This is a genomic window from Micromonospora sp. NPDC049114 (assembly GCF_040648635.1).
Classification (GTDB): Bacteria; Actinomycetota; Actinomycetes; order Mycobacteriales; family Micromonosporaceae; genus Micromonospora.
This window is the reverse complement of record NZ_JBEZEA010000002.1, coordinates 751483-807575: the sequence shown is the minus strand read 5'-3', so window position 1 is coordinate 807575 and position 56093 is coordinate 751483. Positions and strand designations below refer to the sequence as shown.

Below are 56093 nucleotides of genomic sequence, written 5' to 3'. Positions count from 1 at the left end.
GCTCGGACTCGCCGCAGCCGGACATGACTGTCAACTTCACCGGCTCGGCCGTCACCAGCATCATCCAGACCCACGCCACCAACAAGTCAGCCAGCATCACCATGGGTTTCTGCGCGTGCAGCGCCACCGACGGCTCGGGTGAGTCCACCACCGACCGCTGGAAGAAGTTCTGGCCGAACAGCGCGAAACTGATCGTCGACTTCGACTCCATCCCCGGGGCGCCGAACAATCTCCAGGTTCACGGGGTCGCCTGCCCAACCGGCCAGCGGATCGGCATCGGCACGCTGAACCCGACCTTGTCGGCGATCTATCCGGACGCCGACACCGGTCAGGCGCTGCGCACGACGTACGAGTGGCTCCAGATCCCCACCACCGGGGGCTACAACGACTCCACGCCCCGCAAGACGGCGCCGGCGGGGGCGTCGGTGCCGGCCAACGGTCGCTCCACCACGGCCGCCCTCTCCGGTCTGGTCGAAGGCGGCGCCTACGCCTTCCGGGCCAGGTCGACCGACCCGTCGCCGTACAGCATGACCAGCGCCTGGTCCGCGTGGTGCGAATTCACCGTGGACACCAAGGTTCCTCCGGTGACCGTCAGCCTCACGTCGTCGAACCCGAACCCCCTGCCCGGTACGGTGGCGACGTTCGGCCTCAGCACCACCGACACCACGGTGGCCAAGTTCCGCCACGGCTGGGTCTCCCCGACCAACGAGGTGCCCGCGGTGAGCACCTGCGTCAACGGACCGTCGGGCACCGTCTGCACCAAGACCGCCACGGTCTCCGCCATCGTGCCGAAGTACGGCCTGAACACGTTCCAGGTCTCGGCGGTGGACAGCACGGGCAACATCGGACGGGCCTCGGTCGAGTTCACGGCGAGCCGGCCGTCGCCGGCCGTCGCGCGGTGGGGCCTGCAGAGTTACCCGGGGGTGACCCAGGCGCAGGCCCTGGCCGACGGTCAGCCCGCACTGGGAGGCGACACTCCGTTGACGGCGACGAACGTCACCTGGCCGAACGACGTGCGCCTGGTCGGCGGTCAGGCGGCCACGCTCGGCGGACCCGCCACCGGCGGTTACCTGTCGACGTCCGGGCCGGTCGTCAACACGACGAGTTCGTACAGCGTGGCAACGTGGGTGCGGCTGCCCAGCGTGCCGGCGAACAACATGGCCATCGCGACGCAGAGCGGTGCGTGCGACTTCGGGTTCTTCTTCGGCATCGTCCAGGTCTCGGGAGTGCCGAAGTGGAACGTCACCATGCGCAATGGTGACTGCACCGGTGCTGCTTACACAGTCCTGCACGCGCCCACCGCGATCTCGGCCGCCGATGTCAACCGTTGGCGGCACGTCGCCTTCTCCTACGACCAGGCGGCCCGCACCCTGACGCTGTTCGTGGACGGCGCGGCTGTCGCTTCCACGCCGTGGACGACCGCGTGGAACGCCGCCGGCCCGTTCCACGTCGGCCGGAACTACGCCCAGAACACCAAGGTTTCCGACAACTTCTTCAACGGATCGCTTGTCGACGTCCAGGTCTTCGACCGGGCGCTGGTGGGCGACGACTTCACCGGCCAGCTCGCCGAGACGCCAGGCTCCGGTGGCGTCGACGAGCCGGGGATGCTGAGTCCGACCCTGGTTGGTGACTGGGACTTCAACGGGGCCGTCCCCTGCTACGTCCAGTCGACCGACCCGGACCTGTGCAACGCCCCGGAGTCCGGTCAGTTCGGTCGTCGTCTCGGGTTGACCGTCGGTACCGACGTCGGCAGCGACAGCCGCAGCTTCCTGCGGTTCAACTCGCAGGGGCTGGAGGACCCCAACCAGGTCACCACGGAGTACGGCCACTCGATGAAGAACGTCGGTGGCGCCTGGCAGGACACCCGAGTGGCGAAGACAAACGACTCGTTCTCGGTGTCGGTGTGGCTGCGGCCGGAGTCGCTCGGCATCCAGACGGCTGTCGCCCAGATCGGCACCAGGAACTCCGCCTTCTATCTGGGGCAGCGGACGAAGACCGTGAACGGAGTCACCGGGAACTGGTGGTCCTTCAGCCTCTTCGGACTGGACACGTCGCCCCAGAACGGGAATGTCGTGGACATCATGATGACCTCCCGGCAGATGAACGCGGAGGACGACCTGTCCACCTGGACCCACCTGGTCGGCGTCTACGACCTGGGCCGCCGTGAGGCCCGTCTCTACGTCAATGGCGAGCGCGTGGCCGCCGTGCCGTTCCCGGGCACCTTCACGGGGGCTTTCGACGCCACCGGGCCGGTCTGGGTCGGTGCCTCCCAGTACCAGCCGCCGGGCCAGGCGGTCCAGATCGTCGACAAGTGGGATGGCGACGTGTCGAACCTCAACCTCTATCAGGGGGCACTGACCGACGTCGACGTCAAGCAGCTCAACGACAGGCAGTCGGTGGCGGACGTCACGCCTACCGACTGATCCGCTCACGGTGTGCGCGCCGGCCGGCCCTCGGGCCGGCCGGCGCCCTCCTCGGCAGTCGTACCAGCACGTCAACCAATCTTCGGAACAGTCGCCTGTGGAGGCATGGGTGAGACGCACCCTTCGGACAACCCGCAAACCCCTACGCCCGCCGGCAGGTCAAGAAGGTGCCCAGCGCGCAGCTCGCGGCACCGGTCTGGCCGAAGCCGGGTAAGGCGTCCGTGACGCTGCCCGCCCCGGCCACCGGCCAGCGTGGGGTCGCTGCGTCGCGGGTGCGTGCCGGTGCCCTGCCGGTGACGGTGGGCCGGGCGTCCAGCACCGCGGGAGCCTGGGACCGACGCCGTCTCGGTGGAGGTGCTGGATCGCGGGCAGCACCGTCGCCTCTCGTAACGGCGCGGGTCGCACCTGGCTCTTCGACGACCATCAGGGCACGCAGAGCGTGGCCGTCGACGTGTCATCGATCCTCCGGGTACTCCGGGCGGTGGTCACGGCGCGGGTCCTCCCCACATACGAGAATCGGATTTGCCGCCGGGATGGAATCTGCGTCCGTGAAGGAAGTGATCATGGCTGGTCCAGATGATCGGCTGATTGTCTCGGAGTTCCTCGACAGGTTTCTCGGCTTCGAGGACGGGGTGATAACGGGAATCTCCATCGTGCTTCCTCGAGGTGACCGGGAGGGTCGCCAGATCGAGTTGCAGATCCAGGCGCTCGACCGCACGTCGCCGGGTCAGGATGGCCCGCATGGGCCACTGTTCGGATGGAAGTTGGTGCACATACGCATGCGGGGTGTGCGCGAATACAGCCTCAGTGAAACCATTCAGTACCCTCTGCAGGTGCTTTCCGACGGGCTGAAGGTCGGATTACTGGACGATCGTTTTCTGCTTGATCTGGAACCAGGCCCCGACGACTGCTCCCCAGCCACGATCCGGGACGCATCAATCAGCGGTCCCCGGCAGTACGTCATCGCCGATCATTTCTCGTTCGAGGTGTCGGACGGGCCGTTCATCTGATGAACGGCTGAGAAGGTGAGCGAGGTGGCCGGAGCGATCGCGTTCAGGCCACCTCGCCGAGCCCTATCGCGTAACCGCGGGGCTGGCCGAGGGACGACCGATGGTCGGCGCGGACCCGCCGCCGCGGCGCAGCCGCGTGTCGGCGGCGAGCAACGTGAGGGCGGCCAGCGTCAGCAGTCCACCGATGAGCGCCAGCGGGCGTGCCCCTGAGATCGGCAGGAGGGTGCCGCCGAGCAGCGATCCGCCGGCGATGCCGGCATTGAAGGCAGTACTGACGCCGGCCGACGCGATGTCGGTGCTGCCGGGAGCCAGTTGCAGCATCCGGTTCTGCACTGCGGAGCCGAACGCCGCGTAGGCGAGGCCGATGGCGGCGAGAAATGCGACCGCGCCGTGCCGGAGCGTGCCGAGCGCGTACATGCCGAACAGCGCGGCAGTGCCGATGGTCAGCGGCGTCAACAGGGAGGCGATGGGCCGGGTGTCCAGGGTCCGGGCCGCGGCCAGGGTGCCGAGGACGCCCGCGGTGCCGGCGGCGAACAGCAGCGGCGCCAGGGCCGCGTCGGTGAAGCCGCTGATGTCGAGCAGGAACGGTGTGATGTAGGTCTGCAGGGTCATGAAGCCGCCGATGCCGAGGGCTGTGGCGATCAGCAACACGGCGAAGCGCCGCCCGTCCGGTGCGGTGCCCCGGGCCGCGCCACCCGCTGCCGGGGGATATGACGGCAGAAGGACGAACACCGCGGCGGCGATCGCCAGACCGGCTCCGGCCAGCGCCGCGAACGCCACACGCCAGCCGGCCTGCTGCCCGAGCCACGTGCCGAGCGGTACGCCGAGCACCGGGGCGAGTGTCGCCCCGGTCGCGAACAGCGCCACCGCCCGGCCGCGCACGGCGACCGGGAACGGCCCGATCACTGTCGCCGTGGCGACGGACCAGAACATCGCCTGGGCGAGAGCGGTCACGAGACGCGAGCCGGCGAGCACCGCGTACGTCGGGGCGAGGGCGGCGGCGGCGTTCGCTACGGCGAACAGGAACATGGTGGCGCCGAGAAGGTGCCGCCGGGGAATCCGCTGGGTCAGTCGGGTCAGCGGCACCGATGCCAGCACGACCACGACGGCGTACCCGCTGACCAGCAGGCCCACCTGCGAGCGGGACCGGTCGAGGTCGGGTGCGATGTGGGTCAGCAGGCCGACGGGCAGCAACTCCGTCGTGATGAACGCGAACGCGGCGAGGGAGAGCGCGACGAGCACGGCCCTGGCCCTTCGCGGTGACACCTCTGACGCCATGGCCCACCCCCGTTCCTGGTCACCGTAATCGAGGGCTCCGCCTGCGCGAACGGCAGAGCCCTCGGTCGCCGAGCGGTCGCCGTCAGATGGTGATGACGACCTTGGCCCGCGCGTGCTCGCCTTCGAGATACCGGATGGCCGCGGGCACCTCGTGCAGTGGATACGTACGGTCGATGACCGGGGTGAGGCGGCCGGCCTCGACGTGGGCGCGCAACGCGTCGAGGTGCTGCCGGCCGGGTGCCGTCGTGAGCGTGACGATGCGCTGTCGGACCAGCGGGGCCAGCAGCCGTCCGCGAGCGAGCAGCCCGACCGGCCCGATGAGGCTGCCACCGTCGTACACGCCGCCGCCGGAGAGCACCAGCGTCCCCGTGGGTGTCAGCGCCCGCCGCAGCTCCCTGAGTGAGCGGTTGCCGACCAGGTCGAACACGACGTCGTGGCGGTCCGCGCCGCGGGTGAAGTCGTCGCGGCGGTAGTCGACGACGTGATCGGCGCCGAGCGAGCGGACCAGGTCGACGTTGCGGGTGCTGCACACCCCGGTCACGGTGGCGCCGAGCGCCTTGGCCAGTTGTACGGCGAGGGTGCCGACGCCGCCGGAGGCGCCGTTGATGAGGACGCGGTGACCGGGCACGACGCCCCCGGCGTCGCGCAGGCCCATGAGCGCGGTGATACCGGCCAGCGGCAGGGCCGCCGCCTGCTGCGGGGTCAGGTTCGCCGGCATCGCCGCGACCAACGTCTCGGGCACGCACACGTACTCGGCGAACGCCCCGTTGGCCTCGCCGAGGTCGCCGAACACCGCGTCGCCCGGCCGCACCTGCCGGACGTCGGCGCCGACGGCCTCGACCCGGCCCGCGAAGTCGCGGCCACGGATGCGCGCCCGGGGCCGCGTCCGGCCCATCGCCAACCGCGCCATCCGGGGATCGCCCCGCATGGCATGCCAGTCGTACGCGTTGAGCGAGGCCGCCTCGACCCGTACGAGCACGTCGCCCGGGGCGGGCGTCGGCGTGGCGACCTCGGCGAGCGCGAGGGTTTCCGGTGGGCCGTATCGGTCCTGAACGATCGCCTTCATGATCCCTCCCGAAGGGTGTACGGCGTACACTGACGGTAGGTGTACGCCGTACACCTGTCAAGGCGGTTATGGTTCAACGACCGCCGGACAGGACGAGGACGAGATGGCTGAGCAGGCTGAGACGCTGCGCCGGACGCCGCTGAGCAGGGATCGCGTCCTGCGTGCCGCAGTGGCGCTCGCCGACGAGGCCGGCATCGAATCACTCAGCATGCGCAACCTCGCCCAGGACCTGGGCGTCGTGCCGATGGCGCTCTACAAGCACGTGGCCAACAAGGACGAACTGCTCGACGGCATGATCGACGTGATCGTCGGCCAGATCGACCCGCCCGCGTCCGACACCAACTGGAAGGACGCCATCCGCCGGCGCATCCTCTCGGCGCGGGAGGTGCTGCGCCGCCACCCCTGGGCGGCGCTCGCGATCGAGTCCCGGAACATGGCGACGCCGGCCATCCTCGCCTACCTCGACTCGGTGGTCGCGACCTTCAAGGCCGGCGGGTTCTCCGCCAACCTCGCCCACCACGTGATGCACACGATGGGCAGCCGGGTGCTGGGCTTCAGCCAGGAACTGTTCGACGCCTCCCGCCAGGCCGGTCGCTCCGGAGCCACCAGCCCCGAGCCGCCCGCCGCCCTACCGCCGGAGTTCGCCGACCGGTTCCCGCACCTGGCCGAGATCGCCGGGGCGGCGTCCCACGACGACCAGTCGGTCGTCGGGCCGGGCTGCGACGACCAGTTCGAGTTCGAGTTCGCGCTGGACCTGCTGCTCGACGGCATCGAACGGCTCCACCAGCAGGGCTGGACATCGCCACGGCGAGGCCGCTGAGGCGAGGGCTCGCACCGTCGGCTCGGCGAGGTGGCGCGCGGCTCTGATTCTTCACTCCGATGTCACCACGCGACCCCCCGGGTGACGTGTCGATGTCCGTCGGCCGGAGTTGGCTGTCAGCCGTCGCACTTGCCTTGACCAGGAGCTGATCCGCGTGCCTTCCTCCCGTCGTACCTTCCTCGCTGGCGGCGCCGCCGCCGGTGTGGGCCTTGCCGTCGCCGGTGGCCTGCCGTCCCTGGCGCAGGCCAGCCCCAGCCGGCCGCACTCGCCCGTCAAGGGCGGCCACCTGCCCTTCCCGCCGCTGGTGGACGACCCCAAGGGGATCCTGGCCCTGCCCGCGGGCTTCAGCTACACAGTGGTCACCCGGACCGGCGTCACCCGACTCGACGGTGGCCAGGGCACGACCCCGTCGGACCACGACGGCATGGCCGTCTACGACGCCGGCCACGGCCGCTACACCCTGATCCAGAACCACGAGATCGACCCCGGCGCCGAGTTCGGCGTGCCGCACGTCAAGGGCACTGTCTACGACCCGGGCGCCGTCGACGCCGGTGGCTGCACCGTCATCACGACGGACCGTGCGGGGCGCAACCTGGGCGAGTTCGTCGCCCTCTCCGGCACCGTCTCCAACTGCGCCGGCGGGCCGACCCCCTGGGGGACCTGGCTGACCTGCGAGGAGACCGAGGACCGCGCCGGCGATGCGTGGGAGGAGGGCGGCCGCACCGGCGCCTTCGCGAAGGACCACGGGTACGTCTTCGAGGTCTGGGCCGACGGCAGCGCCGACCCGCGGCCGATCAAGTGCCTCGGCCGCTACTCCCACGAGGCCCTGGCGGTCGACAAGGACCGCACCCACGTCTACCTCTCCGAGGACGCGGACGGGCCGAACGGCCTCTTCTACCGCTGGACCGCCCCGGCCGGGGTCAAGCTGGGCCCCGGGGTGCTCACCCGCCTCGCGCCGAACGCCGGCGTCCTCGCCGCGATGCAGATCATCATGGACGACGGCTCCGTGCTGCCGGACGTCGCCTACCTGACCTCCGCCCAGCTGGGCCGCCCGTTCCCGGTGCGGTGGATCGCGGTGCCGGACCGCGACGCGCGGACCACGTCCGTACGCGAGCAGTTCGCCGACGGGCAGGTCACCCGGGGACGCAAGTTCGAGGGCGTGTGGGCCACCGACGAGGGCGTGTACGTGGTCAACTCGTACGCCTGGGACGAGGGTGACCTGCCGGCGGACGCGGCGCCGCACGACGGCATGGTCTGGTTCTACAACTTCAAGGACCAGACCATCCAGCTGGTGACGTACTTCCCGCACCAGACCCAGTCCGAGGAGGGGACGCCGGTCAAGTACACCGACCTCACCTTCGACGGTCCGGACAACGTCACCGTCACCCCGTGGGGCAGCCTCGTGCTCGCCGAGGACGGCTCGGGCGCCTCGCACGTGCTCAGCACGATCCCGGGCGGCCCGACGTACCCGATCGCCCGTAACCAGCTCAACGATTCGGAATTCTGCGGGCCTACCTTCAGCGCCGACGGCAAGGTGCTCTTCGTCAACATGCAGGACCCCGGCCTCACCCTGGCCATCACCGGGCCGTGGGAGAAGTACCTGGGCTGACCGGCGGCGGGGCCGCAGGTCGTCGACAATGGCAACTGTGCGTCCCGCCTTCGTCCTGCACGACCACCGCAAACCCCGACCGCACTTCGACCTGCGGCTCGAGGAGAACGGTGTGCTGCGCTCGTGGGCGGTTCCCCGTGGCCTGCCGGACAGTCCCAGTGACAACCGGCTCGCGATCGCGGTGCCCGACCACGACCTCGATCACCTGACCTACACCGATGCCGACAAGTCGATAGCCGACATCGGCACGTGGGAGGAGCACGACCGCACCGACCGCCGGATGCTGTTCACGCTGCACGGGCGCACCGGCAGCAGGCGGTACGCGCTCATCCGTACCGGCGAGGGGTGGCTGCTCCACCTGACGAAGGAGCAGCCACCGGGCTGAGGCTCACGCGGGCCCCGTGGCCCGGCACGTCGGCGCGGACTGTCGAGGCGGCGGTTCCGGGCCGGCCGGACACGGTCGGCCCGCAACGCGCTGCGAGGTGGTCAGCTGACCCGCACCAGGCGCCAGTTGTTCCTGGTGCTGCCGTTGTCGGTGTACTGGACGGCCTGGGCGCCCCAGGTGCTGGAGCCGTTGAGGACGGCGAGCACCTTGCCGCTGTTGACGTTGCGGATCCGGTAGGAGCCGTCGCTGTTGGCCACCAGGGTCCAGCGGTGGTCAGCGGTTCCGTTGTCGCTCCACTGCAGAACGCGGGCGTTGTCGGCGGTCGACATGTTCTCGACGCCGAGCACCTTGCCGCTGTTGGCGTTGCGGAACCGGAACGCGCTGCCGTCGGTGACCCGGACCCAGTTGTGGTCGGCGGTGCCGGTGTCGCCCCACACCACGGCCAGACCGCCGTCGGCCGTGGACATGTTCTGCACGCCGAGAACCACGCCGGTGTCGGCGTGGACCAGCTTGTAGGTGTCCCCGGTGCTGGTGCCGCCGCTCACGTTCGCCACGAAGGTCATGATGCTGCGCGCGGGCAGCGTGACGGTCAGGGAGCCGTTCGACATGGTGAGCACGCCCTGGGGCGCGACGTTGCGGCTCCCGTCGGTCAGCCAGTTCGTGACACTGCCGGACGCGGAGGTGTTCGACAGGGTGAACTGCTGGCTCACCGACGAGGTGTTCTTGTTGACGGCGACGATCACCACTGTGTCACCGCCCCGGTACGCCGAGACGTAGACGTTCGACGCGGGGTTCGCCGTCGCGTCGATCCGCACGTACCCGGGGCGGACGAACCTGGCGAAGTGCGCCATCATCGCGCCGCGCTTGCTGATCTGGCCGTCCTCGCGCATGGGGCCGTAGCTGCGCCGGAGGTACCACCAGACGTACGCCTGGAACTCGGCGTCCACCATCGCGTGGTGGATGTGCTCGCCCACGTCGAGCGCCTCGGGCCAGGCGTCGCCGGAGTTGGTGTTGCTGTTGGGGTAGTAGACCTCCGTCATCCAGAGTTCCTTGCCCGCGCCCTTCTGCTTGAAAAGGGGGTAGGGGAAGTTCGAGTACGACGTGCCGTAGAGGTGCGCCCCGATGATGTCGACGTTGGCCAGGGCCGTGGAGTCGTTCAGGATCGGGTCCGACATGGACTTCACGTACTGGAAGGACTCGGGGGCGATGACCCTGGTGCTGATCGAGCCGGCGTTCTCCCGCAGGAAGCGGACCATCTCGGTGGACGTCCACCACGTCCACTCCGTCGCGTAGTCGGGCTCGTTCTGCACCGAGATGGCGTACAGGTTGACCCCGTTGTTGCGCAGGTGTGTGGTGAAGTCGTTGAGGTGCTGGGCGTAGGCGCCGTACGAGCTGTACCGGAGGCGCTTCGCGTTGGTCTGACCGCCGCGGGTGAAGGTCTCGATCATGCTGGCCGGGGGATTCCACGGCGACGCGAAGACGGTCACGCCGAGCTCGGCCGCCCGCTGCGCCGTCGCCAGGTCGGCGCTCCAGTCCGCCTGGTTCTCGCCGACGGGGATCCGTAGCAGGGAGAACCCCAGCCGGCCCTCGCCGGTGCCGAACGCCGTCTCCCGCTGCGCGGCCGTCAGGTCGCCGATCCACGCGGCGTGGGCCATGGCGCCGAAGCCTCGGATCGTCTGCCGCTGTGCGGACAGGTTGATGGTCGCCGGCGCCGCCGAGGCTTCCGTGGCCCCCGCGACCGCCGCGATCGTCGCGACCGGCACGGCCCCCATCGTCGTCAGGATGGTTCGCCGGCTCAGCAGTCTCGGCTCGTCGCGTACCGGCTTGTTCTGATCGTTCGTCATGTCTCGTCCTCCTGGCTGGTGGTGGTACGCGCCGTCGCGGTCCCATCGGCCCGGTCGGCACCGGTCGGCAGCGTCGACACCGAGAGTGACGGTGATGACCGCTCTGATTTCGATCTGATGACGTAACTGTTAACGCTAACAATCACCGGAGTCTAAGTTCCGTCCACACCGGGGGTCAAGGACGAGTAGGTGGGTGCGCGGACGAACGCGCTGCGTCACCGACGAAATCGGAGTAATCCCAGTTCAGGGGCTCGCAAGGTTCGCCGTTGTCGCCGGGATGCGGCCCGATGGTGTGACTGCGGCGTCGGCCTCCCGGGCCTGACTAATGTCATGCATACCGATGCGCCCCGCACCGGATTCCGTGACTAAGCGCACTGGGGCGCACCACCTGACGTCGATGAGACTCGATGCAACGCCGGAACAACAGCCGGCCGGGTTCGAGAGGAGGCGGGACGGTGGACGAACGCTACGACAGCTACTGCGCGGCGGACCGGCTGTTCTACGACTCGCTCGGCAGCGCCGTCGCACAGCCCGTCTTCCCGGCCGCCGAGCGCCCCGTCCCGACCGGGTGGCGCCGCGAGCCGCTCGACGACTGGCTGATCTACGCGCCCGACGGCGGCTCGCTGCCGCAGCAGGGCTGGAAGATCCACGTGTCGGCGGGCCTGACGAACGCCGAGCGGGTGCTGGACGCCGTCTGGAACTACTGCGTCCCCCGCGGCCTCTCCTTCAAGTTCCTCCGCGGGCCCCGCACACTGCTGCTGCGCAACTCCAAGTACGCCGCGCGGGCCGCCAGCGGCAAGTTCATCACCGTCTACCCGCGCGACGACGCGGAGCTGGAGCTGGTCTGCAAGGAGCTGGACGAGCTGCTCACCGGCGAGACCGGCCCGTACATTCTCAGCGACCTGCGCTACGGCGACGGCCCGGTCCACGTGCGCTACGGCGGATTCGCCGCGCGCTACTGCCACTCGCCCGACGGTCAGGTGGTGCCGGCGATCGAGGACGACTCCGGCGCGCTGGTGCCGGATCGCCGAGAGCCGGTCTTTCACGTGCCGTCCTGGGTCACCCTGCCCGACTTCCTCGGCCCGCACCTGGCCGCCCGCAACGACACCAGCACCAACCAGGTGCCGTACCGCATCGAGAAGGTGATCCACTTCTCCAACGGCGGTGGGCTGTACGTGGGCCGGGATCTGCGTACCGGCACCGAGGTGGTGCTGAAGGAGGCCCGACCGCACGCCGGCCTGGACGCTGACGGCACGGACGCCGTCGCCCGGCTGGCCCGCGAGGCGCAGGCCCTGCGGCAACTGGCCGACCTGCCGCAGGTGCCGCGGGTGCACGACGAGTTCGCCCTCGGCGAGCACCGGTTCCTCGCGCTGGAGTTCATCGAGGGTCGGCCGCTGAACAAGGTGCTTGTCGACAGGTACCCCCTGATCGACGCCGACGCGACCGACGAGGACCGGGCGGCGTACGCCCGCTGGGCCCGGCACATCCACGAGCAGGTCGAGTCCGTCGTCGCGGCGATCCACGAGCGCGGCCTGGTCTACGGTGACCTGCACCTGTTCAACATCATGATCCGGCCGGACGACCAGGTCGCCCTCGTCGACTTCGAGGTGGCCGCCCCGATCGTCGGGCACCGCCGGCCCGGACTGCGCAACCAGGGCTTCGCGGCCCCGCGGGACCGCACCGGCCCGGCTGTCGACAGGTACGCCCTGGCGTGCCTGCGGTTGGCGCTGTTCCTCCCGCTGACCCAGCTGGTGCGGCTCGCGCCGGCGAAGGCGGCGCACCTGGCCGACATCATCGCCGCGAACTTCCCGGTGCCGAGGTCCTTCCTCGACCCGGCCGTCGAGGAGATCGCCGGTGGCCCGCAGGTGACGGGCGCGCACGACGCGCCCGTAGCGACGGATCGGCTGGCGACGGCGATCCTGGCCAGCGCCACCCCGACCCGCGAGGACCGGCTTTTCCCCGGCGACATCGAGCAGTTCCGCAGCGGCGGCCTCAACCTCGCCCACGGGGCGGCCGGAGTGCTGTACGCGCTCGACGCCAGTGGCGCCGGTCGGTGGCCCGAGCACGAGGACTGGCTGGTGCGACGGGCGACAGCGCCACCGTCCGGCACCCGCTGCGGCTTCTACGACGGCCTGCACGGTGTGGCCTACGCCCTCGATCACCTCGGACGCCGCCAGGACGCGCTGGACGTGCTCGACATCTGCCTGCGCGAGCCCCTGGACGGGCTCGACCACAGCCTGGCGAGCGGGTTGTCCGGGATCGCGCTCAACCTGGCCGAGCTGGCCGGGCGCACCGGGGAGGCGTCGTTGCGCGACGCCGCCTGGCGGGCCGCCGAGCGGGTGATCGGGCAACTGGCCGACGATCCGGGCCCGGACGTCAGCGGTGGACGCAACCCGTACGCCGGGCTGCTGCGCGGCCGGACCGGACCGGCGCTGATGCTGCTGCGGCTCTACGAGCTCAGCGGTGACGACGAACTGCTCGGGCACGCCGCCACGGCGCTGCGCCAGGATCTGCGCCGGTGTGTGCTGCGGCCGGACGGTGCCCTGGAGGTCAACGAGGGCTGGCGGACCATGCCGTACCTGGCGCACGGCAGCATCGGTATCGGTCTGGTCCTCGATGCGTACCTGCGCCACCGGGCCGACGACCGGTTCGCCGAGGCCAGCGCGGGGATCCGCCGCGCGGCACGGTCACCGTTCTACGCACAGTCCGGGCTCTTCGCCGGCCGTGCCGGCATCATCGCCTACCTCGCCGCCTCGGGTCACGCCGACCGCCGGGAACTCGCCGCACAGGTGGACCGGCTGACCTGGCACGCGCTGCCGTACCGGGACGGGACCGCGTTCCCCGGCGAGCAGTTGCTGCGGCTCTCCATGGACTTCGGCACCGGCACCGCCGGCGTGCTCTACGCGCTGGCCTGCGCGCGACGTGACGAGCCGCCGGTGCTGCCCTTCCTCGCGCCCCTGTCGGGCGCGCAGAGACTCCCTCGCGACAGCGAGGGCGACAGGATCGACGAACGGATGGAAGGGAGGTGAACGACATGGCGCTTCTGGACCTCCAGGGCCTGGAGATGGCTCCGGCCGACCGCACGGGTGGCGGTAGCCGGGCGAGCCTGCTGCTCTGCGGCGACAGCTCGCTCTCCGTCACGACCTGCAACTGATCCATCGCAGAACGCGGTCGCCCTGGGCGGGTAGACGTGCCCACCCAGGGCGACCGCGTAGCACTGGGAGGACCGATGCCGACGTTCGAGGCGGGGGACCGGCTGCTGAGGCGGACGGTTCTGGCCGGCGGCGGCTGGACCGGTGTACTCGCGGCGGTCGCGCTGCTCGGCGCGGCTGCCGAACTGTTGCTGCCCGCGGCCCTCGGCCACGCCGTCGACGCCGCCCTCGCCGGCGGCTCCGGTTGGTGGGCGGTGGCCGCCGGTGCCCTGGTCGTCGTCCTCGTCTGCGTCGACACCCTCACCGACCTGGCCAGCGGGTTCGGCGCGGCACGCGCCACCGCCGGACTCCGCCGTCGCCTGCTGCGTCACCTGTTCGCCGTGGATGTCCGCACCACCCGCCGCTATCCGGTGGGTGATCTCGTCGGCCGGTTGGTCGGCCAGGCCGCCGACGCGGGACAGGCCGGCAACGCCGTGGTCCTGGCCGTCGTCGCGGTGCTTCCACCACTGGGCAGCGTCGTCGCGCTCGCCATCATGGAACCGGTCCTGGGGATCACCCTGCTCGCCGGCCTCGGCCTGCTCGCCGTCCTCATGCGCGCCTTCGTGGCCGACGCCTCGGCCGCCACTGCCGGATACCAGCGGGTGCTCGGCGCCATCGCCGGCCGACTGCTGGAATCGCTGACCGGCTCCCGGACCATCGCCGCCGCCGCCACCGTCCACCGTGAGCAGGACCGGGTGCTGGCAGCCCTACCGGAGCTGGGGCTGCACGGCCGGCGCGCGTGGGAACTGCTGGCGCGGGCGAGCGCGCGTACGTCCGCCGTGGCGCCGCTGCTGAACCTGAGCGTCATCGCGGTCGGCGGATACGCCCTGACCGCGGGCTGGCTCACGCCTGGCGAACTGGTCGCCGCCGTCCGGTACGCGGCCATGGGCGCCGGCCTCGGCGGGGTGCTCGCCACCCTGAACCACCTGGTTCGCAGCCGTGCGGGAGCACACCGGGTCGCCGAGCTGCTGACCGAGCCCGCCGCACCCTCGGGCGAGCGACAGCTTCCACCCGGCGGCGGGGCCCTGCGACTGCGCGGGGTACGCGTGCACGCCGACGACGGCCGGCCCATCCTGGACGGCATCGACCTGGACGTACCGGCCGGCGCGATAGTGGCCGTCGTCGGAGCGTCCGGTGCCGGCAAGTCGACACTGGCCGCCGTGGCGGGACGCCTGCACGACCCCGACGGCGGTGAGGTGCGCCTGGACGGTGTGCCGCTGCGCGACCTCGACGGGGCGGCGCTGCGCCGAGCCGTCGGCTATGCGTTCGACCAGCCGGTGCTGATCGGCGCGACAGTCCACGACGCGATCGGTCTGGCGCTGCCGGTCGAGTCCGCGACGCCACCGGCCGACGCGAGCCCGGCCACGCCTGCGGTCCTTCGGGGTGCCCGCAGGGCGGCGGTCGCCGACGTGATCGACCGTCTGCCCGACGGTTACCGCACCCCGCTGGTGGACACACCGCTCTCCGGAGGCGAGACCCAACGCCTCGGTCTGGCCCGGGCGTTCGCCGCCGAGCGGCTGCTCATCCTGGACGACGCCATGTCCAGCCTGGACACCGCGACCGAGCACCGGATCACCGAGGCGGTTCTCGGACGCGGCGGCGAGCGGACCCGCCTGGTGGTCACCCATCGGATCGCGGCGGCCGCCGCGGCCGACCTCGTCGCCTGGCTGGACGGCGGTCGGCTGCGCGGCCTGGCGCCGCACCGGCGACTCTGGGCCGACCCGGACTACCGTGCCCTCTTCCAGCCGGCCGGCGGTGGGCTGTGAGCCGTCCCAGCGTACGACTGGTGACCTGGCGGGCGCTGCGGGCCCGCCGGCGCGACGTCGCCCGGCTTTGCGGCTGGTCGCTCGTCGAGGCGCTGCCCGCGCTGCTCGCCGGCCTCCTGGTCGCGCGCGCCGTCGACGACGGCTTCCTGGCCGGACGGTTCCTCAACGGCCTGGCGTGGCTGGGGGTGCTCGCCGTGACCGTGCTGATCGGCGCGGCGGCGACCGGTCGGACGTACCGCAGCCTCGGCGCCGTGGTCGAGCCGTTCCGCGACGAGGTGGCCGCCCAGGTGGTCCGGGGTGCCCTGCGCGACGCCACCCGGGTCGGTGGTCGCCCGGACAGTGCGGCCGTGACCCGGCTGACCCACCAGATGGAGATCATCCGCGACACCTTCGCCGGTCTGCTGATGGTGACCCGCGGTTTCCTCTTCTCCGCCGGCGCGGCCCTGCTCGGTCTGCTCGCCCTGGCGCCGGTGGTGGCGGCGTTGGCCGCCGCGCCGCTGGTCGGCGGCCTGGTCGTGTTCCTCGCCGCGCTGCCCGCGATGGCCGGGCACCAGCGCGCGTACGTCCGGGCTGGTGAACAACTCGGCCAGTCGGCGTCGGCCGCGCTGGCCGGTCACCGCGACGTGCTGGCCTGCGGCGCGCAGGCGCGCGTCACTGCCGACGTGGAACGCCGGGTGTCGGCACAGGCCGCCGCCGAACGCGCCCTCGCCCGGATGGCGGTGATCCGCAGCCTCAGCCTCGCCATCGGCGGCTGGCTGCCGCTGGTCGTGCTGCTCTCGGCCGCTGCGTGGCTGGTCGAACGCGGATTGACGGCGGGCGCGGTGCTGGGGGCGCTGATCTACGTCTCCACCGGCCTGCAACCGGCCCTGCACACGCTGGTGCAGGGCATCGGCGGAGGCGGGCTGCGGTACGCGGTCACCCTGGAGAACATCCTGCGGGCCGGCCCGGTGTCCGACGAACCCCGCCCACCCGCTCCCACCACCCGGACGCCGCGCGCCCGCCCACCGGCCCGTCCGGTCGACGGCGCACCGGCCGTCGAGGTCCGCGGACTGACCTTCGGCTACGGCCCGCGCGCCCGGCCCGTTCTCCAGAACTTCGCGCTGACGCTGGCCGAGGGGGATCACCTCGCCGTGGTCGGCCCGAGCGGCGTGGGCAAGTCCACACTGGCCGCCCTGCTGGCCGGTCTGGTGCCGCCGCAGGCGGGCACGGTCCGCCTAGGCGGCGCGACGGTGGCCGACGCCGAGCCGGCCGATTTGGCCCGGATGAGGGTGCTGGTGCCTCAGGAGGCGTACGTCTTCACCGGCAGCCTCGCCGACAACCTCCGCTACCTGCGGCCGGACGCCGACGACGCGCTGCTGGACGACACCCTCGCCGCGCTCGGTGCGGGCCCCCTGGCGACCCGTCTGGGCGGTCTGGACGCGCCGGTCGCGCCGGCTCTGCTCTCCGCCGGTGAACGGCAGCTCATCGCGGCGGTGCGGGCCTGGCTGGCGCCCGTCCCGCTGGTGGTCCTCGACGAGGCGACCTGTCACCTGGACCCGGCGTTGGAGGCGACAGTCGAGAGTGCCTTCGCCCGGCGGCACGGCAGCCTCGTGGTGATCGCGCACCGGATCAGCTCCGCGCTGCGGGCCGATCGGGTGCTGGTCCTCGATGGCGACGAGCCCGTGGTGGGTACGCACGAGCAGTTGTTGGCCCGCTCGGTGACGTACCGTGCGCTCGTCGGTTGCTGGGACGACCCGGTGGCGCTGTCCCGAACGGGGGCTCGGCTGAGCTGAATCGCGCGCCCGAGCCGACGGGGCCGTCAGATCCAGCCTGCCTCGCTTGCCATCCGTACGGCCTCCACCCGGGTGCGCGCACCCACCTTGCGGGTGATGCGACCGAGATGGTTGCGGACGGTGCCCCGGCTGAGCCCGAGCGACGCCGCCACCTCCGCGACCGGCGCCCCGGCCGCTGTCAGCGTCAACACCTCGGTCTCGCGGCTGGTCAGCGGGCCGTTCGAGCGCAGCGCAGCGACGACGAGATCCGCGTCGAGCACGGGCTGTGAGCGGGCGAGCCGGCGGATCCCGTCGATGACCCGCTGGGGGCCGGCGTCGCTGCGCAGGATGCCGACCGTCCGGGTCGGGCAGAACAGGCCGCGCAGTCGCCGGGCCCGATGTGGGTGGGCCAGCAGCAGGACGGGGCACCTACCGAAGCGGCTCGGATCGACTCCCTCGACCACGTCGAGGTCGGCCACCACCACGTCGGGGCGTTGGTCGCGGACGGCCGCGGAGACCGCGTCGCCGCGATCCACCTCCGCCACGACGCGGATGTCGTCCTCGGCGGCGAGGACGAACGACAGCGCGCCCAGCACCAGGGCACCGTCCAGGGCGAGCAGGGTACGGATCACGATGAACCTTCCCGCACTCCGAGGGTGATCACACTACGTCAATATTCAAACACGCATCCGTGGGGTCCGCACGGCGACGGGGGCGGGGCCGGGCACCTCCCGGCCCCGCCCCCCGACGGCTACAGCCAGCCGCTACTGCGCGCGCGCCACACCGCTTCCAACCGGTTGCGAGCACCGGTCTTGCGAAGGATCACCGAGAGGTGATTGCGCACCGTCCCGTGTGCCAGGTAGAGGCGGGCCGCGATCTCCTTCAGGGGCAGACCCTCGGCCGCCATCCGCAGCACGTCCATCTCCCGGGGGGTCAACGGGATCTCCGGAGGGCTCAGCACCGCCACCGCGGCGGCCGGGTCGATCGCCCGTTCGCCGGCGGCGAGCGCGCGGATCGCGCGCACCAGCTCCTCCAGGGAGCTGTCCTTGCCGAGCAGCCCGCGTGCGCCGGCCGCCAGCGCGGCCTCCACCAGGGCGGGGCTCCACCGAGGGCTCATCGCCAGCACGGCGGCGTGCGGCGCCTCCGCGCTGATCCGGGTGACCATCTCCACCGGGTCGGGCGACTCCGGTGTCAGGGCCAGCACCACCACCTGGGGTCTGCACCGGCGCACCACGGTCAACAGTTCGCTGACGCCCTCGACGTCGGCGACCACCTTCATGTCCTCCTCACCTGACAGCGCGGCGCAGAGCGCACCGCGCAGTAAACCCATGTCCTCGGCGACGACAACGTGGATCACCACGTTTCTCCGATCTCAGGTACGCGTCACGCCGGCCACCGATCCCGGAACGTTCACGGGCTGGTCAGGGCGTTACGCGTGACGGACGGATAGGCATGGGCCCGGAGCCGTCACGGCAGACGGGCACGGGCACTGATCGACCAGGCCAGCGGATGGGACCGATCGTGTCGGTCGGCCACCCGGGTCGGTCGACCCGCCTCAGCCCGGGCGGGCGATCGCAGACGGAGCCCGGCTCTCGACGAGGAGTGGCACCCGGTCGCGGGGCGCCTCGGAAGCGAGGGGCGACTGCCGGTCGACCGGCCGGATCAGACCCGGCCCCGCCGTCGATCCATAGTCGACGCCGGCGGCCTCCTGGTCGACCGGCGCGACGGGCTGCCCGGGCAGGTAGCCGGTCACCGCCAACGGGGCCTGGCGTGCGGCGAGGTGCCCCGTCGAGGCCGTGGGATGGGTGGGGACGGCGACCGACATCGGCGGTGCGGCGGGAGGCGGCGCCGCTTCGACGCACACGGTCAGCGGCGCGGCGCGGACGGGCGACATCAGCGAGCGCGCCGGTGGTGTCGGCACGGCCGCTGCGGGTGGCGAGCCGGTCATCGGCGTGGTGGCCGGGCCGGGCGGCGGGGGAGCGGTCAGTGGAGGTGTCGCCGGGGGGATCACCGCCCGGAGAGCGGGCGGCAGGACGGCGTCGGTGACACGGAGCAGCGCCACGATGACGAACTGGATCGGCACCGCCCGCACGATGGTGACGGCGTGCGGCAGCGGAGTGGCGATCAGGCCCACCGCGAGAGACCCGGCCGTCACGGGCAGCGCGTGTGCCTCGGCTGCGGCGGGGACGGGCAGCGCCGCCGGATGGGCGCCCGACCGGGACGGGTGCCCTTGGCGAACCGGACGATGAGCCGTGGACGCTGGGGAGGCGGGCCGGAGCCGCGCGCGCTCGCCAGCCTCGGTCGGCGCGGCTGCGCCGACCCGGGGCAGCGGCACTGACCTGGGCGATGCCGCCGTCGACCGACGGGGCGGCGTCGAGGGTGTCCCGTCACGGGGGGTGACGACGTTGCCGATGGCCCCGGCCAGCGGGGCGCGGGGCCGATCCTGGCGGGGCTCGTCGGCCCGCGTGACGCGCGGGCGCTCACCCGCGGCGCGCTCGGTGACCGTGAGTCGTGCGATCGGCGCGACCAGGACGCGGAGCTGGCCATGAGGCTCGTCGCCGTGGTCGCCGTGTATCCCGTCGGCGGCGGCCGGCCCCTGAAACAGGGCGGCCAGGAGGAAACCGGCCCCGACGGCAGCCGCGAGCAGCACCAACCGCCGGGCGAGCCCGCGCAGTCGGCTGGCCACGAGCGCAGCCGATCGGCTCGGCGCAGGCATCGTCGCGGTTCCGTTGACGGGACTTCGCACGCGGGCACTACCCCCCTTCCCTTCTGGATTGCTGACCCATAGTAGCTATGCACTCACGTATTCGCATCTGGTGATGCACGCGGTTGTCGGGCCGGATAGGGCCACCGCGCCCGCGGCGTCTGGCGGCGAGGCCCGCCGCCGGGTGTGCGATCCGTCCTCCCGACCAGGTCGGCGAACGCGCAGCCGCGCGTCCGGCGGTAGTGTCCCCAGCGTGGTGCGGCGGTGGGTTCTGGCGATATTGATGGCCGTCTTCGGCGTGGTGGTCCTGGTGTCTCAACTGGCCGACGGCTTACCCGTGGTCGGCGCTGTCGAGTTTCTGATCTTTTTGGCGCTGGCGTTGGTGCTGTCACCGTGGGCATTCCCTCGCTCGGTGGGCGCCGCCGAGGCGCAGCGGGCCAGCGCGGCGGACGGGCTGCCGATCGTGTACTGGCGCCCGGGCTGTCGCTACTGCCTCCAGCTCCGGTTCTCGCTCGGCCGGCTCGCTCGGCGGGCACACTGGGTGGACATCTGGCACGACCCGGCGGGTGCCGCCGCCGTCCGGGCGATAACCGGCGGCAACGAGACGGTGCCCACCGTCGTGCTCGGCGGTCAGGCCGTGGTGAACCCCGACCGCGCCTGGCTCCGCGAGCGACTCCGCTCGCTCTGATACGCCCGCCCCCGGCGGCCTGTTCTGCCGCACTTTTCGCATATGGCCGGTTGCGGCAAACCTCCCCGAGCCGGTCCCGGTTGCCGGCACGATGAGATGGATTCGCTGATACCACGGTGAGCGGGGGCGGGCGTGAACGACGGGTTGATGACCAGGCGGAGCGTCCGCGATGTCGCAGAGACGGTGGCGGCGCTGCGCGCCGAGGCGGAACGTGCGGGCGCGGCGGTGGCAGCGGTGGTCGACCACGCGGCGGCCGCTCGCACGGTCGGGCTGAGCATGCCGGATACACAGGTCATCATCTTCGGGAACCCGCAGGCGGGCACTCCGCTCATGCAGGCCCGTCCGGAGATCGCCATCGACCTGCCGATGCGCATCATGGTGCGCGACGACGGCCAGCCCGGTTCGCTGGTCACCTGGCAGGACCCCGCGTACCTCGCCGAGCGGTACGGACTGGGCGAGGACCAGCTCGCGCCCCTGAACGCCCCGGCCACCATCGCCTCCACGGTCCCGGACCGCTGAGTCCGGTCCGCATCGTCGTCACCATGGCCCGTGCGAGGCCGCTCGCGTAGGCCGGTTCAGCGGCTCCGGTCCAGCCGTCGCAACGTCGCGGCGGCGGCCAGGCCGTACGCGACGTACGGCAGGGCGTCCTCGAACCAGCCCTCGGCGCCCCAGCGGCGTGGGTCCGTCACCCCGAGCGCGGTCATCGACCCGTCGGCCACCACCATGCCGCCGACCCCGATCACCCCCGCCGCCACGTGCAGGGGTAGCCGCCGTCGGCCGGGGAGCGCCGCGAAGAGCGAGACGGCCAGCACTCCGTTGACGAACCCGAACACGGGCCCGAACCCGGCCCGTCGGTTCGCCGCCCGCTCCGCTGATCCCAGGTCCATCCGGGTCATGTCCGCCATCCGCTGGACGGCACGCTCGTGCGTTCCGCTCATCGGGCGAGCCCGCAGGCCCACATCGAGGTTGCTGCACAGTTCACGGGCGAGCGTGCCGGCGGCGCCGGCCACGAGCCCGTCCGTCAGGCCGGTCAACCAGGTCCTTGCCATGACATCACCTCGGCTGGTTCGGGTTGTCGCTCGTCCCGGCGACCGTTCGCCGGGTCGGCATACCCGCGCGGCGCCACGTCATCTCCAGCAGAGGCCCCGCACCGGCCGGGCCTCTTCGTTGATGCGAAACACTCATTGCGAAAACGATCTGCAGGAGCGTATAAACGAAAGAAGTCTTTCGCTTAGGAGTGTCACGCCATGGAGCCGACGGAACATCGCGTACGGGTACGGGACGCCACCACACTGCGCGCGCTCGCCCACCCGCTGCGCCTGCGGTTGCTGCGCTATCTGCTGGCCGCCGGCCCGCGAACCGCCGCCCAGTGCGCCGAGGCCCTCGACGACACGGGCTCGAACTGTAGCTACCACCTGCATCAGCTGGCCCGGCACGGCCTCATCGAACGGGTCTCCGCCGAGGGGTCCAACCGACGTGACCGGCCCTGGCGTGCCGCCTCCACCGGGCTCGAATACCTTCCCGACTCCGATGACGCCGACGGACAGCAGGTCAACGACGCACTGACCGCGCTCGAGCTCGACGAGGTGTTCCGGTCGCTGCAGCGCTACCAGAACCGTCAGCACAAGCTGACCGACGAGTGGCGGGAGAGCGCGACCTTCCACAACTACACGCTGTCGCTCACCCCGGAGGAGTTGCGACACCTCACGCTGACCCTCGACGCGGTCATCCGACCGTACCTGCGCCCACTGCGCAACGCGCCCCCGAGCCACGCCCGACCGGTCAGCCTCAGCCTGCAGGCCTACCCCACACCGGAATTCCTCTGACATGGTGACGCTGTTGCGTCACCGCGGATTCGTCGTGATCTGGGCCGCGGGGCTCTGCTCGAGCGTGGCGAGCTGGCTGCTGCTCACCGGGCTGCCGATCTACGTGTTCGGTGTGACCGGCTCGGCGTCCACCACCTCCGCCGTCTTCCTCGTCGAGCTGCTGTGCGGCATCACGCTGGGGTCGTTCGCCGGTGCTCTGGCCGACCGCTACGACAGGTTCCGGCTCATGGGCTGCGTCGCCGTGGTGCAGGCGGCAGTGGTGCTTCCCCTGCTCGCCGAACCGGGCCACCAGCTGTGGGTCATCTGCCTGATCGCCGGCGCCCAGGCCGTGCTGACGCAGACGTTCGACTCCGCCCGCAACGCGGCGCTGCCCAGCCTCGTCGAACCCGCGCACCTGGTGAGTGCCAACAGCATGGTGGCGCTCAACATCAGTGTCGGACGGCTGATCGGAGGCTCGCTCGGTGGGTTCGCGATCACCCGCGCCGGCACGGGTTACCTCGCCATCGGCGCGGTCGTGGCCTTCACGACCACGGCAGCCCTGATCGTCGCCGGCCGCCGGGCCGCGCGTCGCGGCGCCGCGCGGTCAAACCCACCGGAACGTACGTCGTCGTTCTTCACCACCTGGCGCTCTGGCCTCGCGGCGATGCTGCGCAACCCCACCGTGCGGGTGACGATCCTGAGCGTGGCGCTGGGCGGGATCGCGCAGGGCCTGTTCGTGGTGCTCTTCGTGGTCTTCGTCAGCCGCGCGCTGCATGCCGACGGCACGCTCACCGGCGTGCTTCGGGGCGTACAGGCGATCGGCGGTGTGGCCAGCGGGCTCATCGTCGGAATGCTGGGGGCGCGGCTCAGCTCCCGGCTGCTGATGAGCCTCGGCGCCACCACGTTCGGCCTGATCAGCCTGGTCATCTGGAACGGACCGGCGGTCATCCGTCAACCCGGGTGGTACGTCCTGCTGTTCATCCTGGTCGGCGTGCCGGGCGTCGCCTACGGCAGCGGGGCCTTCGCGCAGATCCAGCAGAGCGTGCCGGAAACCGATCTCGGCCGGGCCTTCGGCGCCTACTACGCGATCTACAACGCGGCACAGGGCCTGGGCATGGCGGCGGCCGGTCTGCTCGGCGACGCGCTCGACGTCGTGCTCGTCCTCAACGTGCAGGCGGCGTTGTACCTGGCCTCCGGTGCGGTCGCCTACGTGGGCCTGCGGCCCGTCCGCGGCGCCGCTGCACCGTCCGGCAGAAAGATCCTGGCCAGCAGGGGCGGGCGCCGGGAGACCGTCAAGTCCGCGCCGTAGCCGCGGCCTTCCCGGACAGGCGGAGCACCGTGGAGAACGGCGGCGGCGTCTACGTCGGCAGCGGCGTCCGACAGCAGCACGGAGCATCCGGTCCCGCCCGGGCTCGATCATCAGATCGGACCCGCGGCGGGGCCGGTTGCGCGCGTCAGAGCAGCTCGCTGCGGTACTCGGGAGCCAGGTCGGCCGCGCGTTGCCGGCGTTGCGCCAGCTCGTCGTCGGTGAGCCGCGGTGGCGGTGCGTCCGCCCCGGCGATTCTGTCGCCGACGCGCAGGAAGTACTCGTCCTGTCCTGCGGGAGTGCACATGCACAACATGCGGGCGGGTGCGCCGGAGGTGTTGCGGAAGTGGTGCGGGGCATTGGCCGGGATGTTGACGGTCGAGCCGGCCCGGACCGTGCGTTTCTCCCCGCGGAAGGTGAACTCGATCTCGCCTTCGAGGAGGGTGAACATCTCCTCGAAGTCGTGCCGGTGCGGCGGCGGTCCGCCGCCGTCGGGGATGCGCATGTCGATCAGGCAGTACCGGCCGTTGGTCTGCTCACCGGTGATCAACATGGCGTAGGTGCCCCCGGCGAGGGAGATCCAGGTGGTCGCCGGTTCGTCGGGGCCGGCGATGGTGAGTGTTCGGGTCGGGTCGTCGTCCGGGATGGCGGGGGCGGCGCGGTCGGAGGCGCTCATGCTGCTCGTCCTTCCTGGGCTGCGTCAGCAGGGCTCGCGGACGCCCTCCTTCTTCTCCGGGCGACGAGCCCGTTAAACGGAATATATCGTCCGGCTAGCCGGAACTCGTTGCTCTCCGGGATGCGCGTCGCGGCCCCCGGCGGGGGATTGACCCGGGCGGAGCGCGGTCAGGAAGAGGTCGATCTGGCGACCGGCGACTTCCGGCCAGTCGCCCACTCCGGGCATCGGCACCGCGATCAGCGAGCCGAAGATGATGACATCGCGGGCCGTCAGATCCGGCCGCAACGATCCGTCGGCGACGCCGCGCTCGACCATCCGGCCGACACCGGCCCACACGCGCCGCTCCAGGCTCCGGTACTCCGGATCGGTGGTGACCGGGGCGCCGTGATGCGGCAGGAAGAGCTCCGTGCCGTGCCGGACCGTGCCGACCAGGAACTCGTGCACCGCGTCGATGCCCGTGACCCCGCGCTCGAGCACCTCGTCGACCAGGGCGAGGACCATGCCGATCGAGCGGATCTGCAGGGCGACCAGCAGGGCCTCGCGGTCGCGGAAGTGACGGTAGAGCGTCCCGACGCCCACACCGGCCTCCCGGGCGACCACCGCCATGGGGGCGGCCAGGTCACGCTGCAACGTGCGCAACGCCGCCGTCAGGACCTTCTCCCGGTTGGCCACGCCGTCGCTGCGCGGGGCACGACTCACCGTCGGTCCGCCGGGCGCGCTGCCATCATGCCCCGAATCCTAGGGCCTGTTTCACAAGAACTGGCCGGTCTGCGGCGGGCCCGGACGACGACCGGCGGCGTTGCGGTTTCGTCCGGATACAACACCGGTATCCGGACGAAACCGCGCCTTGCCGGATCGCCGCCCGGACTCCGCCTCGGCTCGACCGCCCTTATGAAACAGGCCCTAGGGGCTCGGTGGGGTGACGCGGCGTCATCGTGCCGGCGGCGACCCCGGACGGCCACCGCCGGCACGGTGGTGGCGTCAGAGCCGGGAGGTGAAGGTGGCCAGGAAGCGGTGCGGGGTGACGACGCCGGCGTTGTCGAAGCAGATCACGTCGACGTCCGCGTTGGTGGTGTACGTCCACGGTTGGGTGAGGTGGCAGTAGTTGCTGCCGGCGCCCTGCGCGACCACCTGGACGTGGGTCTCCTTGAGACCGATCTGCGGGAAGGTCGCCAGGTAGCGGCCGGCCGGCACCAGCGGCGCCACCGTGTTCGCGCCGACGCCGAGCACCGAGTTGTCGTTGGTCGGCCCGCCGACGGCGGTGCCCAGGTAACCGAAGTACGACGGCGGTGCGAGGGAGCCGATCACCGGCCGCCGACGGTGGTACGACAGGGCGAAGTCGGTGTTGATGAACGCGCCGGCCTGGTCGTAGCAGAAGACGTACACCTGCACGTCGCTGCCGACCGCGGCCCAGGAGTAGACCTTGCACCGGCGCGGGCCGGCGTTGGGCTGTACGGCGGTGACCTGCACGTCGCCGGCGAGCACCCCGGCCAGACCGACCCCGGGCAGCCGCACCAGGTACTGCCCGACCCCCAGGGGCCCGACCGTGTTCACCACGCCCGTCGAGTTGTACGACTGCACCACCACGCCGCCGCCCCACTGCACGTACGCGTGGGAGGTGCCGGCCGGCAGCACGCCCGAACTGGTCGTCCAGAGCACGGTGAACGGGGTGTCCTCGCGCGTGCCGCCGGGCCGGTGGCACTGCACGTCGACGATCTCGTCGGCGCCGGACTGGAACCAGCGGACCACCTCGCAGTAGTGCCCGGTCCGGTTCACCGGGGTCACGTGCGGCACGCCCCGCGAACTGGCGCCCACCTGTGGGAAGCGGACCTGGAACCGGCCGGGCGCGAGCTTGACGCCGTCGGCCCAGGCGGCCGGGAACGCGGTCTTCCAGCTACCCCACTGCCGGCTGGTGTCCAGCACGGTCCAGACCGGCACCGTGGGGTCCTTCACGTACGCGAACCCCCAGCGGTCGGCGGTGGCCGCGGCGGCCGGTGCGGGCGGAGTGAGCGCGCCGGCGGCCAGGACGGTGGCCAGCGCGGCGGTGACGAACGATCGGAGACGCATGTGTTCCTCCACTCGACGGGGACGGGTCGCAGAGGAGTGTGCTCGCCGTGACGTGATGGTCACAGTCGGCTACTGCGCGCTCCGGTGTCGGGTGTCGGCCACCGGGACCGATCGGCGCGGTGAACGGTGAACGGCCCCCTCGCCGGGGCGAGGGGGCCGTCCAGGAGTGGGGAGGCGGGGATCAGCCGCCGGCGAACGTCGGTTCCACCCCGCACTTGGCGTTCTGGTTCAGGCAGGACTTCACCAGGGCGCCCAGGTGCTCGGGCTCCCAGGCGTTCATGAAGTCGCCGTGCATCGAGGACGGCCTGCCGGAGGAGAGGCTGAGGCCGTCCCCGCCCAGCGACTCGTAGTTGACCATGAAGGAGAGATCGGGCACCGCCACCGGGTACCTGCCGGTGCAGACACCGTTCACCGGGTCACCCATGTGCGACTTGTGATCGGGCGAGTCGATGTTCTCACCGTCCCAGCAGTCCTTGAACACCAGCTGGAAGATCAGGTTGCCGCCGGGGGCGCAGACCGGCCAGTTGCCGTCGGCGCTGCGGCCGATCTCGGCGCTGCCCGCGCACCAGAACTGGTTGCTGCCGGCGTTCTTCGGGGTGTCGACCTGCTTCTTGGCGTCGCCCTCGACCACCCGCAGGCCCGGGGGGAAGGGCTTGACGGTCGACGGGTCCTTGACCCGCGAGCCGTAGTAGACCCGGAAGCTCTTCATCGGTACCGGCTTGCCGTCCTTGCGCAGCTCCGGGACCCAGTAGGCGCTCAGGTCGCCAGGGGCGTTGCAGGTGGTCTTCGAGGCGAGCAGCTTGTCGGTGGTGGTGAAGGCGTCGACCTTGGGGCCGAAGAACGTGTGCATGTGCGAGGCGCCCGAGAGGCCGGGCAGGACGATCGGGTCGTCCGGGGCGGAGTTGGCGACCTCGCAGTCGGTGTGGAACTCGGGAACGCGGGTGGTGCCCGGCGGCACCGCCTTCGGGGTGATCGCGGTGAAGGCGGCCAGCTCCCTGCTCCACGCGGCCTGGTCGACCGGAACCCAGCCGGCGGCCGGCGCGCTCGGCGGGACCGACGCGGAGGGCGAGGCGGACGGAGTGCGAGTCGGTGCCGACGACGTGGCCGGTGCGGCCGACGTGCTCGGCGACGTCGCCGTCGTGGGGCCGAACGTGAACCAGTTCAGATTCACGAAGTCGGACGTCGAGGTGCTCCTCATGACGGCGAAGACGGTCTGCGGGCCGGTCGGCACGCCGGATGCGGTGGCGTTGACCGTCGTCCACTTCTGCCAGCCACCGGTATGGGTGATCGGGAAAGTGGCCAGCAGCGTGCCGGTCTGCGTGCCGAGGCGCAGTTCGACGGCCCCGCCGTCGGTGTTGTGCGCGGCGACGCGGGCCGTCAGCTCCGCGCCGGTCACCGAGATGCCGTCGTACCGCAGCCAGTCGCCGTTGGCGAGCCAGCCGACGTTCCTGCCGCCGTCGGCGTCGCCGGTGCTCTCGGTCTGCGCGCCGGACTGCGCCGCGAAGGCCTCCGCCTGGACGCGGCCGGGCACGGCGACCTCCTCGGCCTGCGCGCCGGCGATGTAGATGCCACTGCCGCCCAACGCGGCGACGACAGCGGCGGCGAGCGTGACGCGGGCGAGGCGACGGCGCTTTCGCGCCCGGTCCGGCGGTGCGACATGCGCGGGGGGAGTCCGCATTACCAGTGGTGTCCTTCGAGTCGGGCGATAACGCTCCTGTCGGGTGAAGTATGTGCACGTCCAGAGCCTGCATCAACGTGCGGAAAAAGAATTAAGGAGGGCGGCCCGCAGGTCTCCTGGTAGCCGGTGTCCCGGCGCCGGATAACAGTTTTTCGCCCCCCGCAGGCTTAAGTTTGTTTTAACTCCGGGAAAGCGACCCGGTTCCGGTGATTACGAATTTTGCGGTAACGAATCGTCATCCGATCGGATACTGGAGGGCATGTCGTCCGGTCGTCCTGGCACTCCTCGGCTCGCGCGCCAGCCGGGGCGGCTGGTCGCCTTCAGCGACGGCGTCTTCGCCATCGCCGTCACGCTTCTCGTGCTGGAGATCCAACCGCCGAAGGACTTCGGGCGCCTCCTGCCGGGCCTCGGGGCGTTGTGGCCGTCGTACCTGGGGTACGCGTTGAGCTTCCTGCTCGTCGGGCAGGTCTGGGTCAACCATCACGTCATGTTCGACCGGGTCCGGCACGTCGACCGTCCGGTCCTGTTCCTCAACACGCTGCTCCTGATGGTCATCGCGTTCCTGCCGTTCTCCACGTCGCTGCTCGCCGACGCGCTCCGCGCGGAGCAGGGGCTGCGGACGGCGGTCGTTGTCTACGGCACGACACTGTGGTTGGCGGCGGCCCTGTTCAACGTCATCTGGGTCCACCTCCGCCGGGCGCGACTCCTGGACCCCAGTCTCGGTCCCTTCGGCGTGCGGGCCATCGGCCGCCGATTCGCACTCGCGCTGGCCTGGATCGGCGGCGGCATCCTCGTCGGCGCGTTCGTGCCGATCGCTGGCGTCGTCATCATCGCGGCCTTCCTGCCCGCCTACTACCTGCCCATCCGCGGCGAGTACGGCGAGGACGACAAGACCACCGACCGTCCCGCCTGAACCGCACCGGACGGCCCGCGGGCCGGCTCGTCGTACACCGGCGACGAGGCCGTCAAAATATTGTGGGTGCGCCTGTCGATCGGGACCGGCTCTCTTCGTAGCCAGGGTGAGAGCCCGGAATCGAGACGGGCCACACCCGCTGGAGGGCACGATGACCACCACCGCGCAGACCACCCGCACCACCACGGCGGCCTTCGGCGCGCTGATCGGGGCCGGTGCGATCGCCACGACCGCCGCGAGCGCCGCCACCATGACCGTCGCCGCCGCCGGCCACGCGGCAGGAATCAGCCTCGACGTGAGCGGCGCCCCGATTCCGGTGGCGGGTTTCGGCGTGCTGACCGCCGTCTTCTCGTCGATCGGCGTGCTGCTCGCCGTGCTGCTGTCCCGCTTCGCACGGCGTCCGCGGCGCGCGTTCGTCCGTACGACTGTGGCGCTGACGGTCCTGTCCCTGGTGCCGGACGTGCTCGCCGACGCCGGGACGGCCACCAGGGCGCTGCTGATGCTCACCCACCTGGTCGCGGCCGCGATCGTGATCCCGGCTGTCGCGCGCCGCCTGGCCGCCTGACCTGTTCCCCACTCATCGTCGAGCTATCGGAGGATCACCATGAAGCAGTACCTGCTGTCCGTGCACGTCGTCGAGGGCGCACCGACGCCGTCGGACGAGGAAACGCAGATCATGTTCCGGGAGACCGGTCGGATCAACGACGACATGCAGGCCGCGGGCGCCTGGGTCTTCGGCGGGGGGCTCACGTCGCCCGACAGCGCCACTGTCGTCCGGGTCGAGAACGGCGCCACCTCCATGAGCGATGGGCCGTTCGTCGAGACGAAGGAACACATCGCCGGATTCTGGGTGATCAAGTGCGCGGATCTGGACCAGGCGCTGGCCTGGGCCGAGAGGTGCGCGGCCGCCTGCGGCCCGATCGAGGTGCGCCCCTTCGACGAACTGTCCCAAGCCTGAGCGGGAGCTGTCGCCCGACATGGACCTGGCGAGCATCTACCGCGCGGAGTACGGCCGCTGCGTCGCCACACTGGCCCGCATCCTCGGTGACATCAACCTCGCCGAGGAGGCGGTCCAGGACGCCTTCACGACGGCGCTGCAGAAGTGGGAGTCCCCACCGCCGAATCCCGGCGCCTGGATCGTGACGACCGCGCGGAACAGGGCCGTCGATCGCCTCCGCCGGGAGTCGACCCGCGAGGCCCGGCACGCCCAGGCCCTGCTGCTGCACCAACAGGACGAGCCCCAGGAGGTGGGACCGGTGAAGGACGACCAGCTTCGACTCATCTTCACCTGCTGTCACCCGGCACTCGCCCCGGACGCGCGGACGGCCCTGACGCTCCGCCTGCTCGGCGGTCTGGAGGTACCGGAGATCGCGCGGGCCTACCTGGTTCAGGAGACGACAATCGCGCAGCGGATCGTGCGCGCGAAGAAGAAGATCCGGGACGCGGGGATCCCGTACCGGGTACCCGCCGAACACGAGCTGCCGGACCGGCTGCCGCCCGTGCTCACCGTGCTCTACCTGATGTTCAACGAGGGTTACGCCTCCACCGCCGGGCCGCTGATCAGAACGGACCTGTGCGCCGAGGCGATCCGGCTCGCCCGCGAGCTGGCCGCCCTGATGCCCGACGAACCCGAGGTGCTGGGCCTGCTCGCCCTGCTGCTGTTGACCGAGGCACGCCGTCCGGCCCGGCTCGGCCCGACCGGCGGACTCGTCCTCCTCGTCGACCAGGACCGGTCACTGTGGAACCGCACACTCATCGTCGAGGGCCACGACCTGGTCCGGCGCTGCCTGCGGCGCAACCGGCCCGGCCCGTACCAGATCCAGGCCGCGATCGGCGCGGTGCACACCGACGGCGCGGCCACCGACTGGTCGCAGGTCCTGGCGCTGTACGACCAGCTCTTCGCGCTCGCGCCGACCTCCATCGTCGCGCTCAACCGTGCCGTCGCGGTCGCCGAGGTGCACGGGCCGGCGGTAGCCCTCGCCGCGTTGGAGGACGTCGACCTCCCGGGCTACCACCGGCTGCCCGCCACCCGTGCCGAGCTGCTGGCCCGGCTCGGACGCGACCGCGAGGCCCGCGCCGCCTACGACCAGGCCATCGCGCTGACCAGCAACGAGACCGAGCGCGCCTTTCTGCGGACGCGTCGTACCGAACTCACCCACCCGAGGAGACCCTCGTGACCGCCACCTACACCTTCGACGTCTTCACCAGCCTCGACGGCTTCGGCAGCACCACCGGCAACTGGGGCGGCTACTGGGGTAAGCAGGGCCCGGAGCTGCTCGAGCGCCGCCTCGCCACGTACGGCGAGGACCAGCGCATGGTCTTCGGTAGCGGCACCTACCGGATCTTCGTGGAAATGCTGGCCGACAGCACCGAGGAGTCCGACGTCCGGGACGCCTGGGTCACCCGCATGATCAACCTTCCGGCGACGATCGTGTCGAACACGCTGCAGGGCCCCCTCGACTGGCCGGACGCGACAGTCGTACGCGGTGACGCCGTCGACGTCGTCGCCCGGCTCAAGGAGGAGTCCGAGGTGCCGTTGCGGTCACACGGCAGCCTCTCGATGAACCGGGCACTGCTGGCCGCCGGGCTGGTCGACTTCATCCAGGTGACGCTCTTTCCGGTGGTCACCGGTCAGACCGGAACGGAGCCGATCTTTCACGGGACGGCCGACTACGACCTGGAGCTGATCGAGTGCCGGACCCTCGACGGCCGCTCCCAGGAACTCACCTACCGACCCACCCGGCACACCTGAGTCGTCAGCGCCACCCGACGGTGGCGCGGTGCCGCCGGCCGTGCCTGATGATCCCCGTACGCGGCACCGGACGCCCAGCCGTGTCGGTCAGCAGCGCACCTCGGTCTCCTTCTGCGCCACGTCGGAGATCCCACCGAGGGCCCGGGTGCACACCGTCAGCGTGTTGGCGCCCAGCGACCAGACGTCCGGCCCGCTCGAGCACTGCAGGTCGCGAAGCGTGCTTCCGGTGACGATCGACGTGCAGACCTGGTAGGAGCCGTGGGTGGCGCGGTACTGCTGCCACACGTACGTGTAGGCGTAGTTCTTGCCGCAGCCCTTGTACTGCTTGACCGAGGCGGCGGTCTGCCCGCCGACGGTGACGTACGCCGTCGCGCCGATCTGCACCGAGCTCGCGCAGCGCGGGTTCGTCTCGGCGTGGGCGGGGCCGGCGAACGCCATCGTCGCGGGCACAGCCAGCCCAGCGGCCGCGAGGATGCGTACACCGCGTCGGGAAAGACTCTTCATCGATGACCTCCTTCAGTGCACCGGGACCGTTGATCCCCGTGTCGTCGATGCACCACATTGATGCTCGCGGTGGCCCGTTCGGTAGCCTCTGACACGCTCTGACAACGTCTGACGAAGCTGTCTGACATGGGGGACTGATGAAGGACCAGCGTGCCGCCGCAGAGTCGATTCAGGACGGACGGGCCGCCGAGAGGTTCGCCGAGCAGTTGCGGACACTGCGCAGCGCCGCGGGAGACCCGTCGTTCCGCAAGATGGCGGGGCGATCAGGCCGGATCTCGCACACGACCCTGCACGAGGCCGCCGCCGGGACCCGGTTTCCCTCCTGGGAGACCACGCGGGAGTTCGTCCGGGCGTGCGAGGCGGACGAGGCCCTGTGGCGGCGCCGTTGGGAGGACGCGCAGCGCCCGGGGCCGGCCCCCCGACCCGGCGGGGACGGAGACGGAGACGGAGACCGCGCGCCGGTCGTCGCCGCGTCCGCGCCGAAGGAGCAGGGCGTGGTGCAGGTCGTGGAGTATCCGCGGGCCGAGGATGGCGTCGCGGCCAGGCGGCGGCGTCGACTGCCGTGGCTCAACGCCGCAGCCGTGGTGCTGGTGGTGGCGGTGGCCGCCGTCCTGGGCGTGACCGTTCGTGGCAGGTCCGACCCGGACGGCCCCGGCACACCTACCGCGTCACCGTCACCTGTGGCGTCGCCGACCACTACGGCATTCTCGGACTCGCTGATCCCCGGGGACTCGAGCAGATTCGTCGGCGACGTCACCATCCCCGACGGCACCCAGGTGAAGGTCAACGCCCAGTTCGACAAGGTGTGGGCTCTCGCGAACGTGGGAAAGGTCGACTGGCACAACCGGTACCTGGCGCGGATGGACCCCACCGCCGACGGTGCGGGTTGCCGGACACCGGACCGGGTGCAGATCGGTGACACGCCGCCCGGTGAGCAGGTGATGATCCGTGTTCGGGTCACCGCGCCGAGCCGCCCCGGCAAGTGCTGGGTCAGTTGGAAGATGGTCGACGAGGCCGGGCGGGAGTACTTCCCGACCCGGCGGCCGGTGTACTTCATGGTCACCGTGACCGCCTGAGGGTCAGGCCGCGGGCTCCGGGTGGCCCCCGATGCGATCGATCGCTGTCAGGCACGAGCGTCGAGCCAAACTGACAACACCGCATTCATCGAGGTCGGTGAGGGTCTGACGGATCTGACAGACACCAGGGGTACCGAACAGCACCGCACTTCTCGCAGGGTGATGTCGAACCGAGTACGACTCACCAGCTACGAGGAGGACCCATCTTGCGCCGTCCCTGGTTATCCGTCGGGCTCGCCGCGCTCTGCGTGGCCGTCGGCGTCCCGGCCCACGCGGCGGCATCCGACGCCACAGCGCCGCGGGCCGTCACCACGGCCGCACGGCCGGTCGTGGACATGGAGGCCACCGTCCTGGCCGCTCAGATCGACCCCCGCCGGGCCGACAACACACTGACTCCGGGTGCGAAGAACTCCGTGCTCGCCGTGGAGCAGGCGTTGCAGGCGCAGGGCCTGTTGAACGCGCAGTGGGTCGACGGCTACTTCGGCACGGTGACCGTCTCGGCGTACGCGGCGTACCAACGCTCACTCGGCTACACCGGGCTGGCCGCGAACGGGCTGCCCGGCACGACGTCGCTGACGAAGCTCGGGCTGAACCGCTACACCGTCGGCAACACGATCGGTCCGGGCGCGAAGGTCCCGCGCGACGGGTACGTCGTCAACGCCCGTACCCAGGCGATGCTGGCCGAGGCCCAGCGTCTGCTCGGTTACACCCTGGTGCTCGACCAGGGCTCGTACAACCCCGGGGGCGACCCCACCTCGGCCGGCACGCACGACGGCGGGGGCGTGGTGGACATCGCGGTCACCGGCATGACCGCCGCCAGGCGCACCGCAGTCGCCCGGGCCCTGCGCCAGGTCGGCTTCGCCGCCTGGGTCCGCAACCCCAACCAGGGCGACTGGCCGTGGCACATCCACGCCACGGCGATCAGCGACACGGACCTGTCCAGTCAGGCGCAGCACCAGGTCGGTGACTACTACCTCGGCATGAACGGCCTGGCCAACCAGGGACCGGACGACGGCCCCCAGGTCCCGATCAGGACCTGGGAGCAGTACCAGCGCGGGCAGTGACCCGCATCCCCCTCACCGTTCGCGAAAGGACACCATGAACATCCGTAAGAGCCTCGCCGCCGTCGGCGTCGCGCTGGCCGCGACCACCTCGATCCTCAGCGTCGCATCGCCCGCCTCGGCGGCGGCCCGAGACGGGGTCTGCGACAGCGGCGAATTCTGCTACTACTACAACAGCGACAACGCGGGGTCGATCTCGGACTTCACCGGTTCGCTCGACGACTACGGCACCGAGCAGCCCTCGTGTTACGACTTCAAGGGCGCCGGCGCCGGCAAGGGCCTGTGCATCAAGAACGAGGCCGCCTCGGTCTGGAACCGCAGCACCAAGACCGTACGCGTCTACTACAACAGTGGCTACGCCGGTTCCTACCAGGACTTCGCGGCCGGCGCGAAGGGCAACCTCAACTCCACGCTGAAGAACAACAACGCCTCGCACCAGTTCTCGCCGTCGACCCGCACGAACCTGTCGTACGCCCTGTACCAGGCCAGCGGCGGTGCGGTCACGTGCGGCTTCGACGGTTACACCACCACGCCCGGCCGGCACGAGGGCATCGACATCGCCCGCAGCGTCGGCTCGGACGTGCACGCCCTGGTCTCCGGAACGGTCACCTACGTCGCGCAGGGCAGCACCGGCAGCGGCGGCCTCTCCACGATCTCCGTCTACAACTCCTCGCTCAACAAGACGGTGATCTACCTGCACACCGCGCCGAGGTCCGGGGTGAGCGTGGGCGACGCCATCAGCAAGGGCCAGATCATCGCGGATGAGTCGTGGCACGGGGTGTCCTCCAGCTCGGGCGCGCACACCCACGTCGAGGTCCGGGCCGGTCGGCAGACCCACGCGGCCGTCAGCGTCGGTGACCCCACGCTGGACAACGCCGACCCGACCGCGTTCTGGAACTCCCAGGGCTACAACGAGAAGTAGGACGCCATGAATATCCGCAAGGGCCTCGCCGTCGTCGGCGCCGTGCTCGCCATGTCCACCTCCATCCTGAGTGTCGCCTCGCCGGCGGCGGCGGCCGAACGGGACGGAACCTGCGACAGCGGCGAGTTCTGCTACTACTACAACAGCAACCAGGCCGGCTCGGTCTCCGACTTCACCGACTCCCTGGACGACTACGGCACGACCCAACCGACCTGCTACGACTTCAAGGGCGCGGGCGCCGGCAAGGGCCTGTGCGTGAAGAACAACGCCGCGTCGGTGTGGAACCGTACCGGCAAGACCGTGCGGGTCTACTTCAACAGCAACTTCGCCGGTGCCACCCAGGACTTCGCGTCCGGGGCGAAGGGCAACCTCAACGCCACGCTGAAGAACAACAACGCCTCGCACGAGCTGCTGAGCGGACCGACGGGCTGTAGCACCGACGGCACCAACAGCAAACTGCCGAGCACCATCCTCGTCTACCGGGTCAGTCTCGGCCGAGTCGATCGGGTCGACTTCAAGACGTACGTCAAGAACGTCCTCCCGAACGAGTGGATCACGAGTTGGCCGGCTGCCTCGCTGGACGCCGGTGCGATGGCCGTGAAGAGCTACGCCTGGTACTGGGCGCTGCACTCGACCCGCAAGACCTCCGGCGGCCAGTGCTACGACGTCCGGGACGACACGGGCGACCAGGTCTACCGGCCGTCGTCGGCCCAGACCTCGACGTCGGCGGCGGTGGACCGGACCTGGTCGACCCGGATGACCCGGAGCGGCAACATCCTGCGGGCGCACTACTGCGCGACCACCACCGCGTGCGGTGGCTGGGTGGACGGGGACTGGCTGTCGCAGTACGGCTCCCGTGATCTCGCCAACTCGGGCAGCAGCTACCAGGCGATCCTGCGCCACTACTACCGCGACGTGGTCATCTCCTGACGTCACGCGTCACACGTGCCGCCCGCCGCACACCCGCGGCGGGCGGCACGCTCGTGGGAGCCCGGCGCGCGGGAGCCGTACGAGCTGCGTGGCCTGCGGGAAAGACGAAGCGCCCCGTCCGGCCTGGACGGGGCGCTTCGTCGGTTCAGCCGAGGTCTGTGCCGGGCACCGGTCCGGCCTCGTCGGCGCTCGACGCCGGGGCGGCCACCTCGATCCGGGGCGACCGGTCCGGCGGAAGATGAGCGCGGTCGGCGATCACCACCACATCCACCTCCCCGTCGATCATCTTCTGCTCGACGGCCTCCCACGGCGCCCGCATGATCCCGTTCAGTCGGTAGTCATGCCGGCGGAGGTGGGTCAGACACGACGCGATGGCGTGCTCCGACGGCTCGATGTCGGCCGGTACCCAGATAACGGCTAGTTCCATGATCTCTCCTGATCAACGTCGTGGACGCGGGTGACAGATCAGGAGTTGCCGGGGCGGTGGGGGACCCCGCTCCACGGGCCGGCTGATGGCATGGCTGTCGAAGGGGAGGACGGCACGCCCCCGGTGCAGCGCTGCGACGGGCGGCGGCCCGTAGGCCGCCGGCGCCTTCTGGTCGAGCCCGCCGGCGCCGGAGCCGGCGCCGGCGGGTGCGGACACGAATGCCAGCACCAACGCCGGTCGCACCGGCAGGGGGCCGGCGGGAGGGGGTGGCGCCGACAGCGGTCGAGCGGTCATCGCCGTCGGCGTTCGAGTGGGCACGCGGCCGTCGACGGTGCCGGGGAGGCGGGCCCGGGACGCTCGCGCCGTCACCTGGGTCGGCGGCGGTGGCGCGGTGGCGCGTGCGGCCGGCGGGGCCGAGGCCGACGGAACGCGCGGCGGGGACGACTGTCGCGCACGGGGTCGTCGGGCTGGCGCGGCGGTGGAGGGTTCGACCGACAGCGCGCCGGTGACACTCGGCAGGGGCAGGGGGACGGCTGTCGGCACGGGCAGTGGGACGGCCGTCGGCACGGGTAGGGGGACGGCTGTCGGCACGGGCAGTGGGACGGCCGTCGGCAAGGACCGGCCGACGTCCAGCGGTGTCTCGACCACGTCGTGCAGCAGCGCCCCGACGATTCCCGGCGCGGTGGCGTCCTGTGCCGGTGCGCGGGTGGTCGGCGACGGTGCCGGTGACGGGGCGGCGTGCGCGGGCTCGGGGCCCAGGGCCGCGCCGAGGGCCGCCGCCCCCAGCGCTGCCGCTCCGAACGCCGCTGCGCCGAGCGTGGGCGGCGGCGGACACCGCTTCGGCCGCCTCACGCCGTCCCATCCATGCGCGGACTGTTGCCCCCGGGTAACTCGGGTTACACCTGTCGCGGACCGATCCGCGGCCACCGCGCCGGTCCAGCTTCGCCGGGCGCGTGCGGCGCGCGGGTCCCCGCTCCGCGCCCCTGTGGTACGCCGGGCAGGTGACCTGGACTGTGAGCGATAACAAGACCGTCGCGCGGCGCACCCACAGCGTCGGAGCGGCACGGATCGTCGACCCGATCCCGTCCGGACGTCGACAGGTGGCAATGGGACACGCTCCGCGAACCGATTCGGCCGGGCGACTATGTGGCCGGCTCGTTACGTCTTGACGAACAGCATGTTATCGCTCACTCTCGATGCAGAGGTCGGCGGCGTCGGTGGCTCACCGGGCGAGTCCCGCGGTCGCGCCTCGAAGCACGGCGTCCCCGGGCAGCGGACGTCGTCTCAGGACTCGCGTGGTTGCCGGCGAGCGCCGGCCAGGCTGCGTGCGCTGTGCGCAGTGCCCAGGATGATCGCTCCGGATTCCTCGGCTCACGCCGGCGCCTGTCGTCGGGACCAGTCCGTCCTGAGTGAAGTGGCACATCACCACCACCGATGCAACCACTGAGAAGGAACGACATGAGACCCAAGAAAGCTCTGCTGGCGACGGCGACCCTCGCGGTCGCGCTGACCGCGGGTATGACCATGGCGCTGGCGCCCATGGCCAGCGCCGGAACGACGTTGAAGGCCTCGGCGGCCGAGAAGGGCCGTTACTTCGGCGCCGCCGTCGCGACGGGCAAGCTCTCCAACAGCCAGTACGTCGGCATCCTCAACAGCGAGTTCAACCAGGTCACCCCCGAGAACGAGATGAAGTGGGACGCCACCGAGCCGTCCCAGGGTGCGTTCAACTACAGCGGTGGTGATCGTCTGGTCAGTCACGCGCAGGCCAATGGCATGAGGGTGCGGGGGCACGCGCTGTTGTGGCACGCCCAGCAGCCGGGGTGGGCGCAGGGCATGTCCGGCACCGCGCTGCGTAACGCCGCGATCAACCACGTCACCCAGGTCGCCACCCACTTCCGGGGCAAGATCTACGCCTGGGACGTGGTGAACGAGGCGTTCGCCGACGGCGGCAGCGGCGGGCGACGGGACTCGAACCTGCAACGCACCGGCAACGACTGGATCGAGGCGGCGTTCCGCGCCGCCCGCGCCGCCGACCCGGGCGCGAAGCTCTGCTACAACGACTACAACACCGACGGCATCAACGCGAAGTCGACAGGCATCTACAACATGGTGCGCGACTTCAAGTCCCGCGGCGTACCGATCGACTGCGTCGGCTTCCAGTCCCACCTCGGCACCACGTTGGCCAGTGACTACCAGGCCAACCTCCAGCGCTTCGCCGACCTCGGCGTCGACGTGCAGATCACCGAGCTGGACGTGATGACCGGCTCCAACCAGGCCAACATCTACGCCTCGGTCACCCGCGCCTGCCTGGCCGTCGCCCGTTGCGCCGGCATCACCACCTGGGGCGTGCGCGACAGCGACTCCTGGCGCGGTAGCGACAACGCGCTGCTGTTCGATGGTTCGGGCAACAAGAAGGCGGCGTACACCTCCGTCCTCAACGCTCTCAACGGGGGCAGCACCTCGCCCACCACGCCTCCGCCGGGCACCGGGGTGGACACCACCGCCTGGTACGTGTTGGTGAACCGCAACAGCGGCAAGGCGCTCGACGTGTACGAGCGGGCGACCACCGACGGCGCGCGGATCGACCAGTGGGCCCGCAACGACGGCGCGTGGCAGCAGTGGCAGTTCGTGGACTCCGGTGGCGGTTACTACCGACTGAAGTCCCGCAACTCGGGCAAGGTGCTGGATGTCTACAACTTCTCCACCGCCGACTCGGCGGCGATCGTGCAGTGGAGCGACGGCAACGGCACGAACCAGCAGTTCCGGCTGGCCGAGTCGTCCGGCGGCTACCTGCGCCTGATCAACCGCAACAGCGGCAAGGCCGTCGAGGTGCAGGGCGCGTCCACCGCCGACGGCGGGAACATCGTGCAGTATGCCGACTGGGGTGGCAACAACCAGCAGTGGCAACTGGTCCGGGTCGGGTAGCCACCCGACCCGCTGAACCGGCAGCGTGGTGGCGCGGACGCACCTCGTCCGCGCCACCGTCGCCGCTGGCCGCGACACCCCCTCGGCACCCGACAGTTGAACCTCGTGCCTGCGCATCCACGCTTCGGACAGCGGATGGACAAGGGCAGCACTATTGGAGAGCATCTATTTCATGATTATCCGGTCCGCCACCCCGCCACCGACCACGGAGAACGTGCCGCCCGAGCCGGTCTCCGACGACCGGCCACCGGCCGATTGGGGTCGATGGCGCTGGGTCCGTAACGAATGGACCGTGGCGGTCCTGGCGAGCCTGCTGGTGGCGGTGGTGCTGACCTGGCCGACGCTGCGGCACCCGGCGAGCACGATCCCCGGTGACCTGGGCGACCCGCTGTTGCAGGCGTGGCAGGTCGCCTGGTCGGGGCACGCTCTGCTGAGCAGCCCGGCCGACCTCTGGAACTCCAACACGTTCTACCCCGAGAAGTACACGTACGCCTACAGCGACACCCTGCTCGGCTACGCCCCGATGGGAATGCTCGGCTCCGGCTTCACGGCCGCCGTGATCCACTACAACGTGCTGTACGTGCTGCTGCACGCCTTGGCGTCGCTCGGGGCGTACGCCCTGGCGCGGCAGCTCGGCGCGAACCGGTGGGGCGGTGCGGTCGCCGGGATCGCGTGGGCGTACGCGCCCTGGCGGTTGGCGCACTCCGGGCACCTGAACATCCTGTCCAGCGCGGGAATCGCGCTGTCGCTGGCCATGCTGGCCCGGGGTCACGGCTGGTCGTTGCGCCACGGGTACCGGCCGGAGCTGCGCCGGCCCGGTTGGGCGGTGGCCGGGTGGCTGGTCGCCGCCTGGCAGGTCTCCCTCGGCTTCGGCATCGGCCTGCCGCTGGTGTACTTCCTGCTGGCCGCGGTGCTGGTGGCGGCGGGTTGCTACGGCTGGTCCTGGTGGCGGCGGCGGGAGCGGCCGCCGTTCGGTCGGCGGCTGTTGCTCGCCGATCTGATCGGTGGGGGTGTGTTCGGCGCGGTGACGCTGCTGCTGGGCATGGTCTACCTGCGCGTCGTCGATCTCAACCCGCAGGCCGAGCGGACGCTGGACTGGACGAAGATGTTCTCGCCTCCGCTGATCGGGTTCGTCACCGCGCCCGCCGACTCGTGGTTGTGGGGCGAGCGGCACGCCGCCGCACGCGAACAGTTGTCCTGGCCGCCGGAGATGGCGCTGCTGCCGGGGATGATGCTGATCGGGTTGGCCGCGGCCGGGCTGTTCCTCTCGGCGTATCCGCTGCGGCACCGGGTCGCGCTGGGGCTCGGCGTGGTCGGCACGGTGCTGCTGGGTCTGGGCGCCACGCTCGGCGGTGACGGCGACCCGGGCTACCTGACACTGTCCACGCTCCTGCCGGGCTGGGACGCGTTGCGTACCCCCGGGCGGATGATGCACTGGACGAGCCTGCTGCTGGCGGTGCTGGCCGCCGGTGCGGTGACGGCGCTCGCCGAATCGCTGCGCGAGTCCTCGCCCCGCCAGTGGACGCGGATCCTCACGCCGCTGGTCCTGCTGGTGCCGTTGACCATGGTCACCCTGGAGGGCGTCAACCGGACACCCCACCCGGCCGTGCCGCAGCCGCCGGCCGCGATGCGGACGGTGCAGGACCCGATCCTGGTGCTGCCGGCCGGCGGCGTGGGCGATCTGACGTACATGTTGTGGACGACCGACGGGTTCCCCCGGGTGACCAACGGTCTGGGCGGCTTCGAGCCGGTCAGCCAGGCGCAGACCCGGACCGCTGTGGCGTCGTTCCCCGACGCGGGCAGCGTGGCGTACCTGCGGGGCATCGGCGTGCGGTCGGTGGTGTTCGTGCCGAGCCGCGCCGCGGGGACGCCGTGGGACGGCATGGCGGCCCGGCCCATCGACGGGCTGGGCATCACCCGGGAGGATCTCGATGGCACGCTTGTCTACCACCTCTGACCGCGCGGACGCCGGGCCGGCCGGCGTCGGCGGCGGACACCCGGGCACGGGCGGAAAGGGGTGACGACAGTGCGACTGTCGGTCGTGGTGCCCTGCTTCAACGAGGAGGCGTCGGTGGAGCGGCTGCACGAGACCGTGTGCGCCGCCCTCGCCGAGCTGCCCGACGTGGACGTCGAGGTGGTGTACGTCGACGACGGCAGCGAGGACGGCACCCTCGCGGCGCTGCGCCGGCTCGCCGCCGCGGACCCCGCTGTCTGTTACACGTCGCTGAGCCGGAACTTCGGCAAGGAGGCGGCGATGCTCGCCGGGTTGCAGCGGGCCACCGGTGACGCGGTGGTCATCATGGACGCCGACCTGCAACATCCGCCGCGGCTGCTGCCCGAGATGGTGATGCTGTACCAGCAGGGCTTCGACCAGGTGATCGCTCGTCGGGACCGGCGCGGTGACCGGTTCGTGCGGATGGTCGCCTCGCGGTCCTTCTACCGGGTGATCAACTGGTGGATCGACGTGCGCCTACAGGACGGGGCGGGTGACTTCCGTCTGCTGTCCCGACTCGCGGTGGACGCGATCCTGGCGATGCCGGAGTACAACCGCTTCTCCAAGGGACTGTTCTCCTGGATCGGCTTCCGGACGGCGGTGGTGGCCCACCCCAACGAGACCCGGCAGTCGGGTCGGAGCAGGTGGACGTTCGGCAAGCTCTTCAACTACGCGTTCGACGGCCTGCTGTCGTTCAACAACCGGCCACTGCGCCTGGCGATCTACGGGGGCCTGTTCCTCACGCTCATCGCGCTCGTCTACATGGCCTGGGTGGTCGCGGACGCCGTCGAGAAGGGCATCGACGTTCCTGGCTACACCACCATCATCGTCAGCGTGATCGGGCTCGGCGGCATCCAGATGACGATCCTGGGCGTGATCGGGGAGTACATCGGCCGGATCTACTACGAGACCAAGCGCCGACCGCACTACCTGGTGCAGGAGACGGAGCACCTGCGCGCGGAGACCGGCGACGGGCCACGGCTGCCGGTTCCGCCCGTGCCACGCTCGACCGTACGCGGCCAACGGACGGTGCCGGCCCGGGAGGATTCCGTCGGCCGGGATCCGGCGCCCCGCCGGCGGGAGGTCCACGACCGCGACACCGGCTGACGGCGTGTGGCGCAGTCGGGTCGGTCAGCGACCGCAGGACGGGCACGCGCCGCGGGTGCGCAGGTGGTAGTCGCTGGACGCGGCGAGGAGGCCGAGCCCCAGGAGGCAGTACGCCGACATGGCCACCCAGAGGAACGCGTCGGAGAACTCGCTGGCCGACCCGGACGCCACCTGCGCCAGCCCCATGCCGAAATAGGCGACGATGGCCGCCCCGAGCCCGAAGCCCGGCACGAGCAGCAGCCGGCGGGGGATCGTACGGCCGGCGAGCAGTGGCACCCATCCCGGCCAGATTTCACCCCAGTGCCGCACCAGTGCCAGCGGTAACAGCACCCCGGCCAGCACCAGACCGATCTCCAACCCGATCACCGAGGCGTCCTGCGTGAGGCCGTCGAAGCCCACCACCGCCTGGGCCGCGAACCGGGTCACGAGGCCGGCCACCGCCACGTACGCGGCCCAGCGTGCCCACGGCGCGGGTGCCGAACGCCGCCGGCCGGGTGGGCCCGTCCGGCAGCAGTTGGGGCAGTCGCCCCGCGTGCGGCGCTGGTAGCGAGCGGTGGCCAGGCCGAGCAGGGCCGCTCCGGTGACGCACCCGAGCCGGCTCGCGAAGGCCACTGGATCGAAGGACGGGCCGGGGGCGAACAGCAGGAGACTCACCAGTTCCGGCAGCAGGATCGCGGCGGCCGCGACCAGTGCCCCGCCGAGCGCCCAGGCTGATCCCGCGAGCACCGGCCGCCAGGTCGCCACCCGGTCCAGGGCCACCGCCGTCACCCCTGCCGCCAGGCACAGCGCCACCGACCACCAGCCGGTGAAGCCGAGCAGGTCGGACCCGAACGGGCCGAACTCCGGCGCCTCCCCGATCGTCCACGCCAGACGTACACCGCCGTAGGCCACGGCCCAGGCGAGTACGGCGGAGGTCAGGTGGTTGCCGCTCCCGCGCGCGGTAGCTGTCGGTGTCGTCATGCCTCCGATCCTCGCGGGGCACCGCCGGGAGCGGTCCCCTCCTGTCGGGGAAGGCGCTCCCCGCCGCGAGGGACGAGCCCCGGCGACCGATCTTGATCCGCCGGCTGTTCAGCCGTACGCTCGGAGCATGGTTGAACATGTTCAAAAACTGGTGTCGGTCGGGGATCGACCGTGAAGATCGTCATTCCGGGCGGCACCGGCCAGGTGGGCGCGATCCTGGACCGGGCCTTGACCGCGCAGGGTCACGAGGTGGTGCTGTTGACCCGCTCGCCCAGTGGTGCGCGTCAGGTTCGCTGGGACGGCGTCACGCTCGGCGACTGGGCCCGGCAGGTCGACGGCAGCGATGTGGTCATCAATCTGGCCGGCCGCAGCGTGAGCTGTCGGTACACCCCGGAGAACCTCGACGCCATGATGCGTTCACGGGTGGAGTCGGCGCGCGTTGTCGGCGAGGCCATCGCCGCGGCCGAGCGGCCACCCAGGGTGTGGATGCAGATGAGCACCGCGACCATCTATGCGCACCGCTTCGACGCCGCGAACGACGAGCACGACGGGGTGCTCGGCGGCGGCGAACACGGCGTGCCCGGGTACTGGTCGTACAGCGTCAAGATCGCCCAGAACTGGGAGGCCGCGCAGGAGCGGGCGGCGACCCCCCACACCCGCAAGGTCGCGCTGCGCTCGGCAATGGTGATGAGCCCCGACCGCGGTGGCGTGTTCGATGTGCTGAGCTGGCTCGCGCGGGTCGGGCTCGGTGGCCCGGTGGCGGGCGGTGGGCAGTACGTCTCGTGGATCCACGACCGGGACTTCGTCCGCGCGGTGTGCCTTCTGATCGACCGTGACGACCTCGCCGGGCCCGTGAACCTGGCCGCGCCCGGCGCGGTGCCACAGCGGGAATTCATGCGGGCGCTGCGGTCGGCCTGGCGGATGCCGGTCGGCCTGCCGGCCACCAGGTTGATGGCGGAGGTCGGCGCGTTAGTGCTCCGGTCGGACACCGAACTGCTGTTGAAGAGCCGGCGCGTCGCCCCGGGTCGGCTCTCCGCCGCGGGCTTCACGTTCGATCATCCGTGCTGGTCCGACGCCGCAGTGGATCTGGCCCTGCGACGCCGGGACCTTGGCGGCCTCGGGCGTGGGGGAGCGCACGGTCGCGCACACCCCCACGCCCGGTCGCGCCGAGACTGACTCGCGGAAGCGGTCAGAGAGTGAACACGAGGGTCGAGATGCTGCGTGCGCCGACGGTGATGGTGGCCTGTCCTCCGTTCACGCTTGTCGGCTGGCTGGCCGCGTTGGCGTTCTGCGAGGTGAGGTAGTACTCGGCCTTGCTGACGTTCTGCGGCGCCTGGATCACGGCGTTGTTGACCGCGCTGTTCGACCGGTTGAGGATCACCAGCGTGATCTTGCCGTCGCCCTGGTAGGCGGTCACCTCCAGCGGCGAGGCCTTGGAGCTCTTGGTCAGGGCCACCCGCTGATAGCCCGGCCGGACGTACTTCGCGTACTGCGAGAACGCGTACCCCCGCTTGAGCGGAGCGCCCGCAGTGGTGCCGTAGGCCGCCTCGCCGTCGCCGATGAAGGAGTAGTAACGCTTGCCGTACCACCAGATGTAGGCGCTCCAGTTCGCCTCCATCGACTTGTGCACCGTGCGCATGATGTCGTCGAGCGTCTCGTTCCAGACCGCCAGGTTGGCGGGGTTGCCCCAGATGTTGGAGCCGCTGCCGTCCGCCTCGTGGTAGTTCCACTCGGTCATCCACACCGGCTTGTTGTACTGGGCCGCCAGGGGGTACGGCGCCAGCCGACCCGCGGACTCGGTGCCGTACAGGTGGCCGCCGATGTAGCCGATGTTGTTCCGGGCGGTCGCGTCGTTCAGGGTCGGATCGGTGTAGCCGTAGTTCATGTTGACGGCTTCGGCGACCATCAGCTTGCTGTTCTGCACCTTCGTGCCCTGATCACGGACGAAGGTGCGCAGCTCGGTGCCGCTCCAGTCCATCGAGTCGTAGTCGGGGTGCCAGTCCGGCTCGTTCTGCACCGACGTGACGTCGATGGTGACGCCCTGGCCGCGCATGTACTGGACATAGCTGTTCAGATGGTTCGCGTAGTCGTCGTAGTAGTCGGTCTTCAACTTGCCGCCGTTGGTGCGGCTGTTGTTGGTCTTCCACGCCGCCGGCGCCGTCCACGGTGAGGCGAGGATCTTCACGCCGGACCCGTACGACTTCGCCGTCTTCAGCGAGTTCACGTGGGTCGACCATTCGCTGGACACCGGTGAGAGGCCGGTGCGCACGATGGACAGCCCGAGCTGGTTGGGGCCCAGCCCGACCAGGGTCTGGGTGTCGGTCGTCGACCAGGCGCTGCCCCAGATGGACTGCGCGGCCCCGAAGCCGTCGACCGTCTGGTACCGGGTGGCGCTGTTCACCGTGATGTCCGCCGGCCCGGTGGGTGGCGGGGTGGTGGGTGGCGGTGTGGTCGGCGGCGGTGTCGTCGGGGGCGGCGTGGTAGGCGGTGGTGTGGTCGGCGTCGTGCCGCCGGTGCAGGTCACACCGTTGAGCGCGAAGCTCGACGGATCGGGGTTGCTGCCGGTCCACGAGCCGTTGAACCCGAACGACGTCGTGCCGTTGGTGGGGATGGCCCCGTTGTAACTGACGTTCTTGGCGGTGACCGCGGCGCCGCTCTGGGTCAGGGTCGTGTTCCACGCCTGCGTGACCGTCTGGCCAGCGCTGTAGGACCAGGTCAGCGTCCAACCGCTGACCGCGTCGCCGAGATTGGTGATGGTGACGTTCGCGCCGAAGCCGCCCTCCCACTGCGACGACACGGCGTAGTTCACCGCACAGCCGGCGGCTGCGGCACCGGCCGGTGCCGCCAGGGCGACAGCTGTCGATGCCAGTAGGACGGCGCCGGCCGAAACCAGCGCGGCGTTTGTGACTCTTCGTTTTCTCATGAGCCTTCTCCTGCAGGGGGTGGTGGCGGCGACGGATCCGGTGGATCGGTCGTTCGCAGAGCGTCAGGCGGTACCTCGTCAGGTGCTCGGGAGCGCTCCCAAGCGTGGCGGCGGGCGTTGTCGGGAATTCGCCTGTCCAGTTCAGCCCCGCGTGGCAACCCTCGACATCACCCGCCGATCGCCGACCCTCGCGTCGCTCGGACGGGCGCGGAGGGAACACCGGGGGAACGCCGGTGCGTCGGCCGGGATGTCGGCACCAGATGGGGTCTCGCGCCACCGGTCGCGAATGCGCGAGCGGCGGCGGGACCGCGATGGTGCGGCGAACGGGTCCAGCGGGACTGTGGCACCCTCCTCCGTCGGCCGGTTCCTGGAGCGGGCCGGCCTCGCTGCTCATTCGCGGGCTCGCGGGTGAGTGCCGCACAGCGAGCGTACGAAACAGTTTCTTGTTGCCAGGAATTTATTTCGTCAAGTGGTGCCTGTCAATGCGTCAGGCGTACGCGAGCAGGAAGTCGACGGTCCCGGTGCCGCCGGGCTGGCCGGGGGCGACGGGCAGGCCGGGTTCGCTGTTCAGGACGTAGAAACCGCCGCTGCCGATCAGCCGGGGCGTCACGGCCATCATCTGCGCCGCCATTGTCGCTCCGGTCGGCCGCACCACGCTGTCGAGCAGGAGCCGGAAGAGGTTCGCGTTCAGGTTCGCGACGTGGAGCACCCGGTACGAGCGGGGAGCGGCAGCGCCGGTGCTCGTCAGGCCCCAGATCGGCACGATCTGGTTGCGCCACCGCGACGGGTCGTTCGTGATCGTGCTGTCGTGGGTGTTCAGCTGGGTCTGGATGCCCGAGTGGATCCCGGCCAGGTGGATGTGCAGCTGGTCCTGCGTACGGATCGTCGGGTCGGCCGAGTTGATGCCCAGCCCGAGGTGGGGATAGACGACGTGTCCCGGCTGGCCCGGCTGGGCGTTGTCCCACGCGTCGAGCCAGTAGTTCGGTGCGCTGGCGGTGGTGATGAACGGGCACTCGATGCCGCGGATCCGACAACTGGGGACCAGCAGGAAGTCGTGGTTCGACCCGGATCCTCCATTGAGGATCACGTAGGTGGGGGTGGTGCTCAGGCACTGGGGGAACGGAGGGCCGGTCCTGGTGCCCTCGCAGACCTGCACCCGGTCCCAGAGGTCGAACCTGCCTCCGGTGTCGCCGGGGTAGCCACAGAGGGGTGAGGGCGTGGGGCAGGGGGCGCCACCGGGCTCCGGCGGGGACGGTTCGGGGCCCTGGCCCCCGTCGGCCAGCGCCCGGTCCGCGCCGATGATGCCCAGGAGTCCCGTGGCGCCGGCCGTCCCGGAGATCCGGACGAACTGACGCCTGGCCATACCACCCATCTTCATCCTCCGTGGCTGCTCAGAACGGGTGCCGTCAGGTGTCATCGCGCCGCGGATCGGTGTCGACGACCGGCCGATGTGAGTCATGAACGTGTTGAGATTAGGACGAACCGGTCAATGAGCCGGGGGGCGGCACGGCTGGTCCCCTGATCGTGTCGGGCTGCGCCGGGGCGCTGACCCGGGCTGGCCCGACAAGCGTCTGCAAAAAACCTGCAAACGCTAACCCTTGCCCAGAGGGAAACCGCTTTCCTACGATTGCGTTACATCGATGTTTCATCTCGAACTGGGCGGGCGCGCATCGGGATGCGCTTCCGGCGACGTGCCGTTTGGCCAGCGGCTTCGCCGCGCACGCCAGGGCGATGACATTCTCGGCGACGAGCAAACAATTGATTGCCGTCAATGCACAGTGATCGACTGAAATCGCGTACCCGTGGAGGGTCGACGCGTCGATCGCCGCTGCCGTCGGCACATCGAGACGAATGACGAAGGAGGCGCGACATGAGACGACCAGTCGCACTGCGACTTCAGGCGGCGCTGGCCACGGCCGCTGTCGGGATCGCGGTCGGAGGAACACTGTCCATCCCGCACGCGTCGGCGGCGGTCGGCACCGCCACCGGCTACGCCACCCAGAACGGCGGGACCACCGGCGGCGCGGGCGGGCAGACGGTACGGGCCAGCACGGGCACCGCGATCCACGCGGCGCTGTGCGGGCGAGCCAGCAGCAGCACCCCGATCACCATCGAGGTGACGGGGACGATCAACCACGGCAACACCAGCAAGGTGTCGGGTTCGAGCTGTAACACCGCCGACGGCGTGATCGAGCTCAAGCAGATCAGCAACGTCACCATCATCGGGGTCGGCAGCGGCGCGATCTTCGATCAGTTGGGCATCCACATCCGTGACTCCAGCAACATCATCATCCAGAACGTGACAGTCCGGAACGTCAAGAAGTCGGGTTCGCCCACGTCCAACGGCGGAGACGCCATCGGCATGGAGAGCACGGTCCGCAACGTCTGGGTCGATCACGTCACCCTGGAGGCGTCCGGCGGGGAGTCCGAGGGCTATGACGGCCTGTTCGACATGAAGGACAACACCCAGTACGTGACCCTGTCGTACAGCATCCTGCGCAACTCCGGTCGTGGTGGCCTCATCGGCTCCAGCGAGAGCGACCTCTCGAACGGCTTCATCACGTTCCACCACAACCTGTACGAGAACATCGACTCCCGTACGCCGTTGCTGCGCGGCGGCATCGCGCACATCTACAACAACCACTACGTGAGCCTCCACGAGTCCGGCATCAACTCCCGGGCCGGCGCGCGGGCCAAGGTGGAGAACAACTACTTCCGCAACTCGAAGGACGTCCTGGGCACCTTCTACACCAACGAGCGCGGCTACTGGCAGGTCAGCGGCAACACGTTCGACAACGTCACCTGGTCCAGCGCCGGCAGCGAGAACTACCCCGCCGGCCCCAACCCGACGTCCAACACCACAGTCAGCATCCCGTACGCGTACCGCCTCGACGGCGCGAGCTGCGTACCGGATGTCGTCCGGCAGACGGCCGGCGCCAACACGGGCCTGCGGGTCTCCGACGGGAGCTGCTCGCCGCAGACGCCGCCGCCGACCACGGCTGCGCCGACCACCGCGCCGCCGACCACCGCGCCACCGACCACCGCGCCACCGGCGACGACGCCCCCGCCCAGCGGGACCAACCTCAGCCTGGGTGCCGGTGCCGACGGTTCCAGCAAGGCCAGCGGCACCAGTTACGGCAACGTGCGCGACGGCGACATCGGCACCTACTGGTCGCCGGCCGGATCGACCGGCTCCATCTCGATCAAGTGGGGATCGGCCACCCGGGTGTCCCGGGTGATCATTCGGGAGCCCTCCGGGACCCAGGGCTCCATCGGTTCCTGGCAGCTCGTCAACCACGACACGGGCGCGGTCCTGGCCTCCGGTAGCGGTGCGGGCGTGATCACGTTCTCCGCGACGGCACTGAGCAAGATCACCTTTAAGATCAACAGCTCGAGTGGTGTGCCGCGGGTCGGCGAGTTCGAGACGTACGCCAGCTAGCCATCGGGTGGGCGGGGACGGTCCGGCCGCTCCCGCCCACCCGTGGTCCACGAAGGACGAGGCCGGCCCGCGCCGCCCCGACGATAACCCTCGGTGGCCGATCAGTGACTGCTAGCATGCGGCAATGTCCGCAGCTCAACGGGGGATTCAGGCAGGCGACAGTGGTCCCGCGGTGACCGACGCGGGCCGTCTGGCAGCGTTCAGCGACGCCGTGTTCGCCATCGTCATCACCCTGCTGGTGCTGGATCTGCGGGTGCCGGACTTCCACGAGGGTGGACTGGCCGAGGGTCTGCTCGGGGAGGGACCGTCGTATCTGGCCTTCGTCGTGTCGTTCATCTATGTCGGTGTTCTCTGGCTGAATCATCACGCGGTGCTCCAGATGGTCCGGGGCACCACCCCCGCCTTCAGCTCGATCAACCTCGGCATCCTCTTCGGCGTGGTGATCATCCCGTTTCCCACAGCCGTCCTGGCGTCGGCGCTGGCCGACGGCAACACCGACGATCTGCGCGTGGCGGTCGTCCTGTACGCGTTCGCCGCATCACTGATGTCGGCGCCCTGGTGGGTGCTCTTCGCCTATGTGCGCCGCCACCCGGCCCTGCGCGCCGACACCGTCGACCAGGAGCAGGTCCGGGTGCAGGAGGCCCGCCCGATCGTCGGCCTGGTCCTCTACGGCCTGACCGGGGTGCTCGGCTGGTTGGTGACCCCGTTGCTCGGCCTGATCGGTGTGGTCGTGATGATCATCTTCCATGGCGCCACCAGTCAGGGCCTGCGGCACGGGCTGCGGCGGCGCAGGCGCGGCGCCCCCCGGAGCTGACCCACCCGCCGTCCCACCGGACCTCGATTCGCGCAGGTCACACCGCTGCGGCTATCTTTCTGCCTTCGTGGAGACCGTCTGGGGGAGGGCCATGAACACCATCGCCGATCGGATGGCCGCGGCGTACGACGATGCCATCGAGGATCTGTGCGGGGCGACTCCGAAGGGGTGGTACGCGAAGCGGGGCACCGCCCGTGCGGCGGTGACCCATGCGGGAGCGCCGACGTTGAACGTGGCGTACGACCTGTCGCGGGAGCCGGACCTCGATTCGCTGGACACGATGGCGACCGAGGTGGCCCGGCAGATCGAGACCTGGTCGATAATGGTCCGGGAAGACGCCGACGGCGCGGTGGCTGATCTCGCCGGCCGTCACGGGCTCTCCGAGCGCAGCGAGCTGCCGCTGCTGGCCTGCACGGCGGGCGAGCTGGTCTACCGGGCTGACGAGGCGCAGCGCGAGCGCGTGCGCCGGGTCGGCGCGGCGGACAGCGATCGGTACACGGACGTCCTCACCAGGGGGTTCGACGCCCCGGACGGTCTGTTCGGGTCGCTGATGGGCGGCGCCGTGCTCGACGCCGAACGGATCGACGGCTACCTGTACGAGGAGGCCGGCGAGACCCTCGGCACGGGTCTCGGGATGCGCACCCGAGGGGTGGTCGGCGTGTTCAACATCGCCGTCGTCCCGGGCGCGCGCGGTCGTGGCCTGGGTCGGGCGATCACCGAGACGGTGCTGCGCGACGGCGTGGCGACCGGCGCGGACGCGGCGTACCTGCAGAGCAGCGCGCTCGGCCGGCCACTGTACGAGTCGATGGGCTTTCGCCTCCTGGAAAACTGGACCGCCTTTCATGCGTGACCAGCTGACGAGACGGCCGGCACCGCGGAGCGGGCGACGCCACCCTGCGCGAGCAACGAGGGGACATCAACCGTGAGTTTCAGTGACGACGTCCGCTCGGCCTTTCGGCGGGGGGAGACCGACGAAGTCGTGCGGATGAGTACGGCCGAGATCGAGCGGGCCCGGACCGTCGGCGACGCGGCGGGCGAGGTGGAGGCCCGGTACAGCCTCGCGCGGGTGGCGATTCGCGGCGGCGACCTGACGCTCGGGGAGGCGCGGGCGCGTCAGGCGCTCGACGTCGCGGTGCGCTCCGGCGATCGCGCGTTGGAGGAGCGGCCGAGGCACGTGCTGGCCGCGGTGGCGCGGATGGCCGGTGACCTGACCCGGGCACGGGATCTGTACCGGGAGAGCATCGCGCTGAACGAGGCGCTGGGGCGGCCGGAGACCGTCAACTCCGAGACGCACAACCTGGCCTTCTGCGAGCTGGGCCTGGGCAATCTCGCCGAGGCGAGGAGGCTGTTCACCCTCAGCCGTACCCGGGTGTTCCGGCACGGCTGGGACGAGTTCGTGCCGTACGTCTGCGTGGCGGGCGCGGCGCTCGCGTCCGCCGAGGGCGACCACCCGCGAGCGGCGCTCATGGTCGGCCTCGCGGACGCGGCGTTCGCGGCCCTCGGCCAGGTGCCGGATCCGGACGACGCGGCCGACCTCGCCGCCGTGCGGGACGCCGCGATCGAGGCGCTCGGCCCCGACGCCTACGCCGCCGCGCAGGAGCGGGGTCGGCACCTCGACCCGCGTACGGCGTTCGACGACGACCTCTGAGAGGGACGGGCGGTCAGGCGGGCGCCTCGGGGGCCGACCGGGCATCGTCACCGTCGCCCGTGCGGGCCCGCGCGGCGGCGACTGCCCGGCCGCGCTCCGACCCCGGAAAGCGGCCGAGCATCGCGCGCACCTCGTCGGCGCTCACGTTGGCGCCGAACAACTCGCTGCCCGGCTCGAGTCGTACCCCCTCGGCGAGGGGGCCAGCGACGACCGGGTCGAAGCCGAGATCGTCCACGAGGGACGCGACAGTGGCGAGGTCGGCCTCGTCGTCACCGGCGATCGCGATGGCCTTGCGGCCCGCCGTGCCCGTCGACCGCGCCTCGTCCTCAAGGTCGTGGTAGCCCATGTGGTTGAACGCCTTGACCACCCGCGCGTCGGCCAGGAACGCCTGGACGATCTCACTGGACGAGGTGCGCGGGTCGGTCAGGTCGTCGCGGATGCCGTCCACCTCCCACCAGTAGTTCATCGCGTCGACGACGAGCTTGCCGCGCAGCGCCTCGGCGGGCAGCGCACGGTACTTGCCCAGGGGCAGGGCGAGGATGACGATGTCGGCACCGGCCACGGCGTCGACGGCGGTGGTGGCCACCGCCCCGGGCGTGAGCACCTCGATGGTCAGGGCGATCTTCGCCGGGTCGCCGGAGCCGGCGACGAGCACCCGGTAGCCGGCGGCGAGCGCGAGCCGGGCGAGGACGGTGCCCACCTTGCCGGCACCGAGCACGGCGAGGGTCCGGGGTCGGTCGTGACCGTTGTCGAACATGTCGTCCTTCCAGAGGGGTCGGCCGGTGGGTCAGCTGGCCAGGATGTCGCGGACCATGGGGATCACCCGCGAGCCGTACAGCTCCACGGCGCGCATCCGGGCGCTCACGGGCTGCGCTCCGGCGGTGTAGATGAGGTCGAACCGGCCGACACCCAGACTGCGGATGGCACCGGCCATCCGGCGGGCCACCGTCTCGGGCGAGCCGATGTAGAGCGAGCCGTGCTCGACCTCGGCGTCGAACTCCGTACGGCGGATCGGTGGCCAGCCGCGCAGCGCGCCGATCCGGTCCCGCATGACCCGGTAGTGCGGCCAGAACAGCTCCTTGGCCTCCTCGTCGGTGTCGGCGATGAAGCCGGGCGAGTGCATCCCGACCGGGTGCGCGGTGGTGCCGAGCTGGTCGGCCGCCCGGCGGTAGAGGTCGATGTAGGGGGCGAAACGGTCGGGAGCGCCGCCGATGATGGCGAGCATGAGCGGCAGGCCGTACCGGGCCGTCCGCACCACCGACTGGGGTGAGCCGCCCACGCCCACCCAGGTGGTGAGGTGCCCCGACTCCGTCTTGGGGAAGACGTCGGCGTCCGTGAGCGGGGCGCGCGTGGTGCCGCTCCAGGTGACCGGCTGCTCGTCGAGCAGCTTCGCGAACAGCTCGATCCGCTCCTCGAACAGCACGTCGTAGTCGGCCAGGTCGTAGCCGAACAGGGGGAAGGACTCGGTGAACGAGCCCCGGCCGAGGATGACCTCGGCCCGGCCGTGCGACAGCGCGTCGACAGTGGCGAAACGCTGGAACACCCGGACCGGGTCGTCGGAGCTCAGCACCGTGACACCGGAGGAGAGTCGAATCCGCGAGGTGCGGGTGGCGATGCCCGCCAGCACCGTCTCCGGCGTCGACACCGAGTACTCCGGACGGTGGTGCTCGCCGAGGGCGATCACGTCGACGCCGAGGTCGTCGGCCAGCACCGCCTCGTCGACCACCTGGCGGATCGCGGCGGCGTGCGACACGGGCTTGCCGAAGTCGTCCTCCGGTACGTCACCGAAGGTGTCGAGGCCGAACACGAGGTCAGACATTGGTGGGCTCCTTCGCCAACAGCTCCCGGACCCGCGGCGCGACCTCGCTGCCCAGCAGCTCGATGGTGCGCGCCCGTGCCTCGCGAGGCAGGTGCATGATGTCGTACTTCAGGTCGAACCGATTCAGCCGCAGGTCGCGGGCCATCGTGGCGATCTTGCGGGCGACCGTCCCCGGCGAGCCGACGAACAACGCCCCGTGGTCGATCTCGGCCTCGTAGCGGGCGCGGTCCGGTTTGTAGAAGCCGCGCTCCTCGGCGAGCCGCGCCACGGTCGGCTGCCAGTACCGCCACCAGGTCTCCACCGCCTCCTCGTCGGTGTCCGCGACAAGGCCGAGCGAGTGCTGCCCGACCGGTTGCTCCGGCTGCCCGAACTGTGCGAGCGCCTGGTGGTAGAGGTCGACATGGCCGGCGAACCGCTGGGGACGCCCACCGATGATCGCCAGCATGAGGGGAAGCCCGTGACGGGCGGCGCGGACCACCGAGTTGGGGCTTCCTCCGACGCCGATCCAGGTCGGGATGCCGCCCGGCCGCATCCGTGGGTGCAGCCGCTGGGCGACCAGGGGAGTGCGTACCGTCCCGGACCAGGTGACCGTTTCGTCGCGCTGAAGCCGTAGGAATAGGTCCAGCTTCTCCTCGAACAACCGCTCGTAGTCGGCCAGGTCGTAGCCGAACAGCGGGAACGACTCGGTCGCCGATGCCCGCCCGAGGACCAGTTGGGCGCGGCCGTCGCTCACCGCGTCGAGGGTGGCGAACTCGTGGTAGAGCCGTACCGGATCGTTCGTGCTGAGGACCGTGACCGAGGTGCCGAGGCGGATCCGCTCGGTAGCCGTCGCGATCCCCGCGAGCAGGACGGGTGTGGCCGAGTCGTTGTGGCCCTCCCGGTAGTGCTCGCCGAGGCTGAACACGTCGAGCCCGACCGACTCCGCGAGCCGGGCCTCGTCCACGAGCAGTCGTACGGTCTCGGCGTCGCTCAGCGTCCGGTCGCCGTCGGTGGCCACCTCGCCGAACGAGTTGAGCCCCAGCTCGAAGCCTTTCGCCGTCATGTCTCCTCCTCGGCGATCCTCGCCGTCGACCGCGGGGAAGTGATCTTCCCCTGTTGACGTGTCAATGATGCTAACCTGCTGATTGACGCGTCAATTCCCCGGGAGAGACACATGGTGAGCGCCACACCCGAGCGGCGGAGGGGCCGCCAGCTGCCGACCGCGGAGGAGCTGCGGATCTGGCGGGACTTCGTCGAGACGACGGAGAGGCTCACCTCCCGGGTCGGGTCACGTCTCCAGGTCGACACTTCCCTCTCCTCGGGGGACTACGCCGTCCTGCTCGCCCTCACCGAGGCGCCCGACGAGCGGATGCGCTCCTCCGCCCTCGCCGCACACATCGGGTGGGAGCGGAGCCGGCTCTCGCACCACCTGGGCCGGATGGAACGACGCGGGCTCATTCGGCGCGAGGAGTACGCAACCGTCCCGCGCGGGGCGCAGGTGATCCTCACGCCGGCCGGGGCCGAGGCGTTCCAGCGGGCCACCTTCGGGCACCTGCGCACCATCCGGGAGCTGTTCGTCGACGCTCTCACACCGGAGCAGCTCCGCGCGGCCGGCGACATCGCGGCGGCGCTGCGCGAGCACCTCCGGCCGCGGCCCGAGGAGCGCGAGGAGTAGGCCGGGCCGCATGCGACGCGGCAGACCGGGTACGCCGCTGCGGCCGTCAAGCCCGACGCGCGCCGCGCAGCACGAGGAGTACCGACATGTCGATCGCGGGGCGGGCACGACTCGCGCCGAACGTCTCGCTGGTGCTGCTGGCGTCGATCCTCGTGTCGT

At 70.9% G+C, this 56093-nt stretch carries 53 protein-coding genes and 1 pseudogene (2 of these 54 only partly in view); 33 read left to right on the top strand and 21 right to left on the bottom strand.

What is annotated here, in order from left to right; all coding sequences use genetic code 11:
* A protein-coding gene (locus AB0B39_RS11200; RefSeq protein WP_357574207.1) for a LamG domain-containing protein crosses the window boundary here: on the top strand, positions 1–2423 show its 3' portion. It extends 1204 nt beyond the left edge of the window; the window shows 2423 of its 3627 coding nt (coding positions 1205–3627); the start codon falls outside the window, past its left edge; the stop codon is at positions 2421–2423.
* Positions 2424–2971: 548 nt separating this feature from the next.
* A complete protein-coding gene (locus AB0B39_RS11195) occupies positions 2972–3433 on the top strand; it encodes a hypothetical protein (protein ID WP_357574206.1) in 462 nt (153 codons plus the stop codon).
* A 63-nt stretch (positions 3434–3496) separates the two neighbouring features.
* On the opposite strand, the gene AB0B39_RS11190 is transcribed toward AB0B39_RS11195, so the two are convergent.
* Together AB0B39_RS11190 and AB0B39_RS11185 are read right to left on the bottom strand one after the other, a co-directional pair.
* Positions 3497–4711, bottom strand: coding sequence for an MFS transporter (locus AB0B39_RS11190; protein ID WP_357574205.1), 1215 nt, complete (start codon positions 4709–4711; stop codon positions 3497–3499).
* 82 nt (positions 4712–4793) lie between these two features.
* Positions 4794–5777, bottom strand: coding sequence for an NAD(P)-dependent alcohol dehydrogenase (locus AB0B39_RS11185; protein ID WP_357574204.1), 984 nt, complete (start codon positions 5775–5777; stop codon positions 4794–4796).
* Positions 5778–5880: 103 nt separating this feature from the next.
* On the opposite strand from AB0B39_RS11185, the gene AB0B39_RS11180 reads away from it, so the two are divergent.
* The 3 genes from AB0B39_RS11180 (at position 5881) to AB0B39_RS11170 (ending at position 8591) form a co-directional block, all read left to right on the top strand.
* Complete coding sequence (locus AB0B39_RS11180) at positions 5881–6597, top strand: TetR/AcrR family transcriptional regulator C-terminal domain-containing protein (RefSeq protein ID WP_357492825.1); 717 nt, start codon at positions 5881–5883, stop codon at positions 6595–6597.
* 154 nt (positions 6598–6751) lie between these two features.
* The gene (locus tag AB0B39_RS11175; RefSeq protein ID WP_357574203.1) at positions 6752–8206 is read left to right on the top strand and encodes an alkaline phosphatase PhoX; all 1455 of its coding nucleotides are present in this window, start codon (positions 6752–6754) and stop codon (positions 8204–8206) included.
* Positions 8207–8234: 28 nt separating this feature from the next.
* Positions 8235–8591, top strand: a complete 357-nt coding sequence (locus AB0B39_RS11170) for a DNA polymerase ligase N-terminal domain-containing protein (protein ID WP_357492821.1) — start codon at positions 8235–8237, stop codon at positions 8589–8591.
* 101 nt (positions 8592–8692) lie between these two features.
* Here AB0B39_RS11170 and AB0B39_RS11165 read toward each other — a convergent pair whose 3' ends face one another.
* The gene (locus tag AB0B39_RS11165; RefSeq protein WP_357574377.1) at positions 8693–9442 is read right to left on the bottom strand and encodes an RICIN domain-containing protein; all 750 of its coding nucleotides are present in this window, start codon (positions 9440–9442) and stop codon (positions 8693–8695) included.
* Positions 9443–9448: 6 nt separating this feature from the next.
* Positions 9449–10039 (bottom strand): annotated as a pseudogene (locus AB0B39_RS11160) (cellulose-binding protein); the annotation flags it as partial.
* Between the two features lie 851 nt (positions 10040–10890).
* Here AB0B39_RS11160 and lanKC point away from each other — a divergent pair.
* The 4 genes from lanKC (at position 10891) to AB0B39_RS11140 (ending at position 17164) form a co-directional block, all read left to right on the top strand.
* The gene (gene lanKC, locus AB0B39_RS11155) at positions 10891–13464 is read left to right on the top strand and encodes a class III lanthionine synthetase LanKC (protein WP_357574202.1); all 2574 of its coding nucleotides are present in this window, start codon (positions 10891–10893) and stop codon (positions 13462–13464) included.
* Positions 13465–13469: 5 nt separating this feature from the next.
* The gene (locus AB0B39_RS11150) at positions 13470–13589 is read left to right on the top strand and encodes a SapB/AmfS family lanthipeptide (protein WP_013734295.1); all 120 of its coding nucleotides are present in this window, start codon (positions 13470–13472) and stop codon (positions 13587–13589) included.
* 75 nt (positions 13590–13664) lie between these two features.
* Positions 13665–15392: an ABC transporter ATP-binding protein gene (locus AB0B39_RS11145; protein WP_357574201.1), complete on the top strand. Its 1728-nt coding sequence runs from the start codon at positions 13665–13667 to the stop codon at positions 15390–15392.
* On the top strand, positions 15389–17164 hold the full coding sequence (locus AB0B39_RS11140; protein ID WP_357574200.1) for an ATP-binding cassette domain-containing protein: 1776 nt from the start codon (positions 15389–15391) through the stop codon (positions 17162–17164). Before AB0B39_RS11145 ends, AB0B39_RS11140 begins: the two co-directional genes overlap by 4 nt.
* A 26-nt stretch (positions 17165–17190) precedes the next feature.
* Here the strand turns inward: AB0B39_RS11140 and AB0B39_RS11135 are convergent, their stop codons facing one another.
* From AB0B39_RS11135 to AB0B39_RS11125, 3 genes are all read right to left on the bottom strand, one after another.
* Positions 17191–17775, bottom strand: a complete 585-nt coding sequence (locus AB0B39_RS11135; protein WP_357574199.1) for a response regulator transcription factor — start codon at positions 17773–17775, stop codon at positions 17191–17193.
* 119 nt (positions 17776–17894) lie between these two features.
* Complete coding sequence (locus tag AB0B39_RS11130) at positions 17895–18500, bottom strand: response regulator transcription factor (protein ID WP_234581132.1); 606 nt, start codon at positions 18498–18500, stop codon at positions 17895–17897.
* A gap of 198 nt (positions 18501–18698) precedes the next feature.
* Positions 18699–19829 carry a hypothetical protein gene (locus AB0B39_RS11125; protein ID WP_357492811.1) on the bottom strand — a complete coding sequence of 377 codons (1131 nt, stop codon included), beginning with the start codon at positions 19827–19829 and terminating at the stop codon, positions 18699–18701.
* Positions 19830–20100: 271 nt separating this feature from the next.
* Here AB0B39_RS11125 and AB0B39_RS11120 point away from each other — a divergent pair, with 271 nt between their 5' ends.
* Both AB0B39_RS11120 and AB0B39_RS11115 read left to right on the top strand, forming a co-directional pair.
* The gene (locus AB0B39_RS11120) at positions 20101–20535 is read left to right on the top strand and encodes a glutaredoxin domain-containing protein (protein ID WP_357574198.1); all 435 of its coding nucleotides are present in this window, start codon (positions 20101–20103) and stop codon (positions 20533–20535) included.
* 147 nt (positions 20536–20682) lie between these two features.
* Complete coding sequence (locus AB0B39_RS11115) at positions 20683–21054, top strand: DUF302 domain-containing protein (RefSeq protein WP_357492807.1); 372 nt, start codon at positions 20683–20685, stop codon at positions 21052–21054.
* Between the two features lie 56 nt (positions 21055–21110).
* Here AB0B39_RS11115 and AB0B39_RS11110 read toward each other — a convergent pair whose 3' ends face one another.
* The gene (locus AB0B39_RS11110; RefSeq protein ID WP_357492805.1) at positions 21111–21584 is read right to left on the bottom strand and encodes a hypothetical protein; all 474 of its coding nucleotides are present in this window, start codon (positions 21582–21584) and stop codon (positions 21111–21113) included.
* A 198-nt stretch (positions 21585–21782) separates the two neighbouring features.
* Here AB0B39_RS11110 and AB0B39_RS11105 point away from each other — a divergent pair, with 198 nt between their 5' ends.
* Positions 21783–22361, top strand: a complete 579-nt coding sequence (locus AB0B39_RS11105) for a winged helix-turn-helix domain-containing protein (protein ID WP_357574197.1) — start codon at positions 21783–21785, stop codon at positions 22359–22361.
* A gap of 4 nt (positions 22362–22365) precedes the next feature.
* The gene (locus AB0B39_RS11100; protein WP_357574196.1) at positions 22366–23649 is read left to right on the top strand and encodes an MFS transporter; all 1284 of its coding nucleotides are present in this window, start codon (positions 22366–22368) and stop codon (positions 23647–23649) included.
* Between the two features lie 145 nt (positions 23650–23794).
* Here AB0B39_RS11100 and AB0B39_RS11095 read toward each other — a convergent pair whose 3' ends face one another.
* From AB0B39_RS11095 to AB0B39_RS11080, 4 genes are all read right to left on the bottom strand, one after another.
* Positions 23795–24322 carry a cupin domain-containing protein gene (locus AB0B39_RS11095; RefSeq protein ID WP_357492800.1) on the bottom strand — a complete coding sequence of 176 codons (528 nt, stop codon included), beginning with the start codon at positions 24320–24322 and terminating at the stop codon, positions 23795–23797.
* 72 nt (positions 24323–24394) lie between these two features.
* Complete coding sequence (locus tag AB0B39_RS11090) at positions 24395–25021, bottom strand: TetR/AcrR family transcriptional regulator (RefSeq protein ID WP_357574195.1); 627 nt, start codon at positions 25019–25021, stop codon at positions 24395–24397.
* A 282-nt stretch (positions 25022–25303) separates the two neighbouring features.
* Entirely contained in the window at positions 25304–26389 is a 1086-nt protein-coding gene (locus AB0B39_RS11085) for a hypothetical protein (RefSeq protein WP_357492796.1), read from the bottom strand.
* A gap of 181 nt (positions 26390–26570) precedes the next feature.
* A complete protein-coding gene (locus tag AB0B39_RS11080; RefSeq protein ID WP_357574194.1) occupies positions 26571–28067 on the bottom strand; it encodes a DUF1996 domain-containing protein in 1497 nt (498 codons plus the stop codon).
* A gap of 259 nt (positions 28068–28326) precedes the next feature.
* On the opposite strand from AB0B39_RS11080, the gene AB0B39_RS11075 reads away from it, so the two are divergent.
* The 5 genes from AB0B39_RS11075 (at position 28327) to AB0B39_RS11055 (ending at position 31732) form a co-directional block, all read left to right on the top strand.
* On the top strand, positions 28327–28980 hold the full coding sequence (locus AB0B39_RS11075) for a TMEM175 family protein (protein WP_357574193.1): 654 nt from the start codon (positions 28327–28329) through the stop codon (positions 28978–28980).
* 151 nt (positions 28981–29131) lie between these two features.
* Positions 29132–29545: a DUF6069 family protein gene (locus tag AB0B39_RS11070; RefSeq protein ID WP_357492790.1), complete on the top strand. Its 414-nt coding sequence runs from the start codon at positions 29132–29134 to the stop codon at positions 29543–29545.
* Between the two features lie 39 nt (positions 29546–29584).
* Complete coding sequence (locus AB0B39_RS11065; RefSeq protein WP_234581158.1) at positions 29585–29938, top strand: YciI family protein; 354 nt, start codon at positions 29585–29587, stop codon at positions 29936–29938.
* Positions 29939–29957: 19 nt separating this feature from the next.
* Entirely contained in the window at positions 29958–31157 is a 1200-nt protein-coding gene (locus AB0B39_RS11060) for an RNA polymerase sigma factor (protein WP_357574192.1), read from the top strand.
* Positions 31154–31732 carry a dihydrofolate reductase family protein gene (locus AB0B39_RS11055; protein ID WP_357574191.1) on the top strand — a complete coding sequence of 193 codons (579 nt, stop codon included), beginning with the start codon at positions 31154–31156 and terminating at the stop codon, positions 31730–31732. Before AB0B39_RS11060 ends, AB0B39_RS11055 begins: the two co-directional genes overlap by 4 nt.
* 87 nt (positions 31733–31819) lie before the next feature.
* Here AB0B39_RS11055 and AB0B39_RS11050 read toward each other — a convergent pair whose 3' ends face one another.
* The gene (locus AB0B39_RS11050; protein WP_357492782.1) at positions 31820–32236 is read right to left on the bottom strand and encodes a hypothetical protein; all 417 of its coding nucleotides are present in this window, start codon (positions 32234–32236) and stop codon (positions 31820–31822) included.
* A 137-nt stretch (positions 32237–32373) separates the two neighbouring features.
* On the opposite strand from AB0B39_RS11050, the gene AB0B39_RS11045 reads away from it, so the two are divergent.
* From AB0B39_RS11045 to AB0B39_RS11030, 4 genes are all read left to right on the top strand, one after another.
* Positions 32374–33312, top strand: coding sequence for an NBR1-Ig-like domain-containing protein (locus AB0B39_RS11045; RefSeq protein ID WP_357492780.1), 939 nt, complete (start codon positions 32374–32376; stop codon positions 33310–33312).
* A 206-nt stretch (positions 33313–33518) separates the two neighbouring features.
* Positions 33519–34376 (top strand): peptidoglycan-binding domain-containing protein, encoded by an 858-nt coding sequence (locus tag AB0B39_RS11040; protein ID WP_357492779.1) that lies wholly within the window; start codon positions 33519–33521, stop codon positions 34374–34376.
* A 34-nt stretch (positions 34377–34410) separates the two neighbouring features.
* Positions 34411–35295 (top strand): peptidase inhibitor family I36 protein, encoded by an 885-nt coding sequence (locus tag AB0B39_RS11035; RefSeq protein WP_357574190.1) that lies wholly within the window; start codon positions 34411–34413, stop codon positions 35293–35295.
* Between the two features lie 6 nt (positions 35296–35301).
* Positions 35302–36225 carry a SpoIID/LytB domain-containing protein gene (locus AB0B39_RS11030; RefSeq protein ID WP_357574189.1) on the top strand — a complete coding sequence of 308 codons (924 nt, stop codon included), beginning with the start codon at positions 35302–35304 and terminating at the stop codon, positions 36223–36225.
* 145 nt (positions 36226–36370) lie between these two features.
* Here AB0B39_RS11030 and AB0B39_RS11025 read toward each other — a convergent pair whose 3' ends face one another.
* Both AB0B39_RS11025 and AB0B39_RS11020 read right to left on the bottom strand, forming a co-directional pair.
* A complete protein-coding gene (locus tag AB0B39_RS11025; protein ID WP_234581173.1) occupies positions 36371–36652 on the bottom strand; it encodes a hypothetical protein in 282 nt (93 codons plus the stop codon).
* Between the two features lie 12 nt (positions 36653–36664).
* Positions 36665–37504 carry a hypothetical protein gene (locus AB0B39_RS11020; protein WP_357574188.1) on the bottom strand — a complete coding sequence of 280 codons (840 nt, stop codon included), beginning with the start codon at positions 37502–37504 and terminating at the stop codon, positions 36665–36667.
* Between the two features lie 606 nt (positions 37505–38110).
* Between AB0B39_RS11020 and AB0B39_RS11015 the strand changes: the two genes are divergently transcribed.
* The 3 genes from AB0B39_RS11015 (at position 38111) to AB0B39_RS11005 (ending at position 42677) form a co-directional block, all read left to right on the top strand.
* Positions 38111–39577: an endo-1,4-beta-xylanase gene (locus tag AB0B39_RS11015; RefSeq protein WP_357574187.1), complete on the top strand. Its 1467-nt coding sequence runs from the start codon at positions 38111–38113 to the stop codon at positions 39575–39577.
* Positions 39578–39749: 172 nt separating this feature from the next.
* Positions 39750–41534 (top strand): hypothetical protein, encoded by a 1785-nt coding sequence (locus AB0B39_RS11010; protein ID WP_357574186.1) that lies wholly within the window; start codon positions 39750–39752, stop codon positions 41532–41534.
* 60 nt (positions 41535–41594) lie between these two features.
* Positions 41595–42677: a glycosyltransferase family 2 protein gene (locus tag AB0B39_RS11005; RefSeq protein ID WP_357574185.1), complete on the top strand. Its 1083-nt coding sequence runs from the start codon at positions 41595–41597 to the stop codon at positions 42675–42677.
* Positions 42678–42701: 24 nt separating this feature from the next.
* Here the strand turns inward: AB0B39_RS11005 and AB0B39_RS11000 are convergent, their stop codons facing one another.
* Positions 42702–43637, bottom strand: coding sequence for a hypothetical protein (locus tag AB0B39_RS11000; RefSeq protein WP_357574184.1), 936 nt, complete (start codon positions 43635–43637; stop codon positions 42702–42704).
* A gap of 171 nt (positions 43638–43808) precedes the next feature.
* On the opposite strand from AB0B39_RS11000, the gene AB0B39_RS10995 reads away from it, so the two are divergent.
* Positions 43809–44813 (top strand): DUF1731 domain-containing protein, encoded by a 1005-nt coding sequence (locus AB0B39_RS10995; protein WP_357492766.1) that lies wholly within the window; start codon positions 43809–43811, stop codon positions 44811–44813.
* 13 nt (positions 44814–44826) lie between these two features.
* Here AB0B39_RS10995 and AB0B39_RS10990 read toward each other — a convergent pair whose 3' ends face one another.
* On the bottom strand, positions 44827–46560 hold the full coding sequence (locus AB0B39_RS10990) for a cellulose binding domain-containing protein (protein ID WP_357574183.1): 1734 nt from the start codon (positions 46558–46560) through the stop codon (positions 44827–44829).
* A gap of 487 nt (positions 46561–47047) precedes the next feature.
* Positions 47048–47923 (bottom strand): CDP-diacylglycerol diphosphatase, encoded by an 876-nt coding sequence (locus tag AB0B39_RS10985; protein WP_357574182.1) that lies wholly within the window; start codon positions 47921–47923, stop codon positions 47048–47050.
* Between the two features lie 277 nt (positions 47924–48200).
* On the opposite strand from AB0B39_RS10985, the gene AB0B39_RS10980 reads away from it, so the two are divergent.
* The 5 genes from AB0B39_RS10980 to AB0B39_RS10960 all read left to right on the top strand — a co-directional run bounded on the left by AB0B39_RS10980 (position 48201) and on the right by AB0B39_RS10960 (position 52461).
* Positions 48201–48350 (top strand): hypothetical protein, encoded by a 150-nt coding sequence (locus tag AB0B39_RS10980; RefSeq protein WP_357574181.1) that lies wholly within the window; start codon positions 48201–48203, stop codon positions 48348–48350.
* 80 nt (positions 48351–48430) lie between these two features.
* On the top strand, positions 48431–49999 hold the full coding sequence (locus tag AB0B39_RS10975; RefSeq protein ID WP_357574180.1) for a pectate lyase: 1569 nt from the start codon (positions 48431–48433) through the stop codon (positions 49997–49999).
* Positions 50000–50123: 124 nt separating this feature from the next.
* The gene (locus tag AB0B39_RS10970; protein ID WP_357574179.1) at positions 50124–50813 is read left to right on the top strand and encodes a TMEM175 family protein; all 690 of its coding nucleotides are present in this window, start codon (positions 50124–50126) and stop codon (positions 50811–50813) included.
* Between the two features lie 91 nt (positions 50814–50904).
* Entirely contained in the window at positions 50905–51663 is a 759-nt protein-coding gene (locus AB0B39_RS10965) for a GNAT family N-acetyltransferase (protein WP_357574178.1), read from the top strand.
* 135 nt (positions 51664–51798) lie between these two features.
* Entirely contained in the window at positions 51799–52461 is a 663-nt protein-coding gene (locus tag AB0B39_RS10960) for a tetratricopeptide repeat protein (protein ID WP_357492754.1), read from the top strand.
* Positions 52462–52474: 13 nt separating this feature from the next.
* Here the strand turns inward: AB0B39_RS10960 and AB0B39_RS10955 are convergent, their stop codons facing one another.
* From AB0B39_RS10955 to AB0B39_RS10945, 3 genes are read right to left on the bottom strand one after another with little or no spacing between them, the layout of a single operon-like run.
* Positions 52475–53218, bottom strand: coding sequence for an NADPH-dependent F420 reductase (locus AB0B39_RS10955; protein WP_357574177.1), 744 nt, complete (start codon positions 53216–53218; stop codon positions 52475–52477).
* Positions 53219–53248: 30 nt separating this feature from the next.
* A complete protein-coding gene (locus AB0B39_RS10950; RefSeq protein ID WP_357574176.1) occupies positions 53249–54280 on the bottom strand; it encodes an LLM class flavin-dependent oxidoreductase in 1032 nt (343 codons plus the stop codon).
* The gene (locus AB0B39_RS10945; RefSeq protein WP_357574175.1) at positions 54273–55322 is read right to left on the bottom strand and encodes an LLM class flavin-dependent oxidoreductase; all 1050 of its coding nucleotides are present in this window, start codon (positions 55320–55322) and stop codon (positions 54273–54275) included. Before AB0B39_RS10945 ends, AB0B39_RS10950 begins: the two co-directional genes overlap by 8 nt.
* 111 nt (positions 55323–55433) lie before the next feature.
* Between AB0B39_RS10945 and AB0B39_RS10940 the strand changes: the two genes are divergently transcribed.
* Together AB0B39_RS10940 and AB0B39_RS10935 are read left to right on the top strand one after the other, a co-directional pair.
* Positions 55434–55934, top strand: coding sequence for a MarR family transcriptional regulator (locus tag AB0B39_RS10940; RefSeq protein WP_357574174.1), 501 nt, complete (start codon positions 55434–55436; stop codon positions 55932–55934).
* Between the two features lie 86 nt (positions 55935–56020).
* Positions 56021–56093, top strand: the beginning of a protein-coding gene (locus AB0B39_RS10935) for an MFS transporter (protein WP_357492744.1). The gene runs 1118 nt beyond the window's last position; only the first 73 of its 1191 coding nucleotides appear in the window; its start codon is at positions 56021–56023; the stop codon falls past the right edge of the window.

Excerpts from the sequence above, each read along its gene's own strand:
- AB0B39_RS11190 (WP_357574205.1), bottom strand. The coding sequence starts at position 4,711 with ATGGCGTCAGAGGTGTCACCGCGAAGGGCCAGGGCCGTGCTCGTCGCG.
- AB0B39_RS11185 (WP_357574204.1), bottom strand. The coding sequence starts at position 5,777 with ATGAAGGCGATCGTTCAGGACCGATACGGCCCACCGGAAACCCTCGCG.
- AB0B39_RS11180 (WP_357492825.1), top strand. The coding sequence starts at position 5,881 with ATGGCTGAGCAGGCTGAGACGCTGCGCCGGACGCCGCTGAGCAGGGAT.
- AB0B39_RS11170 (WP_357492821.1), top strand. The coding sequence starts at position 8,235 with ATGGCAACTGTGCGTCCCGCCTTCGTCCTGCACGACCACCGCAAACCC.
- AB0B39_RS11165 (WP_357574377.1), bottom strand. The coding sequence starts at position 9,442 with ATGGCGCACTTCGCCAGGTTCGTCCGCCCCGGGTACGTGCGGATCGAC.
- AB0B39_RS11150 (WP_013734295.1), top strand. The coding sequence starts at position 13,470 with ATGGCGCTTCTGGACCTCCAGGGCCTGGAGATGGCTCCGGCCGACCGC.
- AB0B39_RS11145 (WP_357574201.1), top strand. The coding sequence starts at position 13,665 with ATGCCGACGTTCGAGGCGGGGGACCGGCTGCTGAGGCGGACGGTTCTG.
- AB0B39_RS11115 (WP_357492807.1), top strand. The coding sequence starts at position 20,683 with ATGACCAGGCGGAGCGTCCGCGATGTCGCAGAGACGGTGGCGGCGCTG.
- AB0B39_RS11110 (WP_357492805.1), bottom strand. The coding sequence starts at position 21,584 with ATGGCAAGGACCTGGTTGACCGGCCTGACGGACGGGCTCGTGGCCGGC.
- AB0B39_RS11105 (WP_357574197.1), top strand. The coding sequence starts at position 21,783 with ATGGAGCCGACGGAACATCGCGTACGGGTACGGGACGCCACCACACTG.
- AB0B39_RS11095 (WP_357492800.1), bottom strand. The coding sequence starts at position 24,322 with ATGAGCGCCTCCGACCGCGCCGCCCCCGCCATCCCGGACGACGACCCG.
- AB0B39_RS11085 (WP_357492796.1), bottom strand. The coding sequence starts at position 26,389 with ATGCGTCTCCGATCGTTCGTCACCGCCGCGCTGGCCACCGTCCTGGCC.
- AB0B39_RS11080 (WP_357574194.1), bottom strand. The coding sequence starts at position 28,067 with ATGCGGACTCCCCCCGCGCATGTCGCACCGCCGGACCGGGCGCGAAAG.
- AB0B39_RS11075 (WP_357574193.1), top strand. The coding sequence starts at position 28,327 with ATGTCGTCCGGTCGTCCTGGCACTCCTCGGCTCGCGCGCCAGCCGGGG.
- AB0B39_RS11070 (WP_357492790.1), top strand. The coding sequence starts at position 29,132 with ATGACCACCACCGCGCAGACCACCCGCACCACCACGGCGGCCTTCGGC.
- AB0B39_RS11065 (WP_234581158.1), top strand. The coding sequence starts at position 29,585 with ATGAAGCAGTACCTGCTGTCCGTGCACGTCGTCGAGGGCGCACCGACG.
- AB0B39_RS11060 (WP_357574192.1), top strand. The coding sequence starts at position 29,958 with ATGGACCTGGCGAGCATCTACCGCGCGGAGTACGGCCGCTGCGTCGCC.
- AB0B39_RS11050 (WP_357492782.1), bottom strand. The coding sequence starts at position 32,236 with ATGAAGAGTCTTTCCCGACGCGGTGTACGCATCCTCGCGGCCGCTGGG.
- AB0B39_RS11045 (WP_357492780.1), top strand. The coding sequence starts at position 32,374 with ATGAAGGACCAGCGTGCCGCCGCAGAGTCGATTCAGGACGGACGGGCC.
- AB0B39_RS11035 (WP_357574190.1), top strand. The coding sequence starts at position 34,411 with ATGAACATCCGTAAGAGCCTCGCCGCCGTCGGCGTCGCGCTGGCCGCG.
- AB0B39_RS11030 (WP_357574189.1), top strand. The coding sequence starts at position 35,302 with ATGAATATCCGCAAGGGCCTCGCCGTCGTCGGCGCCGTGCTCGCCATG.
- AB0B39_RS11025 (WP_234581173.1), bottom strand. The coding sequence starts at position 36,652 with ATGGAACTAGCCGTTATCTGGGTACCGGCCGACATCGAGCCGTCGGAG.
- AB0B39_RS11015 (WP_357574187.1), top strand. The coding sequence starts at position 38,111 with ATGAGACCCAAGAAAGCTCTGCTGGCGACGGCGACCCTCGCGGTCGCG.
- AB0B39_RS11010 (WP_357574186.1), top strand. The coding sequence starts at position 39,750 with ATGATTATCCGGTCCGCCACCCCGCCACCGACCACGGAGAACGTGCCG.
- AB0B39_RS11000 (WP_357574184.1), bottom strand. The coding sequence starts at position 43,637 with ATGACGACACCGACAGCTACCGCGCGCGGGAGCGGCAACCACCTGACC.
- AB0B39_RS10990 (WP_357574183.1), bottom strand. The coding sequence starts at position 46,560 with ATGAGAAAACGAAGAGTCACAAACGCCGCGCTGGTTTCGGCCGGCGCC.
- AB0B39_RS10985 (WP_357574182.1), bottom strand. The coding sequence starts at position 47,923 with ATGGCCAGGCGTCAGTTCGTCCGGATCTCCGGGACGGCCGGCGCCACG.
- AB0B39_RS10980 (WP_357574181.1), top strand. The coding sequence starts at position 48,201 with ATGTTTCATCTCGAACTGGGCGGGCGCGCATCGGGATGCGCTTCCGGC.
- AB0B39_RS10975 (WP_357574180.1), top strand. The coding sequence starts at position 48,431 with ATGAGACGACCAGTCGCACTGCGACTTCAGGCGGCGCTGGCCACGGCC.
- AB0B39_RS10970 (WP_357574179.1), top strand. The coding sequence starts at position 50,124 with ATGTCCGCAGCTCAACGGGGGATTCAGGCAGGCGACAGTGGTCCCGCG.
- AB0B39_RS10965 (WP_357574178.1), top strand. The coding sequence starts at position 50,905 with ATGAACACCATCGCCGATCGGATGGCCGCGGCGTACGACGATGCCATC.
- AB0B39_RS10960 (WP_357492754.1), top strand. The coding sequence starts at position 51,799 with ATGAGTACGGCCGAGATCGAGCGGGCCCGGACCGTCGGCGACGCGGCG.
- AB0B39_RS10955 (WP_357574177.1), bottom strand. The coding sequence starts at position 53,218 with ATGTTCGACAACGGTCACGACCGACCCCGGACCCTCGCCGTGCTCGGT.
- AB0B39_RS10950 (WP_357574176.1), bottom strand. The coding sequence starts at position 54,280 with ATGTCTGACCTCGTGTTCGGCCTCGACACCTTCGGTGACGTACCGGAG.
- AB0B39_RS10945 (WP_357574175.1), bottom strand. The coding sequence starts at position 55,322 with ATGACGGCGAAAGGCTTCGAGCTGGGGCTCAACTCGTTCGGCGAGGTG.
- AB0B39_RS10940 (WP_357574174.1), top strand. The coding sequence starts at position 55,434 with ATGGTGAGCGCCACACCCGAGCGGCGGAGGGGCCGCCAGCTGCCGACC.